Raw genomic sequence first — 57,671 nt, forward strand, 5'->3', positions numbered from 1 at the left:
TCCCTTGTGAAACGTTTTAGTGCGCCTCAGTATGGCGACGCCATTTACTCATGTCAACAGCCTGTTTCCAGCGAGTTTCCAGCCTTGGAACGTTCGACAACCCGACGGAGGCCAGTGACCGGCCGACGCGCCGTGCGCTCGGACTCACCCACCGAGGCGGTCATCGAGCATCCGGTCGATCTCGGCGGCGAGGACGGGACAACCCACACCCATCGCCTCCCGGCTGCGGCGGGCAGGCACGGATCGACCGGAGCATCCGGAGCGTCTTCGTCGTACCGAGACACCGCGGGCTCGGCATCGACGGAGCGCTCGTCCAGCGGTGTTCGCTCCGCGGCACCAGTAGCGACGCGATCAGGGGCGCCAGGCGCGCACACCGCACCGCTCGGCCCATTGGCCGTACCTGGCGGCCATGGCCTCGACCCGAGGTACGCATCGGCCGGACACGTCGTGGAGTTCGGTGCGGTCGTCGATCATGTCGTACAGCTCCCAGCCGCCGCCGAATTCGCTGACCAGTTTCCACGGCCCGATGCGGACGGCGCGGTTACCTTCGTGCTCGAAGAAGATCGGCTGCTGCCGGCTCCACTCGCCGCCGGCGAGGAGTGGCAGGAAGCTCTCGCCCTCCAGGGGCGTGACGGCGTGGCCGTCGTTCTCGGCCGGATAACGGGCTCCGGCCGCATCCAGACAAGTGGCGAAGACGTCGACGAAATGCGCCGGCTCATGCGTGATGGCGGGCACGTCGACGCGTCCTGGCCAGCTGGCGATGAACGGGGTGGAGATGCCGCCTTCATGGACCCAGCGCTTGAAGCTGCGGAACGGGCTGTTGCTGACGTTGGCCCACGACCGGCCGTAGCTCATGAACGTGTCGGCCGGTCCGGGACGCAGGCCCGCGATGTTGCCGACGCGCATACGGCGGCCGTCCAGCGGGTCGGTGTCGTAACGGAAGCGTTCGCCGGTGCCGGTGTCCTCGGCCAGGAACTCGGCGCAGCCGCCGTTGTCGGACGCGAACATCACCAGCGTGTTCTCCTCCACGCCCAGCCGACGCAGGCTGGTCAGGATGCGCCCGATGCCCCGGTCCATGCACTCGACCTGAGCGGCGTAGGTGGCCATGCGCAGGTCTTCCCAGTCCTGGTCCGGAGCGTCATCCCAAGGTGGAGAACTCGCGTCGCGCGGTGAGATGTCCCAGGCCGGGTCGATCAAGCCGAGGCCCTTCAGCTCCTCGTGCCGAGCGGCGCGGATGGCGTCCCAGCCCTTGCGGTAGGTGCCTTCGTACCCGGCGATGTCCTCGTCGGACGCGTGCAGCGGCCAGTGCGGCGCCGTGTAGGTGACGTGGAGGAAGAACGGCTTGTCGGACGCCGCCTCCTCGAGCATCTGCACGGCGTGGTCGCTGATGGCGTCCGTCAGATAGAAGTCGGAGTCCTCCAGCGGGACGAACTCGTCGTCCCGCATGAGCGTGCGCGGGTAGAAGTAACTGCCCGCTCCGGCGACGATGCCGTAGAAGCGGTCGAACCCGCGCTGCCTGGGCGTCGGATGGGTCGCATCCCCCGGCCGCCACCTGTCCGGGTTCAGGATGTCGTAGCCACCGCCGACGTGCCACTTGCCCGACATCAGCGTGGTGTAGCCGCGGGCGCGAAGCGCTTCGGCGATGGTGACACAGCTGCGGTTGAGGTAGCCCCGGTACGACGGGGCTCCCAGGTCGTCGGTCATGTGCCCGACTCCGGCCTGATGCGCGTAGAGACCCGTCAACAGCGAGGCACGAGACGGGCAGCATCGTGCGGCGTTGTACATCTGGGTGAAGCGGACGCCGGATCGGGCCAGCCGGTCCAGGTTCGGCGTCCGGATCTCCGAGCCGTAGCAGCCGAGGTCGGAGAAGCCCAGGTCGTCGGCGAGGATGAGGACGACGTTCGGTGGCCGCTCGACGGCGCCGGTCATCGCACCACGTCCAGCGGCAGGTGGCAGACGGCGCCGCCGGCCGGCATGGTGTTGGAGCGGGCCAGGTCGCGGATCTGCGTCGCCGACAATGCGCGGTCGAACAAGTACACCTCATCGACTGCGCCCACGAACGGATGGTTGATGCCGTCCATGCGCGCCCCGACCCGGATGCCGGCCAGGAAGTTCGCCGACACCGAACCCGCGTCCGCCTGCGCGCTCGCCACCGGCTCGCCGTCGAGGTACAGGGTCCACACGTGCTGATCGCCACGGCGCACCGCGACGTGGTGCCACGCCCCGTCGCCGACGTCGGCAGCGGTCTCGGCGGTGGTGTCGCCGGCGGCGGTGCGCATCCGCGCTCGTAGCACGCCGCTACTGGGCACGTACTCGATGAACCACTGTGGGAAGCCGCCGTTGTTGTACGCATGCATGATGCGTTGCTGGCGCGGCGCGCCGGTGCGGAACCACAGCGCGGCGGTGAACGGCAGGTCGGCGACGTCGATCGACGGGTCGTAGGGAAGCTCCACGTAGTCGCCGGCCAGTTCCAGGGCCCGGCCGAAGACCCCGCGGACCCGGCGCGGCGTGCCGCTGACGACCGCGTGGTTCCCGTCGCCGGACTCGTCGGGTGTGACGGCCGGCGCCGGTACGGGTCGATCGAGCGTGATGAGCGGGATTCTGGCGATACTGATGCACTGGTGGTACGTGAGCGGCGCCGCGTCGGACAGCCGCGGGCCGTTCTCGTACAGCACTCCCAGCGTGTCGTCGTCGACCGCGGCCAGGTCGGAGTAGCCCGCCGGTCCGTCGTAGACGACCTGGCTGAGCCCCCACGTGGCGCCGGCGTCGAGGCTCGACCACAGGGTCAGCCGTTCCCGCGACGACGGGTGCCAGGGCGCGGAGAAGATGATCCGCTCGCTCCGGTCGGTGCGCCGGCCCTGCTGGAACAGTGACGCCGAGACGATCGGGGTCTCCAGGTCCGGCACGATCTCGAACGGCCCGTCCAGCGTGCGCCCGCCGTCGCTGCTGGTGGCGGCGGCCCGGTTGCCGGGTGCGGTGCCCTGGTGGTCGCGGGTGTTGAAGTAGACGGTGCCGTCCTCGAGCTCCACCACCGCGGTCTCGTTGGGAACCACGATGCCGTCGCCGTAGGCGCCCAGCGCGCCGCCGAGCCGCCACGTCTCGCCGTGGTCGTCGCTGTAGATCGTGTGGATGCCCACGACCGCCGGCCGGTCCGCGGTGGCGGGCAGGACGTTGTGGTTGCCCGGCATGAGCAGGCGGCCGGCGTGCGGTCCGTGGGCCAACTGGATGCCGTGCGTCGGCCCGCCCACGTAGTGGCGCATCTGCGGCAGCTTCACGTCGTCGGTGATCTCCCGCCGCGGCGACCAGGTGACGCCGTGGTCGTCACTGTGGACGACGAACGGGCGCGGCGCGTCCTCGGGGCTGACGGTGCCGTCGACGATGTCCTGGTCGGTGACGTCGCCGCTCGTGCGGACGAAGAACAGGTGGATGCGTCCGGTCGTCCGGTCGACGACCACCGACTGGTTGGCGATGCGGTGCGGCGGGTCCGCGGCGACCACCTGCAACGGCCCCCAGGTCCGCCCGCCGTCGGCCGACCGCTTGAGGACGAGCTGGATGTGCCCGAAGTCCTCGGCGTTCTCGACCCGGCCCTGCGCGAACGCCAGCATCGTCCCGTCGGTGGCGCGCACCAGGACGGGGATCCGGAAGGTGTGGTAGGCGTCGGTCTCGCCCCGTTCGAACACGGTGATCTGCTCGACGTTTCCAGCCGCCGCGGCACCAGCCGTCCTCGGCAGACCGGCGAGGGCGAGGATCGAGGCGCCACCCACCACACCGGTCGCCTTCAGCAGATCACGTCGTCGTATCCCGTCCACGATGGTCTCCTCTCGCTGCCTAGACACCGAAGTCGTCGGGCCGGGCAAGCCCCTGTACGGCCACCCGTTCCTACTTCTCGCACCGACGATTTCGAGGAGGCCTCCGGCCCCCTCTCATCGCCGTTCTTGCCCGGCGTTCCTAGGGGGCCGAACCGCGCCGGACGAGCTCCCAGGGCTGCAGGCGCGTCCGGCCGGCGGCCGGTGCCTCGCCCGTCATCCGGGAGACGAGCAGCTCGGCGATCTCGGCCGCCCCGACGGTCGCCGGGCCGACGCTGGTCAGTGGTGGATTCATGACGAGGTCCTCGTCGATGTTGCCGACCCCGATGACGGCGACGTCGTCGGGCACCCGGAGCTCCAGGTCGCGGGCGGCCCAGATGGTGCTGACGGCAGCGATGTCAGAGGCCGCGAAGACCGCCGACGGGCGGTCGGGTGACTCGAGCACCCGCACGGCACTGCGGTAGGCCTCGGCGCGCGACGACGCACCGGACACCACGAGCCGTTCGTCCAGCTGCAGGCCGCTGGACCGCAGAGCCGCCAGGTAGCCGTCGTACCTGCTGTGCCGGTGCGCATGCGGCGGGAACTGGCCGATGAACGCGATGCGCCGATGCCCCTGCGACACGAGGTACTCGACCGCACCGCGGCAGGCGTCGGATGCGTTGCTGCTGACGACGTCGATGCCGTCCCTGGCCGGCTCGTCCGCCACGAGCACCACGGCGATGCCGAGGCCGACGAGTCCGGTCAGCGCCTCGTTGGTGGCTCGGGTACCGGGCACGATGACCACGCCGTCGGCCAGCCGTCGGCGCAGCTGCTGCACGACGGCCGACCGCTCGTCCACGACGTCGCTCACGGTGATGACCAGCGCGTAACCGTGCGCCGCCATGGCGTCCTGCAGCTCCGTGGCCAGCTCGTCGAAGTACGGGACGCCGAGCCGTGGCAGCACCAGGCAGACTCGCTCGGTGCGCCGCCGGCGCAGCGCTCGTGCCGACTGGTCGGGCACGTAGTCGAGGGCGCGCACAGCCTCGAGGATCCGCTGCCTGGTCTCGTCACGGACCCGGCTGTCGCCGGACCTGCGGCCGCTGAGCACATACGACACGGTCGCCTTCGAGACGCCGGCCAGTCGGGCGACGTCCGCGGCAGTTGCCGCACGACGAGCCTCAGCCATAGCTGGTTACTCGGTTAACCATCAGCATGGCCATGAACCATAGATCCACACACGTCCATGGTCAAGAGCTGCGACATTTACTCGACAGACCCCCTTGACCGAAACGGGGTTCTGCGCTTAAACGTATAAGCATGCCGCGACGGAAGCAGCCGACGTCCCATGACGTCGCCGCACTCGCCGGTGTGTCGGTGGCCACCGTTTCCTACGTCATGAACGGCCGCACCGACCGCCGGATCCCGGTCGAGACGCGCGACAAGGTGCTCGACGCGGCCCGGCGGCTCTCGTACGCGCCGAACCGGTCGGCGCGCAGCTTGCGCCGCCGGCGCACCGAGCAGGTGTGCCTCGTCGTGGGGTCCATCGGCGTGCCGGCCTACGACCAGCTCGCCCGGGACATCCATGCCCGCGCCGACGAGGCGGGCTACGGCGTCGTCACGATCGTCGTCGACTCGCGAGCGCGCGCGGAGAAGGCGATCGACCTGTTGCAGCAGCGCATCGCCGACGGCGCCGTCATCGCGCCGGACGTCGGGTACCTGACCGAGTCCGACCTGACCGGGCTGGCACGCAGCGGCCTGCCGCTGGTCGTGATGAGCAACACCGCGACCCCGGACGGGTTCGACGTCGTGCGGGCGCCGGAGACCGCCGCCTGCGCGGCGGCCTTCGATCACCTCTTCGGCACCGGCCGGCGGCGGGTGGCGTTCCTCAGCCACCTGCACGAGTTCGAGGCCGCCGACACCCATCCCTCCGAGCGCCTGGCCGCGTACTTCGACGCACTGGAGCGGCACGGCGTCGTCAGGGACGACGGCATCATCGTCCCCGGTGCCAACGACCGTGTCACCGCGTACCAGCGAGTGGCCGAGCTGCTCGCCCGGCCGGACCGGCCGGACGCGATCTTCGCCGCGTCAGGCCGCGGTGCCATCAGCGCCATCTGGGCGGCGCGCGACGCCCAGCTCGCCGTTCCGGACGACGTCGCGGTCGTCGGTGCCGGCAACCTGCCGGAGAGCCTCATCACGCGCCCGACCCTCAGCACCGTCGGGCCGTCCGCCGCCGACGACTTCACCGAGGTCGCCCGCCTGCTGTTCGAGCGCATCTCTGCCGGGGTGCCGGCCGAGGGACGCGTGATCAGCGACCCGTGGTCCTTCCATCCCCGCGGTTCCACCTGAGTTCGACCAGGACCGCAGCCCGAGAGGAGCAACGTCAATGGCGACACCACACCCGACTCGACGTCAACTGCTGCGCTGGACCGGAGCCGGTGCGATGGCCGGCCTGGCCGCGCCGTGGCTCAGCAGCTGCGCCGGCGCGCCCGAGGACGACGCGTCGACCGGAGCGTCCGGAGGATCCGGTGGAGGGGGCGGCGGCGATCTCACCGTCTACTGGAACGCCGGTCACGCCTATGCGGCGTACGACAAGGTGATCGCCGAGTTCCAGGAGGAACACGGCGTCACCGTGAACATGCAGAAGTACCAGTGGGACGACCTGCGCACTAGGCTGCTGTCCGACCTGGCGTCCGGGAATCCGCCGGACCTCGTCGAGGAATCCGGCGGCTGGGTCCAGGAGTTCGCGACGACCGGCGACGCGCTGTCGCTGCAGGAGTACGTCGACGCCGACGGTGAGGAGATGGGCTTCCCCGAAGACTGGCAGCCGAAGACCATCTCGCGCAATTCCTACGAGGGTGAGGTCTACGGTATCCAGCTGCACCTGACCTGCACGATGCTGCTCTACAACCGGGCCATGCTCGACGCGGCCGGCGTCGAGGTCCCCACCACCTGGGACGACTTCCTCGACGCGGCAACCCGGCTGACCGGGGACGGCGTGTATGGCTTCGCGCTGAACCAGGACCGCAGCTACAGCTGGCCGTGGCTGCTGCAGAACGGCGTGCGGTACTACGACCCGGACGGCGGCGATCTGCTGGTACCGCGCGACAAGGCGATCGAGGCGCTGCAGTTCCAGGCCGACCTGGTCCACCGGCACCAGGTCGCGCCGGTGCCGACGCCCGGCACCGACTACTCCGGGCCGCAGAAGCTGCTGTCCGCCGGGCGGGCCGCGATGATCCTGACCGGGCCGTGGGACCTGGCGCCGATCCAGCAGACCAGCCCCGACTTGAACCTGGGCGTAGCGCCGGCGCTGGCGAACGACGTCCAGGCGACGGTGCAGGCCGGCACCAGCGTCTTCATCCCGAGGAAGGCCAAGAACCCGGACCTGGCGTGGGATTTCATCAAACGCATCACTGCGCTCGACGTCGAGAAGGCCGCCACCGAGGAGGCCGGGATGCTCATGCCGCGGCTGTCGTGGGCCGAGGATCCCGTGGTGCAGGAGAACGAGCGCTACGCGGCCTTCGCGGAGGGCTTCGCCTACGCGGTCGACTACACAGAGGACCTCCGGCTGACCGGCAAGAGCGGTGAGATCAACGAGCAGCTGTACAACACGCTCTACCAGGACGTCGTGATGAACAACACCCCGGCCGAGACGGCGGTCGACACGTTCGTCACCGAGGCCCGAAAGGTGCTGGACGCTTGATGAGCGCGGCGACGACGACGGCGCCGTCGCCGTCCGAAGCTCCGCCGCTGCGGCCACGCGGCCCGTTCCGGCGGTCGCTGAACCGGCGGTACGTGATCACGGCGTATCTGTTCCTGTTGCCGGCGTTCGCGTTCTTCGGGCTGATGTTCTATCTGCCGATCGGCAACGTCATCGCGAACTCGTTCAACACCGGGCCGCAGGCCGACGTCTACGCGGGACTGGAGAACTACCGCCGGGCCCTCGACGACAGTGCCGTGCACAACTCCTTCACCGTCACCGTGGTCTTCGGTGCCGCGACGACCATAGGCGCCATCGTGCTGGGTCTGGGACTGGCGATGGTGCTCAACCAACGCCTGCGCGGCCGAGTGGTGTTCCGGGCTATGCTGCTGGTGCCGTACCTGACCTCGGTGGCGATCATCGGCCTGCTGTGGCGCAACATCCTCGACCCGCAACTGGGCATCCTGAACCGGGTGCTCAGCGACCTCGGCCTGCCGACGCAGACCTGGCTGAACACCCACCCCTTGGCGACGATCATCGCCGTCACGTTGTGGATGAACGTCGGCTACACCATGGTGCTGTTCCTGGCGGGACTCCAGGGCATCCCGGAGGAGTTCTACGAGGCCGCGACGGTGGACGGCGCCGGGCCGTGGCAACGGTTCTGGCGGATCACGCTGCCGCTGCTGACGCCGACGACGCTGTTCGTGTCGGTCATGGCGGTGATCAGCGGGCTGCAGGCGTTCGGGCAGGCGTACATCATCACCGGCGGCGGCCCGGCGGACCGGACCGATCTGTACATCTTCCACGTCTTCAACGTCGCCTTCACCTCGCGTGACTTCGGCTACGCATCGGCGCTGTCGTTCCTGCTGTTCCTGGTCATCGTGCTCTTCACGGTGGTCCAGCTGCGCCTCGGACGCAGAGGCGAGGTGCAGTACTGATGCACATCCGACCTGTCTCGCCGGCCCGTGTGGCCGGCTACGCACTGCTGACCGTGGTGTGTGCCCTGACCGTGGTGCCACTGCTGTACATGGGCACGCTGTCGTTGCAGACGGAGGCGGAGACGCTGGCAGCCGACCCGGTGCTGTGGCCGGAGTCGCCGCAGTTCGGCAACTACGTCGAGCTCTTCGAACGCGCGCCGTTCGGCAACTTCATCGTCAACAGCCTGATCGTGGCCGGCGGCATCACCGTCGCACACCTGGTCTTCGATCCGCTGGTGGGCTACGTGTTCGCGAAGTTCCGGTTCCCGCTGCGCAACACGCTGTTCGTGGCCTTGCTGGCGACGTTGATGATCCCGCTGTTCGTCCGGATGATCCCGCTCTACGTGATGATGTCGAACCTGGGCTGGCTGAACAGCTACCAGGCACTGATCGTGCCGTTCCTCATGGACGCGTTCGGCATCTTCCTCATGCGTCAGTTCATCCAGCCGATTCCCGACGACCTCATCCAGGCCGCCCGCATCGACGGCGCCTCGGAGCTGCGCATCTATGCCCGGGTGATCCTCCCCCAGGTCAAGCCGGCGCTGGCGGTGCTGGGCCTGTTCACGTTCGTCTTCCAGTGGAACGAGTTCCTGTGGCCACTGGTGGCAACCACGACGGAGGAGATGCGCACCATCCCGGTCGGCCTCACCCTGTTCAATCAGGAGTACTTCACCTTGTGGCACCTCACAGCGGCCGGATCGGTCATCCTGTTCGTGCCCACGGTGCTGCTGTTCCTGTTCAGTCAGCGCTACTTCGTCCGCGGCATCACCCTCAGCGGCCTGAAGTGACCGTCGATCCCTCGAAGGGAGCACCAGATCGTATGGCGCAGGAACCTCCCGGGCATCCGAACGTCGTCGTCGTCTTCACGGACCAGCAGCGCTGGGATTCGACCGGCGTCCACGGCAACCCGCTGGACCTCACCCCGGTGTTCGACCGGATGGCCGCCCACGGGACCCATGTGGCGCAGGCGTTCGCCGCGAATCCGGTTTGTGCGCCGGCCCGGGCGGCCATCCAGACCGGCCGGTACGGCACGACCAACGGCGTGTTCCGCAACGCGATCCCGCTGCCCGGCGACGCCCGCACCCTGGCGCACCACTTCCGTGACGCCGGATATCGCACCGGCTACATCGGCAAGTGGCATCTGGCGGACACAGAGCCGGTGCCACCGGAGCAGCGTGGTGGCTACGAGCACTGGCTGGGCGCCAACCTGCTCGAGTTCACCTCCGACGCGTATCGCACCGTGGTGTTCGACGGCGATGGCGACCCGGTCCTGGTGCCGGGTTTCCGCTCCGACGCACTGTTCGACGCAGCCGTGCGGTTCGTCGGCGACTGCACGGGCGTGGGCGACCCGGCCGGGCAGCGGCAACCGTTCTTCCTGTTCCTCTCGCTCATCGAGCCGCATCACCAGAACGAGATCGACGCCTTTCCGGCCCCCGAGGGTTATGCCGAGCGCTACCAGGGCCGTTGGATGCCGCCGGACCTCGCGGCCCTGTCGGTGCCCGGCGGCACGGCGCACCAGCACATCGGCGGATACTGGGGACAGATTCGCCGGGTGGACGAGGGGCTCGGCCGGCTGCTGGACGCATTGCGCAGCCTCGACGTGTTCGACGACACCATCGTCGTGTTCACCTCCGATCACGGCTGTCACTTCAAGACGCGCAACACCGAGTACAAGCGGTCGTGCCATGACGCCTCGATCCGGGTACCACTGGCCCTGCGCGGCCCCGGCTTCGACGGCGGCGGAACGGTCACGCGACCGGTGAGCGGCGTCGACCTGGCACCGACGCTGCTGCACGCCGCCGGCCTGCCCGTGCCGGAGCAGATGCAGGGGCGGTCGTTCCTGCCGCTGCTCCGCGATCCCGGCACGGAGTGGCCCGACGACGTGTTCGTGCAGGTGAGCGAGTCGGAGGTCGGCCGGGTCCTGCGCACGTCGCGGTGGAAGTACTACGTCGCCGCACCGGGTGCCGACCCGTGGCGTGACGCGGCCGCCGACCGCTATGTCGAGTCCGCGCTCTACGATCTGACCCACGACCCGTACGAGCTGGTCAACCTGGCCGGCGTCGAGTCACATCGCGAAGTGGCCGACGAGCTTCGGCAACGCCTGGCCGACCGGATGGTGGAGGCCGGCGAGGGCAAGCCGCTCATCGAGCCGGCCCCGGTCGTCGCGACCACCGGGCAGCGGCGGGTCGACCCGGCCGTGCGGACGTCGTCGTTGCGGCCCACACGCCTGGGCCACCAGCCTCCGCAGTAGTCCGCCGCCGCCCGTAACGCGCGGCCTGGCTAATCGAGGTGACGACGAGCGGCGACGATCCAGGCGCGAGCATCGAGCAGCACGCCCTGCGGGGTCGCGTGCGCGGCGAGCCGCGCGCCCAGGCGCTCCCGGGCGCGCGGGCGCTCGGTCCCGGCCAGCCGCCCGAGAGCGTCCTGCGGTGCCTTCAACTGCAACACCGCCTCGAGCGCCGCGCCCACGTCTGCGCCGTACCAGACCGGCGCCCCGACGCCGGAGAACTCGACCTCGCCGAATCCCGCCGACTCGAGCAGCGAGCGCGTCGAGTCGCGATCGGCGAGAGAGAACGCGCTGTCGTCTCCGGGCACCGCATCCGCGCCGCCCAGGATGGCCTCGATCGGTGCGCCCGCCCACTCGTTGACGTTGCGCTCCCGCCAGACCATCATCACCAAGCGCCCGCCGGGTCTGGTCGCCCGGGCGAGATTGGTGAACGCCGCCATGGGATCGGCGAAGAACATCGTCCCGAATCGGCTCATCACCAGGTCGAATTCGTCATCGGGGAACGGATGCGCCTGCGCGTCGGCGACTTCGAACGCCACGTTGCGCAGCCTTTCCGCCTCGGCGATGTCGCGCGCTTCGTCGATCCGCGCCGGCGAGACATCGACCCCCAGCACGCGGCCCTCCGCCGCGATCCTGGCGGCGTCGCGCGTCGTACGACCGCTGCCACAACCGACGTCGAGCACCCGGTCCCCTCGCCCGATGCCGAGCGCCGCACGGAACGGCGGGTCGAGATGACGCAGTTCGGCATCGTAGTCGAAGGCCACGACGCCGACGCTAATGGGTGAGTGGTGCGTCGAGCCGCCAGGCCCGCAGATCAGCCGGGGCTTGCAGCGCGGCCGCCATCGCGCACAGGCACAGCCGGTCGGCGTCCATCCTTCTGGGCCGTACCGCCGATCTCGCCCGAAACGGCCCGTTTTCGCCGCGGGCAGGCCCGTCAGGCGTCACCACGCTCGTCGGCGAGGTGCTCGATCCAGAGCCGGAGCTGTCGAGCCTGATCCGTGACCACGGTGGGATCCTGAAGCGCGTTCGCGAGCAGCGCGGCGCCCTGATAGCCGGCCACCAATGTCATGGCGAGGCTCTGTGCATCTTCCCGACCGAGCAACCGGAACTGTTCGTACGCCCAGTCGATCTGCAAGGACATGAGCACCGACGCCGCCTTCTCCATACCGTCGCGGCGCTTGTCGAGCTGTGCGCACAGCCCGCCATGCGGGCACCCATGGCTGGCGACCATGTCAGCCTGCTGTGCGAACTGGTGAGTGAAGGCGACGAGCCGCTCCGGCGCCGTGGGGTGCTGATCGAGGGCACGAAGCCGCGTCCGGATCTCCTCGGCCTGCGCGTCGATCACGGCACGGATGATGTCGTCCTTGGCCTTGAAGTAGTAGTAGACGTTGCCGAGGGGAACCTCGGCGGCATGCGCGATATCGGCGAGGGTCGTCCGCTCCACGCCCTGATGGTGGAACAGCTCCCTGGCGCTGGCGACGAGTCGTTCGCGCTTGCCGGCACGAGCGATGACTGAGTTAGTCATCCCACTAGATTAGCTGACTCGCCTCGTGAGGACCGGCTCAGAATGATCGGCCGGCCGGCGGTGGCGGGTGCCGCCAGACAGCATCCGCCACCGCGACCATCAGTCGTCGGCCTGCTCGGCGACGGGCACGAGCGGCGGGTGATCGGGGCCGAGCGCAGGCGGTCGCCGGAGCAGGAGGAGCGCGGACACGACACCGACGCCGGCAAGGACCACGCAGGCCAGGAACCCGGCCTGATGGCCTTCGACGACCGCGCCGAGCGGATCGCCGCCGCCGGCGATCACGTCGTTGGTACGCGAGACCGCAACCGTCGACACGATGGCCGTCCCGACGGCCGCGCCGATCTGGAACGTGGTGTTGCTCAGCCCCGACGCCAGTCCCGCTTCGCGCTCGTCGACGCCGGCCAAGGCGGCGATCGAGCAGGTGACGAACGTCAGACCAACGCCGAGGCCGCAGATGAGCAGGCCGAGGAAGATGTCGCCGAAATAGCTGCCACCGGCCGACACCTGGGTGAGGTAGAGGCATCCGATACCCAGCAGGGCCAGGCCCGCGGTGGCGACGACCCGGAAACCGATCTTGAGCACCAGACCCTGGCCGGCGATGGCGGCGACCGTGACCGCAAGCGGGAACACGATCGAGGTGAGACCGAACTTGACGGCCGAGTAGCCGAGCACCTGCTGGGCATACAGGGTGAGGATGAACGGCATCCCGAAGCCGATGGTGGAGAACAGCAGCATCGTCACGTTCGCACCGACCAACGTCCACGACCGCAGAATCCGCAACGGGAGCAATGGCGCCGCCACCCGAGACTCGACCACCGCGAACAGGACGAACAACACCGCCGACCCGACCAGCAGGCCAACCGTCTGCGGGTCGCCCCATCCGGCCTCCGGCGCCTCCACGACGCCGTACACCAGCAGCACCAGCGCCGCCGTCGCCGCGAGGGCTCCCAGCGGGTCAAAGCCACGACGCTGTTCCACGGCGCGGCTCTCGCGCAGCAACCGCGGCGCCAGCGCCAGAGCCGTGGCCCCGATGGGAAGATTGATCAGGAAGATCCACTCCCAGCTGATGTCGGTGAGCGGGCCACCGATCAGCCAACCGGCCGTCCCGCCGACCCCGCCCAGCGCGCCCCAGATGCCCAGCGCCTTGTTCCGCTCCGGGCCCTCCGCGAACGTCGTCGTCACGATCGACAACGCCGTCGGCGTCAAGACCGCGGCACCCACCCCCTGGAACGCACGCGCGACGATCAGCGCCGCCGGCGACCACGCAAGGGCGCACAGCAACGACGCCACCGTGAACAACGCCAGTCCGATCATGAACATCCGGCGCCGTCCTACCAGGTCGGCCGATCGGCCACCGAGCAGCAGCAATCCGCCGAAGGTCAGCGCATATGCGCTCAGCACCCACTGCAGATCCCGTGGTGCGAAGCCGAGATCCGTCTCGATCGAGGGCAACGCGACGACCACGATCGCCGAATCCAGGATCACCATGAAGAACGCGCCGCACAGTAGCGCCAGTGCCTTCCAGCGGCGCGGATCGGGCACGACCTGGACCATGAGACACTCCGAAAGCTCGTAGTTAGTTGGACAACTAACTCACCATGGCATCGGAGCACCGCACAAGCTCTGTTCACCAGGAGCTGAAGGAGCCGGCAGCGTGCCAGCTGCCGCGCGGGCGGTCATGGGGATTCGCCCAGCGACGACCACGGCCGTCGATCACCGGCGCCTCATGACGGCGACCCGTGGCCCGCGCTCATGCGGGCGGCGGTGCGGTCGAATCACGCACCACGAGCTCGTGTCCGGCCACGCGTCGACGTGGTCGCGCAGCCGGTTCCTTCAACGCCAGCTCGAGTGCCAGAGCCCCCATCTCCGTCATCGGCAGCCGCACGGTGGTCAGCGACGGAGCCAGGTCCTGAGCCACCGCGACGTCGTCGAATCCGGCTACCGAGATCCGGCCCGGGACGGCGATCCCATGGGAGCGGAAGACCGACAGGATCCCGATCGCCATGTCGTCGTTGAGAGCGAGCACCGCGGTCACGCCCGGGTGCTCGGCGAGGATCGTCTCGGCGGCTTCCTTCCCGCCTGCGCGGGTGAACTCCGCCTCTACCTGCGGCACCGTCGTGAAGTCCAGGCCGGCTGCGCCGAACGCCTCGGCGACCCCGCTGATCCGGTCCGCGATCGTGGTCAGCGCCCGCGAGCCGGTGGCGATCGCCAGCCGCCGGTGCCCCAGGGCGAGGAGGTGCTCGGCGATCGCCCGGCCACCCGCGGCGTTCTCGGGCAGCACCGCGTCGACACCCAGATGATGCCGGCCGATCACGGCGACGCGGCCGCCCGCCGCACGGTAGGCCTGGAGCTCCGCCTTGGCGGCAGCTTCCAGCCGCGCGTCCAGGAATCCCGAGCCGGCGATGACGATCGCGCCCACGCGGCTCGCGACCAGGGTGCGGATCTGGTCGAGCTCGCGCCTCGGGTCGCGACCGGTGTGACAGATCTGGACCATGAGCCCTTCCCGGGCGCCGACCCGCAGCACACCACTGGCGATCTCGGTGAAGTACGGGTCACCGATCTCGCGCACGACCAGCCCCACCGACCGGGACGTGCCGGCCGCGAGACTGCGGGCGTGGAGGTTGGCGACGTACCCCATACGCTTGGCCACCTCGCGCACCCGCTCGGCCAGCGGCTCACTGACGCCGGACGCTCCGGACAAGCTCCGCGAGGCCGTCGCGATCGAGACGCCCGCGTGCTCGGCGACGTCCTGCAGGCGCAACGTCGTCCGCCGCTTGGCCACGCTCGCTCCTTCGCCTGTCGCCTGCGCCATCCAGGGGCATATGTGAGCCTTGCCACAATCGAATCTCCGCCCCTAGGCTAACGGAAAGCGCTTACGAAAGCGCTTACCAACCCGGGTACGACTTGTTCAGTTCAACGAGGAGCGACATGACCGTCCCCAACGGCCTTCGCATCACCGCTCTCGCCGCCGCCAGCTGCCTGGCGCTCACGGCTTGTATCAGCGGCGACGACCAGGGCACGGACGCCGAAGGCGGCGACGACACCATCAGGATCGGCATCTCTCTGCCGTTGACCGGCGACTTCGCGGAGCCGGGCAAGGGTGTGCAGCAGGGCTATGAGGCCTGGGCGGCGTACACGAACGAGAACGGCGGCCTGCTCGGCCGGGACGTCGAGCTGACGATCCTGGACGACCAGTCGAACGCGGACCGGGTCGCCGCAGACTACGAGAGGCTGATCAACGAGGACGGCGTCGACCTGGTCTTCGGGCCGTTCTCGACCCGCCTCGTGATCCCCGCCGCGCAGGTCGCGCAGGACTACGGCTTCCTGTTCGTCGAGCCCGCCGGCGCCGCGCCCGAGGTGTTCAGCCAGGGTTTCGACAACCTCTTCTACGCGGCTCCCGCCGTCGCCGACGACCACTACAACCACCTTGCCGACGCGATCGAGGCGATGCCCGCGGCCGAGCGACCCCAGACCGCCGCCTACGCGGCCATGGACGATCCGTTCGCGATGGGGACCGCCTACGGCCTCAAGGCGCGCCTGGAAGCGATGGGCGTCACGACCGTGGCCGACGAGGTCTATCCGCCGAACACCACCGACTTCAGCAGCATCGCGGCGACGATCGCCAGCAGCGACGCCGACATCATGGTCGGCGGGTCGCAGTACCAGGACGCGGTCAATCTGATCCTCGCGCTCCAGCAGCTGGACTACCAGCCACGGATGGCGGCGTTCTCGACCGCACCGACCAACCCGGAGTTCCCCGAGGCGATCGGCGAGAAGACCGAGGGCATCCTGTCCCCGACCGGCTACACCCCGGAGGCGGACTACCCCTCCAACCAGGAGTTCGTCGAGTTCTACACCGAGGAGTACGGCACCGCGCCGGGTGAGGATCAGGCCAACGCGTGGACGACCGGCCAGGTCGTCGCCGCCGCGGTCGAGGCCGTCGGGTGTGCCGACCCCGAGCCCGACTGCCAGCAGCAGCTCATCGACTGGCTGCACGAGAACGAGGTCGAGACCGTCGTCGGCCCGCTCAGCTGGGACGCCGACGGCCGCCCGGAGGGCGCCCACCTGATCCAGCAATACGTCGACGGCCAGATCCGGATCGTCCTCCCGGAGGATGCGGCCGAAGCCGAGTTGATCGTCGAGAAGCCGGCGTGGTGAACGCCACCGGCGGACACCACCAGCCCCGAAAGGTCTGACCGGCATGTCGTTGTTCGTGCAGAGCCTGGTGCTCGGCGTCCTGCTGGGAGGGCTCTACGCCCTCCTGGCGGCCGGCCTCACGCTCTACTTCGGCGTGATGCGCGTGGTGATGATCGCCCACTCGGCGTTCCTCATCCTGGCCGCCTACCTCGCCTGGGTGTTCACCCGGGAGACCGGCCTCGACCCCCTGCTGTCCATGGTCGGCACGGTGCCGCTCTTCTTCGTCGTCGGCGTCGCCATCCAGCGGTTGCTGATGGCCCGCCTCCGGCCGGCCACGCTGACGATGATGTCGGTGCTGCTGACGTTCTCGATCGCGCTGGTCATCGAGGGCATGCTCGGCTGGCTCTTCACCGGCACGCAGCGCCGGGTCCGGCTGCCCTACGGTGGCGCCGACTTCGAGGCGGCCGGCGCCAACGTGGCGGTGGTCAAGCTGATCGCGTTCGTGCTGGCCGCGCTGTCGCTGCTGGCGCTGTACCTGTTGCTGACGCGCACCCGCTTCGGTCAGGCGCTGCGGGCGACGATCCAGCACCCCGAGGCCGCCCGTCTGGTGGGGATTGACACCGATCGCACCGCCGGTTACGGCTTCGGCATCGGGCTGGCGACGGCGGCGATCGGCGGGACCGCGCTGGCGCTGGACTCCACGATCTACCCGTCGCTGCACTGGCACTGGATCGGGCCCCTGATGGCGATCATCGTGGTGGGTGGCCTGGGCAGCATCCCGGGCGCCGCGATCGCCGCGATGATCCTCGGCATAGGGCAGGCCCTGCTCCAGATCCCGCTCAATACCACGTGGGCGCAGACGATCTTCTACGTGGCGCTCTTCGTCACCCTCATGGTCCGCCCGCAGGGATTCTTCGGAGGTCGTCTTGCCCAGCGCTTCTGACCGGACCCGCGGGTCGGGCCTGACCACCGCACTCAAGATCGTCGGGATCCTCGCCCTCGCCGCCGCGGTGCTGTCGTTCCCCTCCTTCGCCGCCAACCCCTTCATCCTGTCGGTGGGCGTCGTGATCATGAGCTACGCCGTCCTCGCGACCGGGTGGAACTTCGTCGGCGGGTTCACCGGCTACATGTCGCTCGGCCACGCGGCCTACTCCGGCCTCGGGGGCTACGCCACCGCGCTACTGATCATCGAGTCCGGGATCAACCCCTGGCTGGCGCTGGTCCTCGGCGCACTGCTCACCGCGGTGATCGCCGTGCCGGTGGGCATCGCCAGCCTGCGCGTGCGCGGAGCGTCGTTCGTCATCGTCTCGATCGCCTTCGTGCTGATCCTGCAGCTGGTCTTCCAGTCGTGGGGCGAGTTCACCGGCGGGTCGAACGGACTGAGGGTGCCGCGGCCGTTCGGTCCCGACGTGCTCCGTCCCGAACAGCACGAGCGCTTCTTCTACCTCCACGCCGCGGTGCTGGCGATCGCCCTCCTCACCTGGTGGCTGATCGACCGGTCGCGGTTCGGCATCGGGCTCAAGGCGATCCGCGAGGACGAGGACAAGGCGCAGGCGCTCGGCATCCCGACGTTCAACTACAAGCTCGTGGCGTTCGTCGTCTCCGCGTTCTTCACCGCGGTCGGCGGCGGGCTCTACGCGCTGTGGTTCGGCTTCCTCGACCCGATCTTCCAGTTCTCCATCCTCATCGGCTCGTACATGGTGCTGATGAGTCTGCTGGGCGGCATCCGCAGCCTGTTCGGGCCGATGCTCGGAGCCCTGGTCGTCGGCTACTCCGTCGAGTTCTTCAAGAACGAGTACGGCGACACCCAGTTCCACCTCGTCGCCACCGGGCTCCTGCTCGGACTGGTCGTGCTGTTCATGCCCGACGGCGTCCTCCCGGCCCTCGCGGCGCTGCTGCGGCGGTTCCGCCCGCAGGAGTCGTCCATCCGCGAGGTCACCCAGGCCGAGCTCGCCGAGCAGCGGAACTCCGACCCGATCACGCAGGGGGCGAAGCGATGACCGCGCTCCACGAGCAAGGCGCCGGCCAGCAGGAATCGGTACGGATCGGCCTCGCCGCCACGGGCTTGTCGAAGGCGTTCGGCGGTGTCCGGGCCGTCCACGACGCCACCGTGGCGTTCCACCACGGCAAGATCAACGCCCTGATCGGCCCCAACGGCTCGGGGAAGACGACGTTCTTCAACTGCGTGACTGGAATGATCAAGCCCGACAGCGGGACCGTGACCTACTACGGCGCCGACATCACCGGGAAGGCACCGCACCGGATCGCCCGCGCCGGCGTCGGACGCAGCTTCCAGCTGTGCCGGATCTTCCCCCGGATGACCGCACTGGAGAACGTGCTGGCGGCCGTCCGTCCGCCGAGCAAGACCCGCCTGCTCGCCTCCGCCCACCACCACGGCGATGTCGCGCGGGCCCGGGAGCTGCTCTCCCGCGTCGGCATCGAACACCTCGAGGGCGCCGAGGCGCGCGCCCTGTCCTACGGGCAGCAGAAGCTGCTCGAGCTCGCGGGCGTGCTGATGGCCGACCCGGACACGATCATGCTCGACGAGCCGGCCGGCGGCGTGAACCCGGCCCTCATCGAGCGGATCGCCGGGCTGGTCCGCTCGCTCAACGCCGAGGGCAAGACGTTCATCGTGGTCGAGCACAACATGGAGCTGGTCATGAGTCTCTCCGACCACGTGGTCGTCTTCGACCGCGGCAGCCAGATCAGCGAAGGCCCGCCTTCAGTGGTCCAGAACGACCCCCGAGTCCTGGAGGCCTACCTTGGCGTCTGACTACCTGCTCGAGCTCGACGACATCGAGGCGGGCTACGGGCGCGCCGCCCTGGTGCTGCGCGGCCTGACCGTGAAGGTCCCCGCGGGGTCGGTCGTGTGCCTGGTCGGACCCAACGGCGCCGGCAAGTCCACCGTCCTCAAGGTCGCCAGCGGCATGCTCGCGCCTCGCTCCGGCACGATCCGCGTCTGCGGCGACGACGTGACCGGCTTCGGACCGCAACAGATGCTGACCGCTGGTCTCTCCCACGTGCTCCAAGGACACAGCGTGTTCCGGGAGATGACCGTCGAGGAGAACGTCCTGCTGGGCGCCTACACGATCCGCGACCGCGCCGCGATCGCCGAGCGGGTCGGCTTCGTCAAGGAGCTGTTCCCCGTCGTCGGCGACCGGTGGAAGGCGCTGGCCGGAGCGCTGTCCGGCGGCGAGCAGAAGCAGGTCGAGTTCGCCCGCTCGCTGATGGTCAGCCCGCGGGTGGTGCTGCTCGACGAACCGTCGATGGGCCTCGACCCCAGGGCGACGGCGTCCGTCTTCGAGCAGGTGATCCGGATGCGTGACGCGGGCACCGCCGTCCTGCTCGTCGAGCAGAACGCGCGCCGCGCGCTCGAGACCGCCGACCTCGGCTGCGTGCTGGACCTCGGCCGGGTCCACATCGACGGTCCCGCCTCCGAGCTGCTCAAGGACCCCCAGCTCGCCGAGCTGTACCTCGGCGGCCGGCCCGCCGCGGCACCACCCGCATCGTGACGCACGGAGGCCGGACGCCGACCGCGAAGGTCCCAGGCGGCGGCGAGTCCCACAACGGAAAGGAAACCAGCCCGGATCGGCTCGGCCGCACCCGCAAGTAGATCGCAGCAGTTGTTCCCATCCGCATCCGACAGTGAGGGACGAGGACCCATGCGCAAATCACGTCGACGGCTCGCGGCTGTCACGGCCTTCGTGCTCGCAGCGGCGCTCACCCCGCTCTACCCGCCGGCCACGGCGGACACCCCCGACCCCGACGCCCCCATCACCGACCCGATCCCGCAGGCGGTCAAGCCGTCCACTCGCGGCCTGATCCTGGAGGAGTACGCCCAGCTCCCCGCGTCCACGCCCAACGGGCCGGTCACGGACGTCCGGATCGGCTCGAGGCACAACCGGATCAACTACCTCGGCGAAGTGCCGGACGGCTCCGGCCGGATGTACGTGCCCGACCTCAACGGCCCGCTGTACCTCCTGCACGACGGCGAGCCCCAGCTCTACCTCGACATCGCGGCGCGCTATCCGCACTTCCTGTCCTGGCGCGGTCTCGGATCCGGGTTCGGGTTCGTGGCGTTCCATCCGGAGTTCGAGGACAACGGCACGTTCTACACCGTCCACTCCGAGACCCCCGACGCCCCTGGCGAGCTCACGTACCCGTCCCAGCCGCTGACCTCCTCCTCGGTGACGAGCGTGGTCACCGAGTGGATCGCCACCGACCCCGCGGCCGACACGTTCAGCGGCACCAGCCGGGAGATCTTCCGGTTCCGCTTCGGGGGTCAGATCCACGCGATCCAGCAGATCGACTTCAACCCCCACGCCCGGCCCGGCGACGAGGACTACGGGCTGCTCTACCTCGCCGTCGGCGACGGCGGCATCGGGGTGAACAGCGACGTGCCCCAGGACCTCACCACGCCGTCGGGCAAGATCCTCCGGATCGACCCGGCCGGGGCGAACGGCCCGAACGGCCAGTACGGCATCCCCTCGTCGAACCCGTTCGTCGGCGAGCCGGGCGCCATCGGCGAGATCTACGCCGTCGGCATGCGCGACCCGCACCGGTTCAGCTGGGACAGCCGCAACCCCGACGACATGTACCTCGGGCACATCGGCCAGCGTGCCGTCGAGGCGGTCTACGCCGTCGACGCCGGGGACAACTTCGGGTGGCCGGTGATCGAGGGCCGCTACGCCTACCGCAACCAGACCCAGTGCTGGCTCTACCCGATGACGGAGGAGATGAAGTCCGCCGGCTACGAGTACCCGGCGGCCTCCTACGATCACGAGAAGCCCGCCAACTGGCCGTGCAACTCCGACTCCGGACACGCGATCTCCGGCGGGTTCGTGCATCGCGGCGACCTTCGCGGCCTGTACGGCACCTACGTCTTCGGCGACCTGGTCGAGGGCCGCGTGTACTACAGCCAGATCACCGGACGTGCCGACGACACGGGCCACGACAACGACGTCTCGCGCGAGGCGCAGATCTACGAGCTCTCGCTCTACGACACCGACGGCACCCGGATGCGGATGACCGACTTCGTCGGCGACGGACGCGTCGACCTGCGCTTCGGCACGGACTCCGACCAGAACCTCTACCTGCTGGCGAAGGCCAACGGGATGATCTGGCGGGTCGTGGGCATGAAGTACGAGTCGATCCGTTCGGAGGTCGCCCCGTCGATCGCGGAGGACCTCGTCGCGTCGTACGACTTCGAGCACCCGTTCGCGGCCGACGACTCCTGGGAGGAGGATCAGGGATGGTCGCGCACGCTGATCAGGCTGGTCAACGGCGGTGAGGACATGCGGGTCGACGACGGCGCCTACCCGGGCAGCCACAACGCCCTGCAGCTGCACAGCGCCGCCGGGTCGCCGACCGGCCGGCCGTGGAAGGCGGGCGTGTACTCCGCGGACGCCGACGGAGTGGAGTCGCTGAGCCGCTTCAACGGCGCGGAGGGCATCACGGTGATGGGCTGGTTCAAGATGACCGGCCCGAACCCGACCCCCGGCTACAACGCGATCGGCCTCGCCGGCGTCCTGAGCGGCAACTCCGACGGCCACGGAGTCCGTGCCCTGCTGGAGCTGATCCAGGTCAACGGTGACCTGCGGCTCGTCGCCCTCGGCCGGCGGATCGACACCGGCGCCTCGCAGACGTTCGCCGCGGAACAGGACTGGCGAGAACTGCTCCCCGAGGGCGAGTGGGTCCATCTGGCCGCGACGTTCGACTACACGACCGGAGAGATGGCGCTCTACCGCAACGGGCAGCCGATCGAGGGCTTCTACACCAACGCCGGCGACCCGTGGCAGGTCGACGGGACGGGTACGTCGCCCACCAACCCCCGCGGCATCAAGATCGGCGGCTCCTATCCGCAGGACGGCACCGAGCGCAACCCCTGCAACTGCCGGATGGATGCCCTGATGTTCTTCGACGACGACCTGGAGGCTGACGAGATCCTGACGCAGTACCGCCGGTTCCGCGGCAACTGACCGCCCGGACCACTGACACGGCCCCGCCAGGACGGCGGGGCCGTGTCGCGTTCTGCTGTCATCGACCGCTGCACGTGTCGGGGCCCGGCGCGTGGTGCGCCGGGCCCCGACCCTTGCTGACCGCGGCGGGGAGGAGAGTGCCCGCCGCGGCCATGTCCCCGTCAGCCGAGGGCGAAGGAGCCGCCGGACCTCCCGACGTCGCTCCGGGCGGCGGCCCGCTGGATGCTGCTCGCCTCGCGCCCGGTGATGACGCCGTCGGCCTGCAGCTGCTGGGTGACCTCGGTGACGTGCCGGAGGAACGCCCCTCGGCTGCTCCACGGCTGCTCGTCGAGGATGAGGTCGTTGATCGTCGTGCCGCTCGACACCGTCCGGTTCGCCACACCGCTGTCGATGCCCCCGACGATCACCATCGTGTCGGCGACGACGACGGTCGACTGCTGCCAGTCACCGACGTTGCCCGCCGCGTCGACGGACCGGTACTCGACCTCGTACACGGCTGCCGGATCGAGCGTGACCGGCCCCGAGTACACCGTGTGGTCGGCGTCGCCGGCCAGGCGGTAGTGCGTCTCGACGGCACCCGACGCCGCATCCGTGGCGGCGAGCGTCAGCGTCGCCGGCCCCAGGTAGACGTCGCCGTCGAGATCGCCCTCGACCGTCGCAGTGGTCTCCGGCGCGGTCACGTCGACCGCGACCTCGACCGTGCCGGCCTCCGACGTTCCCGCGGCGTTGGTCGCGCGGTACGCGACCGTGTGCGTGCCGTCCTCGTCGAGCGTGACCGGCCCGGTGTAGGCCGTCCACTCCCCCTCGCCGACGCGGTACTCGATGTCGGCATCGGGATCGTCCGCGGACAGCGTCACCGTCACCGGCGTGACGTACCAGCCGTCCTGTCCGTCCGGCTCGGCCGGAGCCACGGTGGCCGACACGGTCGGCACCTGGACGCCCGGTCCGGCGTTGAGGTGCAGCCAGTTGACGTTCGCCTCGGCACCCGGGAACACCAGGTACAGCTGGGTGCTGCCCTCGGTCGGGGCGAGGTCGACGGTGACGTCGGTCCAGTTGGCCACGGCAGGGTTGAGGACGATGGAGCCGTCGTTGCCCCGACCGGACGAGTCGGCGAGCGTGGGGCCGCCGGTTTCGTCGACGTCGTAGGCGACGACGTTGCCGCCTGCCTCGCCGGCCGGTCCGGCCATGAGCGCCTGGAGCTGTGCCTGAGTGAGAGCGCTGTCGAAGATGTGGAACTCGTCGAGCGTCGCGTTCAGGTACGGGTCCGCGGCGTACTGCGACCGGATCAGCCAGTTCTGGGTCGTCTCGCCGAGCTCGGCCGGGTTGAACGTCATGTTCGCGTTCGTCGCGACCGGAGCGCCGTCGAGCCACAGTGTTCCGGTGGTCCCGGACAGCGTCACCGCCACGTGGTGCCAGCCGGCGGGCAGCTCCTGGTTGTAAGTGATCTGCTGCTCGGACGCACCCTGCGGCTTGATGGCGTAACGGAGCCCGGGAGCGCCGCCCGCGTTGGGCGTCAGGAACATGTTGACGCCCGTGCCCGACCCGAAGTCGAAGATCCGGGACCAGTCCTGGCCGGTGGCGGCGCGGTTGATCCAGGTGGCGATGGTGAAGTCGCCGGTCAGGTCGCTCACCACACCGACCGGAAGCTCCGCATACCGGTTCGCGCCACCGGAGTTGAACTGGACGGCGTTGCCGAACCCGTCCTTGCCCGGCACCCGGCCTATCTCCGTCGTGGCGGGCACCTCCGCCGTACCCAGCAGCGGACCGTCCGGTGCGTCGCGCCGCACCTCGACCGTCGTGTCGGCCAGCGCCGACACCCGCAGGTCCAGCGACTCGACACCGCCCAGGCTCACCGGGTCGTACGAGGCCCAGTCGCCGTCCGCGCCGCGCATCGTCTCGCCGCCGCCGAGCGGGTCGCTCCCCGGACCGGTGACGACGCCCGTGGACTCACTGAAGTGCTCGGCCTCCGTCCGGGCCGGCCGCAGCAGGTGACTGTTGCCGCCGGTGAGCGGCTGTGCGTCCGGGTGGTCGCCCTCGTCGGTGTAACTGGCGGTGACGATCACGGTGACGTTCTGGCCTTCGTGGCCGCTCTCGGGGTCGGTGAGGATCGTGCCCTCGCACCCGTTCTGCGACGCTCCCTGGTGCACGTGTACCGCGCCGCCGGTGTCGTGGTACACACCCTGCTGCACGGTCACGTCCGCGCAGTCGATGGTGCCATCGGCGGTGGAGCCGTCCTCGGCGTCCGTGACGGACACCCGGAACGGCACCTCGTCGCCCCACTCGAACACCTGACCGTGCGCAGGCAACTCGATGCTGACCTCCGGCTCGGTGTTGCCGACGGTGATCGTCAGATTCGAGCTCGCGGAACGACCTGTGGTGTCGGTGACCACGAGTTGAGCGGTGTAGACCCCCGCCTCGGTGTAGGTGTGCGTCGGATTCGGCTCGGTGCTGGTGGCGCCGTCGCCGAACGACCACTCGAACGTGATCTCGTCGCCGTCGGCGTCGAACGTGCCCTCGGACGAGAACGTCACCTCGACCGGCGGCTGGCCGTTGTCCGGCGTGGCCGACGAATGAACGGTCGGGGTCCGGCCGTCCTTGACATAGCTGATCCGGTACAGGCCGGAGTCGGGGTTGACCCCACCGCCGCCGAAGTTGAACTCGTCTCCCCACTCGATCAGGTACAGATTGCCGTCGGGGCCGAACTCCATGTCGTGCGGCTTGCGCAGGCGCTGGCTGTCCTCGAACCGGAAGCCGTAGAACTGCTCCCGGAGCGAGCCGTTGACGTAGTTGCCGTTGGCGTCGAGGTCCATCGTGGCGATGAAGTCGCGCTCCCACTCCATGACGAACGGCTTGCCGTCGAAGAACGCGGGGAACCTGCCGTCCGCCGTCACGGCCGGGTCGAAGTGGTACGTGTCGCCGGCGTAGGCGGCGCGCCCGGTGCCGTAGGCCGAGCCGCCGGCGACCGGACCGCACGGAACCTCCGGGTACGGCGGCGGGGCCGTGTAGCCGCCCTGGCTGTTGCAGTACGGGTAGTAGACCGTCGGCAGTTGCTCGACGGGCGGCAGCCGGTCGATGCCGGTGTTGTTCGGCGAGTCGTTCACCGGCCCGCCGACGCAGTCGTACGGCTCACCGACCACGTTCGTGGCGAAGTCGAAGTGGCGGTAGGGCTGGCTGTTGACGATGCAGAACGGCCATCCGTAGTTGCTGGCCTCGTGCACCTGGGCCCAGTAGTCGTAGCCACGCGGGCCGCGGTTCGGGTCGACACCGCCGGCCGGGTTGGCGTCGGGGCCCACCAGACCGAAGGTGAGCACGCCGGTCTCCTGGTCGATGTCCAGGGTGAACGGGTTGCGCAGACCCATGACGTAGATCTCCGGCCGCCCCAGTGCGGGGTCGTAGACACCGCCGGGGAAGAGGTCGTCGTGCTCGCCGCTGGTGAAGAGGTTGTCGTCGGGCACGTCGAAGGTACTGCCCACACCCGGGGCGTCGTCGCTGGTGGCGTCCTCGATCGGGTTGATCCGCAGGATCTTGCCCCGCAGGTCGGCGGCGTTGCCGGACGACCGCGCCGCGTCCCACGGCTGGCGACCCGGCCGGTAGTCGAACGGGCCGAAGCCGCCCGACGCGAACGGGTTGGTGTCGTCGCCGGTGGAGATGTAGAGGTTGCCCTCGGCATCGAAGTCGAGGTGACCGCCGGTGTGGCAGCATTCGACCCGCTGGTGCGGGATCTCGAGCAGGACGACCTCGGAGTCCAGGTCGATCTGCTCGCTCAACGGGTCCAGGGTGAACCGCGAGACGTGCTGGACGCCGCCGGCGATCCCGTCGACGGTGCGCGACGCCGGGTCACTGTAGAACAGATAGAGGAAGTTGTTCTCCTCGAACGCCGGGTCCAGCGCGATGCCGATCAGGCCGTTCTCCTGGCCGCGGTAGACCGGGATCTGACCCGCCGTGGAGATCTGCTGGGTGTCCGGGTGGTAGACCTTCACCGCGCCGGCCAGCTCCGTGTAGAAGATGCGACCGTCTGACGCGATGTCGAGCTTCATCGGGTTCGCGGTGTTGTCATCCAGCGCGACCTTCTCGAAGGCGGCGGCGGTGGGAATGCCCTCGCGCGGCTCACCGCAGTCGCCCTCGGCAGTACCGGCCGCCCATTCGATGGCCCAGCCGATGTGCTGCCGGAAGCCCGGGTCGGCGTAGTGGCTGGCCGAGTGCCCGAGGGCGGTGTAGAACGACCGGCCGCCGTCGTACACCGAGCACCAGGAGACCGGGTGGTCCGCGCCCATCTGGCCGCCGTTGTAGGTGGACTCGTCGACCGTCAGCAGGACCTTGACGCCTGCGGCACGAGGGTTCGCGGAGAAGTTGTAGAACTCGTCGCTCGGCCACTGGAACGAGCTTCCGAACTGCGCGGTGGCCGGATGGCCGGGATCCTCGACCTTCACCGTGGCTGACTGGATGGGCGGGTGGTTGACGAAGAACGCACCACCGAACATGTCCTTCCACCACGGCCAGTTCGACTTGTCCGTGTTGGACGTGGAGTGCAGGCCGACGAAGCCGCCGCCGCGCTGGATGTAGCGCTCGAACGCGGTTCGCTGCGGCGTGGTCAAGGTGTTCTCGCCGTCGGTGTAGAACACCACCGCCTCGAACTCGCTCAGGCTCTCGTCGGTGAAGACCGACGCGTCCTGCGTCTCCGTCACCGTGAATCCGTGGTCCGCGCCCAGCGCCTGGACAGCGGCAAGCGCGGCCGGGATCGAGTCGTGCCGGAACCCGGTCGTCTTGTGGAAGAACAGGACCTCGTACCCGGCCTCGGGGGTGTGTGCGGAACTGGTGGCGATGCCGGGGAACAGCGCGGCCAGGAAGGCCGCCACCACCGTGAATGTGAGGTAACGATAAAGTCGTCGCATTGACCTCTCACCGTCGCTTCGTTGCGGATGGGGACGGAAGGTCCGTCCGAGGTGAACAGCCCGACGTGCACGGATCGGTTAGGACACACCCCCTCCCCGCACGACCCCGGTGAGGAAGGCGAGCCCGTCGACGGCGATGGCATCCTGCGTCTTCGCCAACGGCCGCCAGATCGACGCCGCCGTCGCGATCGTCGCGTTGTCGCCGGTGAACGACTCGATCACGAGCGGTCCCCGGTAGCCGGCCGCGTCCAGGGCGGCGACGATGCCGGGCCAGTTCAGGTGATCCGCACCCGGCGCGCCACGGTCGTTCGCGCAGACCTGCACGTGCGCGATCCGGCCGGCGGCTCTCCGGATGGCCTCGGTGATGCTGCGTTCCTCGATGTTCATGTGGTAGACGTCCAGGCCCAGGCCACAGCCCGCGGCCGGGAGGCCGTCGAGCGCCTCCAGTGCCTGGTCGACTGTGTTGATCAGGCTGGTCTCGTAGCGGTTGAGGGGTTCGACGGCCAGGCTGACGCCGGCGTCCATCGCGTGCCGGACCACGGGCTCGAGGCTGTCGCGCAGCTGCTCGTAACAGCCACGTCGCTCCGCCTCGCCGATCCGCCACGTCCTTCCGACCGACGTGTAGATCGGCCCGGCGATCACCGGCGACGAGACCGCCGCCGCGAGGTCGACGACCCGGCGAAGGTAGTCGCGCGTCGACGCGATCGTCTCCCGGTCCGTGCTCACCAGCTCGCGACCCGGCCCCATGGCGACGACGATGGTGGCCGACAGGCCGAGCGAGTCGAGCAGCGTCGCCGCTCGGCCCGGATCCCAGTCGCCCACGTTCTCGACCGGGAGCTCGATCACGTCGAAGCCCCACTCGCGGATCCGCGGCGCCAGCTCGGCCAGCCGCTGGTCGGTCAGCGGCGAGGTCCAGATCCAGGTGTTGGCCCCCAGCGCCCTCCTCGACGTCATGCGCGTTCTCCTTCCGTGTGCTGGTTTCCGGTGGCGATGCCGGCCGGTGCCGTAGAACCGACGCCGAGATAGCGGCGCTGGAGTTCGGGCCGATTCAGCAGCTCGTCGCCGGTGAACTCCGCCTCGATGCGACCGGAGACCATGACGAGCTGGCGGTCGGCCAGCCGCACCGCCGCCCTCAGGTTCTGCTCGACCACGAGCACCGCCACACCCTCGGCCACCAGGTGATGGACGGCGTCGACGAGCACGTCGACGATCGTGGGAGCCAGCCCTTCGGAGGGTTCGTCCATCACGATCAGCGGTGCGTTCAGCAGGAGTGCCCTGCCGACGGCGAGCATCTGCTGCTCGCCGCCGGACAGATCGGCTCCGCCGTGTCGCCGGCGCTGCGCGAGCCGCGGGAACAGCTCGTAGACCGCGTCGGGTGTCCATCGTCTGCCCCGAGCGCGCCGGGCCAGCATGGAGAGGTGCTCGTCGACGGTGAGCGAGGGAAAGAGCCGTCGGCCCTGGGGGACGTAGGCGATGCCGGCGATGGCGATCGTCTCAGGAGCGAGCCCGTCGAGCCTCCGGCCGGCCAGCCGGACTTCGCCGCCCGACGGCCGCACGAATCCGACCAGCGCGTCGCAGAGCGTGGTCTTGCCCATGCCGTTGCGCCCCACGACGGCGACCGACTCGGCCCCCATGCTGAAGCTCAGACCGTCGAGAACCCGGGACGCTCCGTAGCCGGCGCGCAGATCGCGGACCTCGAGCAGTGCATCGTCCGGTGTCATGCAGCCGCCTCCGTGCCGAGATAGATCCGGTGGACGTGCGGATCCGCACGAACCTGCTCGGGTGTTCCGGCCATGACCTGCTCGCCGTCCGCCATCACGACCACCCGCTGCGCGATCCGGAACGCGACGTCCATGTCGTGCTCGATCAACAGCAGGGTCAGCTGGTCGTCGAACGATTCGAGCAGTTCGATCAGCCGCTCCCGCTCCCCGCGGGAGAGGCCGGACGCCGGTTCGTCGAGCAGCATCACGTCCGGCCGCGTGGCGATCGCCATCGCCAGTTCGAGCTGCCGCCGCTGTCCGTGGGCGAGCTCACCCGCCACCACGTCGATCTGCCCGGACAGCCAGGTCCGGGCAGCGACCTCGGCGGCTTCGGCCCGCATCCCGCGATCGGCCCTGGACTGCCAGAGCGCCCGGTGCCGGCCGCTGTGACCCGCGAGCGCGAGATAGATGTTCTCTCGCACCGTGAGGCCGGCGAACGCGCGTGCCTTCTGGTAGGTCCGCGCCAAACCAAGGCGTGGGCGCTGACGAGACGGGCGGTAGGTGCAGTCCTGCCCTTTGATGACCACCGCACCGGTGGTCGGTGTGATGTCGCCGGCGATGACGTTGAACAGCGTGGTCTTGCCGGCTCCGTTCGGTCCGATGACGGCCACTCGCTCGCCCTGGGCGATGTCGAGATCGATACCGCGAAGGGCGCGCAGGCCTCCGAACGCCACCGTGACCGCGCTGACCTGGACGACGGGCGCCATGGCGATCCTCCTCCTTTCCATTCCCTTGCGGGACTCGCCGCCGCCTGGGACCTCGCGGTCGGCTTGGGGACTAGCTCTGCGGGACGCCGTCGACGACGGGGATGGCGTTGCCCTCCCACGGCAGGTCACGCTCCTCGCACGCCGGGAAGTCCCGGCCCGGCGAGGGCGTGTCGGGGCTGAACGTGCCGCCGAATGTCTGGTCGACGCCGGGCACGATGGCCACGGTCTCCTGGACGACTTCCCCGGACTCGTCGAGCACCAGGCGCGACAGGCCGACGTCGACGACGCCGCTGCGGTTCTCGTCCAGGCTGATGTCGCCGTAGGGAAGGTCGAGGGTGAGTCCGGAGATCGCCTCGTGGAAGGCGTCGAGGTCGGACATGTCGCCGCCCACCGCATCCAGCGCCTCGACCAGCGCCACGCCGGCCGTGTAGTAGCCGTAGAAGAACCCGAACGCGGCAGCCACGGACGGCGGAGCGGGCTCGTTGCCGCTCAGCGCCCCGGGGATGGTCTCCCAGGTCTCGTCCGCGGCGGCCAGGTAATTTTCGATCTCCGGAGTCTGGACATCGCCGGGCAGGGTGGCGAAACCACCGACGTAAGCACCGGCGATGTCGGGCCCGAGCGCTTGGGCGAGGCCGGGGTTGAAGAACAGGTTGCCCGCGTGCTGGTCGCCGGTGAGGTCGCCCTTGGCATTGACGAACGCCTCAAGTGACGCCTGGGTCCCGGTGCCGCCGACCGCCCAGAAGTACCCGTCGACCTCGTCCGGGTTCGGCAGTTGGGCGATGTAGGACGAGTAGTCCGTCGTGCCCAGCGGCGGGAAGACCCGGCTGGTGACCTCACCGCCGACGGCACAGAAGTCTGCGATGAAACCGGCCGCCGAGGTGTGGCCGAAGCTGTAGTCGTCGGCGATGACGGCGACGGTGTCCCAGCCCTCCTGGTTGTGCAGCAGGTCGCCGAGACCCGCGTTCCAGATCGCCCCGTCGCCGTAGAAGCGGAAGTAGTTCGGCGCCTGGACCTGCAGCGTCTGCTCCTGCGACCCGGAGATGCCGGCGAGGACGGTGAGCTCGGGGTTCGCCTTGGCGTACTCGGCGATCGCGATGCCCTCGTCACCGGAGAGCGGGCCGATGATCACATTGGCGCCGAGCTGCTCGACCAGGCGGCGCACCTCCTGCAGGATGCGGTCGGCGGTGTCGTCGCCACACCCGATGCCGACGAGCTCGATCGGGGTTCCGGCGACTTCTGCGCCGGTGAAGCCGTCGAGCGCGGTGGTCGACGAGCCCGGGGTCGCGCCGGCGAACTGGGTCATGGCCAGCGTCGCACCGCCGACGACATCCTCGTGGAAGCCGCCGAACGGGCCCTCGCACTGGCCCAGGATCCCCAGCCGGACCCCGTCGCCGCCGGCGGGCGGCGAGCCGGTCCCGTCGCCGGCGACCGTCTCCTGGTCGGCGGGCAGGCCGGCCGATTCGTCGTCGCCGCCGCCGCAGCCCGCGGCCACCAGCGCCAGACCCGCCGTCATGGAGAGCGCCAGCGCCGTTCGTCGCTTCAGTCTGCTCATGATCGTGTTCCTCCGAGTTCCTTCTGAGTAGTCGTGTGCACAGGAAGCGATCCGCCGGTCGACGCAGTGGGCTCGGTCGCGGCGCGGCGCCGCAAGCGGCCGCGCAACCGCTGGACGATCCCCGTCAGGCCCTCCGGTGAGAGGACCATGATCGCCAGCACGATGACGCCGATGACGGTGTTGAACCGGGCCTCGGTGATGCCGATGCGGTCGACGAACGGCAGGTCGCGCAGGTAGGTGAAGACCAGGACGTAGACGAACGCCCCGAGCCAGGCGCCTTCCAGCGACGAGATGCCGCCGATGACGGCGATGATCAGCAGGATCAGCGTCGGCCCGATGGAGATCGACGCCGGGTCGATCTGGCCGTTCCACCACACGTTCAGCAGCCCTGCCAGCCCGGCAACGAACCCGGCCAGGGTGAACGCCAGCGTCCGGTGCAGGGGCACGTTGAACCCCAGTGACGCCATCCGGATCGGGTCGTCGCGGACGCCCTGGAGCGCCAGTCCGAAGGCTGTTCGCCGGATCGTCCGGAAGCCGGCATAGACCACCACGGAGAGCAGTAGTCCTGCGTAGTACAACCGGACCGGCGGTCCCAAGAGGTCCGGCCGCTGGATGCTCGTGATGCCGCCGGGTCCGGAGATCTCGACGATCTGGGCGAACACGAAGTAGCCGATGACCCCGTAGACCAGGGTGAGCATGAGGAAGTAGATGCCCGTGGTCCGGCTCGCGATCGCGCCGAGCAGGAACGCGGCCAGCGTCGTGACCAGGATCGCGAACCCGACGGCGGCCCACGGGTGCCAGCCGAGGTTCAGGCCGCGGGCGCCGCCGTCGAGGGCGGCGTTGCCGAACATGAACCCGGCGATCCCGAACATGAGGAGTTGCGCGAGCGAGGTCATGCCGCCGTACTTGGCCAGGAACACGATGGTCGCCGCGGCCAGGCCCAGGATCAGCGTCTGGGTCATGACGAAGTTGACGAAGAACGCCGTGGCCAGGCTGGGCAGCAGGACCAGGATGAGGACCAGGCCGGCAAGGGCGAGTGTCTCGCCGGTCAGGCGTTCACGCAGGTTCATGCCGGCCTCCCGAACAGTCCGTAGGGACGGATGGCCAGCACGAGCGCCAGGAGACCGAACGTCATGATGATCGCGTAGTAGGAGTACTGGCTGGGCAGATAGGCGGGCGAGAAGGCGACCACCGTGCCGTACAACAGCGAGCCGGCGGCGGCGCCCTTGAGAGAGCCGAGACCGCCGATGATCACGACCACGAGCGCGTTCAGCAGCCAGCTGCCGTCCGTTCCGGGGGCCGCGCCGGCGAACGACGCGCCGAGCACTCCGCCCACGCCGGCCAGGAACGACCCGACGAGGAAGGTGAGCGCGAACACCCGGCGGATGTTGATGCCCAGCCCGCGCACCATCTGCCGGTCGTCCACGCCGGCCCGGATGACGATGCCCACGCTGGTCCGGGTCAGCCACAGCCACAGCAGTACGCCGACCAGCACGGCGATGCCGAGCATGACGAGCCTGGTGACGGCGTAGCGCTCCCCCATGACCGAGAAGAAGTGCGTCACCGCACCCGGCCAGACCATCCGCTGTGCCAGCCCGCCGAACTCACGAAGCATCTGGTCGGCCAGCACGACAGTGATGGCGAGCGTCAGCAGCGTCTGGCGCATCTCCTGACCCTCGTTCCACTGCAGGAACACCTGCTGGATCAGCAGACCGAGCACGGCCGCGACACCGGCGCCGGCCAGCAGAGGGACCAGCCAGTCGAGCAGACCCACGTCAGCCGGGTCGATGTTGCGGGACCGGCCCACCATGGCCTCCTGCACCCGGATGGCGACGTAGGCGGCCAGCAGGAACAGCGACCCGTGCGCCATGTTCACCGTGCGCATCAGTCCGAAGATCAGCGTGAACCCGGACGCCGCGACGAACAGCAGGCCGGCGAAGGTCACACCGTCGAGGACCGTGACCAGGAACTTGCCGGGGTCGTCGACCGCAGCTCCGGCCGGCGTGCCGTCCGCGAGGAACAGCACCCACGCGGCGACGGCCACGGCGATGACGGCGGCGACCCAGACAGGGGGCCGGCGCAACTCCGTCAACCGGCGCCTCGAGGAACTCCGGTCCGCATCGATCAGGGCAGGCGTCATCGGTACCTCCCACTGTTGAGCGCCGATCGGCGCGTGGTGTCGGACGACCTGGTGCGTGACGGCAGACGTCAGCTCGTGTAGTCCGGGATCGCCACCCGAGTGCCGCCGTTCATGGCCGACTCGTGGGCGCAGATCCCGACAGAGGTCCAGTTCGCGGCCGTGACTTCGTCGACGGCGGGCGCCCGGTCCTCGATGATGCTGCGGACGAACTCGTGGGCCATGTGGGGGTGGGATCCGCCGTGACCGCTGCCCTGGGTGAACGAGAGGTGCTCGTTCTCGTCGTCATAGACGCCGCGGGTGGTGAACGGCGCGATCTCCGGAGGCAACCGGTGCGCAAAGTCCGGGATCTCGACGGACTTGGGAATCTCGCCGACGTGCAGGACGTGGCCCAAACCCTGCGTCTGTTCCCATTCGAAACTCGCCAGCTCGCCGAAGACGGTGAAGCTCTCGACGTATTCGCGCGCCGTCTCGAACAGCGAGCGCGCGATCTCCGCACCGATGGGCGAGTCACGCAACGTGATGAGGGCGCTCTCCACCGCGAACGGCGACCCGTACTTCGCCGTGAGTTCGGGAGAGATGCGTCCTGAACCGAGACACACGACGCTCTCGGCCAGCGCGCCGGCCAATGACAGAACCGGGCTCACGGCATGGGTGGCGTAGTGCATGGGAGGGAGGCCCTCCCAGTACCCGGGCCAGCCGGCCATCTCCTGGTGATGTGCTCCGCGCAGGAACTGGATGCGACCCAGCGTCCCGTTCTCGACGAGGTCCTTGACGTGCAGGAACTCGCGGGAGTACACGACGGTCTCCATCATCATGTACTTCCTGCCGGACTCCCGGACTGCTGAGACGATCGACCGGCACTCCTCGAGAGTCGTGGCCATCGGCACGGTACAGGCGACGTGCTTGCCCGCTCGAAGCGCGGCGATGGTGTGGCCGGCGTGGTCCGGGATCGGGGTGTTGATGTGCACCGCGTCGATGTCCGGATCCTCGAGCATCGCGGCGTAGTCCGTATATCGGCCCGGGACACCGAAACGGTCGGCCGTCTCGTTGAGCGCGGTCTCGGTCCGTTGGCACACGGCCACGAGTTCAGCGTCCGGATGGGCTTGGTAGATCGGCACGAACTCCGAGCCGAAACCCAATCCGGCGATGGCCATACGTACTCTCTGCGTCATCGTTGACCTCCTGTGTCGTGAAGGCTACGGAGGACACAACAGGGCAAACCATGCGCAATCCAGCATCAGACCTTAGATTTTTTACATGGTTGTCATGGGCACGCGGCACGTCGCACTGTTGGTCGAAACCTCGAACGCCTATGCCCGTGGGCTGCTCGTCGGGGTGAAGAAGTACGTCGGCGAGCACCCGCACTGGTCGCTCTACCTCGCCGAGCACAGCCGGCACGACACCGACTTCTCTTGGCTCGAAGGCTGGCACGGCGACGGCGTGCTGGCCCGCATCGAGAACGAGGGAACCGCCCGTTTCATCCGGCGGCTCGGCCTGCCGACGGTCGACCTCAGCGCTGCCCGGCTGGTCCCGGATCTCCCTGGCGTCGAGACCGACGACGGCACGATCGCCCGCTGGGCCGTCGGGCACTTCGCCGAGCGTGGCCTGCGGAACTTCGCCTTCTGCGGCGACGAGCGGTTCGCCTGGTCGGTGAAACGCAGCGAGTGGTTCGCCGGCCACGTCCGTCAACGCGGCGCGACGCCGCACGAGTTCCGGATGAAGCCGTCCGGCATGCTCGCCGCCGACCGTGAACGCCTCGCGGCCTGGCTGGGCGACCTGCCGAAGCCGGTCGGCGTCCTCGCCTGCTACGACATCGCCGGCCAGGAGGTCCTGGAGGCCTGCAAGATCGCCGGCCTCGCGGTGCCCGACGCCGTCGCGGTGATCGGGGTCGACAACGACGAGCTGATCGGCAACCTCACGACACCCCCGCTGTCGAGCATCGAACCCAACACGACCGCGACCGGCTACCTGGCAGCCCATCTGCTCGATCTGATGATGCAAGGGCACTCCCTCGAACCAGGCCTCAGGCTCATCGAGCCCACCCGCATCGTCGCCCGCCAGTCGTCCGACATCCTGGCCGTCGACGATCCGCTCGTCTCCGAGGCATTGCGGTTCATCCGCGCCCGGTCCGACCAGAACCTCGCCGTGAGCGCCGTGCTCCGGCACGTCGGGCTCTCACGGCGCGCACTGGACCATCGGTTCGCCGCGACCCTGGGCCGGACAGTCCACGGCGAGATCATCAGGGTCCGCATGGGACACGTCGCCGAGTTGCTCTCCTCGACGGACTGGACGCTGCAGCAGATCGCGGAACGGCTGAACTTCAGCCACTCGGAGTACATGAGCGTCGTCTTCAAGAAGCACACGGGCCAGTCGCCGGGCCAGTACCGCAGGACGGTGAACGGGTCGGTCGCGCGTCAGGCGTTCTGGCAGGCCTGACCGCGGTTGTCGATGGACGGAAGGAGGTCGGCGTGGTCGCTTCGCTCGGCTGCGGCGCCGGCCTTCTGTGCGTGGTGCAGATCGATCTGGTGCCCGATGACGAACCCACCGTGCGCCAGCTCGATGACGCCGTTGCCGGGGTCCTGGGCGAGGCGACGGAGGCCGGGGCGCTGGACGAACCGCGGGCGTGCGCGTTCGTCCGGTGGACCATCGGGCTGAACGATGACCAGGCCGCGCAAGTGAGGCTCTCCTGCTGCTTCCGTGGGTCGACGCGTCAGGTTCGCCGGGTGAACGTGCGTCGGGGTCGTGGCGTTCGCCGTCCCCCTGCTGCCCCATTCTCTTGCCGCGACCGCGCGCCAAGACCGGGCAGCTATCAGGGGGACGGGGCGAGTCTGGGCACACCTCAAGGTGTACTGGCGTGATCCGGGTTCCACGGGGTTGGCCGTTCCAGCGTCCCGGGAACCCGCACTTCTCCGTGATCATCAACCTTCTGTACTGCTCCGACGACACAAAGGTTGATGATCACCGGCGCCGGCAGGGATGCGAGCCGCCCCGGCGGGCAGCGCCTGGAATGACCTGCCCCCCATGGCCGGCTCACACCCCCCTCACCGAGTTGATCATGGAGAAGGTCGGGTTTCCCGCGACTCCAAAGGCGACCTTCTCCATGATCAAGCGTGCCGGTCGTCGTCGTCAACGTCAACGACGACCCATCGTCATCGACAACGGCGGCCAAGACAATCGGGCAGCAGGGGGACGACCAACGCCACACCCCCGGCCAGCGTGTCACGCGCTCGGCAGAACGCCGACCACCGGCAACGCGGCGCCACGGACGACACCGAACCACCCACCCGGGACGCCCTGGTCGTCGTCCACGCGGCGAGCGACAGCTGAGAAGGGCCCGCGGAAGCCTTGACCGGACGCGTGTGAGCGCTCACAATGGGTCGCCGTAGCCCGGCATTCCGGCCAACTCCGCACATCACAGAGGTCAGCCATTCCGGCCCAGTATTGTCGAACCGGTTCGACGATCGGCCGGCCGGGGTGGCGGCGAGGAGGACACCGCAGCAACACCGCAGGACCCATCGGCATCACCAACGCACGCGACGAATCAGGAGCAGCAACGATGGTGCTTTCGAGAGCAACACGAGTGCGCGCCGCCGCGGCATCGGCCGCGCTCGCCACACTCGGCGCCGGTCTCACCGCCGGCGGCTTCGCAGCGCCGGCGGCAGCAGCCGATCTCCCGGCGCCCCTGGTCCGCTACGAGTTCGACCCCGACGACCTGACCACCGGGGTCGTCACCGATTCCTCGGGCAACGGCCTGAACGCCACGCTCGTCAACGGCGCCAGCGCCACCCTGGTCGAGGGAGCCGACGGCGGCTCCGCCGTCGATCTTCCCGGCGGTGCGCCGACCTCCACCGGCGCCTACATCCAGCTCCCCCGGCAGATCCTCGCCGGCGCCACCGACCTCACCGTCTCGACCCGCATCCGCTGGGACGGCACGCCCGCGTCGTGGCAGTGGATCTACGCACTCGGCACGAACACCACCCGGTACCTGTTCAGCACGCCCTACAACGGCGACGGCCGGCTGCGTACCGCTGTCACGACTGGTGGTGGCGGCGCGGAGGCGCAGGTCACGGGCACGGCAGCGCTGCCGGCCAACACCTGGAAGACGCTCACGGTCACCCTCGACACCGCGGCGGACCGGATCACCACGTACCTCGACGGCGTCGCCGTCGGCTCGGCACCCACTACCATCGGCGCCGGCGACCTGCTGACCGCGAGCGCTACCTCAGCGGGGTTCATCGGCCGGTCGTTCTACCAGGACCCGCTGTTCGCCGGTGCGGTCGACGACTTCCGCGTCTACCGGGCCGCCCTGACCCCCGAGCAGGTGGCCGAGGACTTCGGCGGCACCCTGCCCACGCCTACCGGCATCGCGCAGACCTCGTTCGACGTGCGCACGTCGATCGGCACGGCGCCGAGCCTCCCGGCGACCGTCCCGGCGACGTTCAGCGACGGCTACGCCCGCGCCCTCCCGGTGACCTGGGACGCCGTCGACCCCGAGGACTACGCCCAGCGAGGCTCCTTCACCGTCGGCGGCATCGCCGGCGGGTGGGCGGTGACCGCGACCGTCACCGTCGTCCGTGAAGGCGAACTGGTCATCGACCTCGCCGAGGACACCGGCCCGTTCCACGGCGGCGCCTCCGGCACGCTCTACGGGCTGTACGGCCAGGACGTGCCGACCAACAACCTGATCGAGGGCATGAAGCTGCGCACCGTCTCCACCAAGGCACAGGACGGCCCCCAGCACCCCGGAGCGGACGCCCTCGAAGTGGTGAAACCGCTGGCCGACAGCACCGACGGCGACGTGTACATCTACATGACCGACATCCACCGGGGCTTCCCCTACGAGTGGCCCGGCGCCACCCCCGAGCAGAAGCTCGACCTGTACATCGAAAAGATCGAGAAGCAGGTCGACCAGGTGCTCCAGCTGCCGGAGGCGTACCAGGACAACATCGTGTTCGTGCCGTTCAACGAGCCCGAGGGCAACATGTTCGGCACCGGCCAGTGGAGCTACAACCGGGTCAGCTGGCGCACCGACCCGACGCACTACTTCGCCGCCTGGGACGAGATCTACCGGCTGATCAAGGGCAGGATGCCGGACGCGCGCATCGCCGGGCCCAACACCAGCGTGCTGTACAACGAGGTCATCGGCTTCATGGAGCACACCATCGAAGCCGGCACCGTCCCCGACGTCGTGACCTGGCACGAGCTCAGCCACCCGGAACAGGTGCGGACCAGCGTCGCCCGCTACCGCCAGTGGGAGCGGGAGTTCTTCGCCGGCACGCCCTACGAGGGCACTGAGCTGCCGATCAACGTCAACGAGTACGCGTTCAACTACCACACGTCGGTGCCGGGCCAGATGATCCAGTGGATCTCGGCCATCGAGGAGTCCAAGGTGGACGCCGACATCGCCTACTGGAACATCGACGGCAACCTGTCCGACTCCGCCGTCCAGGCCAACCGCGGCAACGGCCAGTGGTGGCTGTTCAACGCCTACGCGTCCATGACCGGCCACACCGTCGAGGTCCGGCCGCCGTTCCCGGGCCGGAACTACACCCTGCAGGGCGTGGCCACGCTGGACGAGGAGAAGTCGCAGGCCAGGGCGCTGTTCGGCGGCGCCGCCGGCAATGGGTTCATCGAGTTCCAGAACGTTCCCGACGATCTCGGCGACGCGGTGCACGCGTGGATACGCGAGATCCCGTGGACCGGACAGATCGGCGACTCGGCCCAGCCGAAGATCGTCGACGAGCGGGTCGTCGAGGTGACCGACGACGGTACGGTCGCATTCGACTTCGGCGGCGACCTGCCGAAGCTCAGGGAGTCCTCGGCCTACGAGATCGTCCTCGCCCCCGCCGGCGACGGCGAGCCGACCGCCGTCCCGCCGACCGTGTGGGAGCAGACCTACGAGGCCGAGGACGCCGCACACACCGGCTCCGGCTACAGCCGCAACGGCCCCGAAGGATCGCCGTCCGACGTGTCGAAGTTCTACACCTCGGGCGGGTACAACGTCGGCGGCCTGCGGACCGGTTCGAACGTGACGCTGGACTTCACCGTCGACGTGCCGCAGGACGGCGTCTACGACCTCAGCGTCTTCGCCAACTCCCTCAACACCTACGGCCTGGTCCAGGAGCAGGGCCCGACGAACGTGTTCCTGCGCGTCGACGGCGCCGCCGAACAGGAGCTCTTCCTTCCGCTGGGCTACAAGTGGGTGGTCTGGGACCACACCGACACCACGGTGGAGCTGACGGCCGGCACGCACACCATCACGCTGGCCGCGCGGAGCATCGACGGCACCGGGGCGACGGAGGGCGACGCGATCGTCGACCGGATCCATCTCTCGCTCGCCAACCCGGAGGCGACCAGCGACACCTACGAGGCGGAGCTGGCCGAGCTGGATGGTGCCCGAACCGTCTACGACGACCCGCGTCTGGAGCGGCGCGGCGCGTCCGGCTCCGGCGCGGCCGAGGTCCGGCCCGGCGACACCGCGACGTTCTGGGTGTATTCGGCCGATGACGCCGAGGCCACCTTGCGGCTGCGCGCGCTGGGCGGCGGGGTCGCCGATCTGGCGGTCAACGGCCGCGACGTGCTGCGCGTGGGGCCGACGACGTCCGCCGTGGCCGCCTCCCTGTCCGGCGGGATCAACAAGATCACCGTCACCGGCATCACGGGCGCCGCACTCGTCGACCGGCTCGAGGTCGTGCAAGCGACCGGCATGCTCGCCGAGCAGGTCTACGAGGCCGAGGACGCCACCACGGCCGGCACCGCCGCTGCGGCGGACTTCTCGCTGGCCAGCGGCGGCGCCGCCGTCACGGGCATCGGCGGCGAGCCGGGCAACGGCAACACCCTGACGTTCGAGGTGACCGCCCCCGCGGCCGGCACGTACGCCATGCGGGTGCGCTACTCCAACCCGGAGCAGTCGGTGGCCTCGCACTACAACCCCGACCCGCTCGCCCGTCGCGCCGACCTCACCGTCAACGGGTCGGACGCGGGCAGTGTGTCGTTCCCGCACTCGTTCCACCAGAACAACTTCTGGGAGCTCACCATCCCGGTGGAGCTGCGGAAGGGACAGAACACGGTCACGTTCGCGTCGGAGGAGATGCCGAACTTCGACGGCGTGACCTATGCGTCGGACACGTGGCCGGGGATCCTGCTGCGCTCGCAGTACGCCCCCGTGATCGACAAGATCACCGTCGCACCGTTCAGCGGGCCGAGGCTGCGATGACAGCGGCGAACTGACCGGGCTCCGGCGGCGCGCCGGCACATCCAGCGCGCCGCCGGGGACCGACAATCGTCGAACCGGTTCGCAGATCTGAGGAGGAACAGTGGTCACGATCGGTGACGTCGCACGGGCGGCCGGGGTCTCCCGCAGCACGGCCTCGTACGCCCTGTCGGGCAAGCGGGCGATCTCCGCCGAGGTCCGGCAACGGGTGAACGACGCCGTTCTACGGCTCGGCTACACCCCGAACGCCGGCGCCCGCGCGCTGGCGACGTCGCAGACCATGGTGATCGGGTTGCTGGCCCAGTTCCTCGAGGACGAGTTCGCCCCGGCGATGTTGGAGTACATGCTCGGCGTCTCCGACACCGCCCGCGAGCTCGGCTACGACACCCTGCTGGTCACCGACTCAGACGGGGCGAAGGCGCTGCGCCGCATCACCGACTCGCGCATGGTCGACGGCCTCGTGCTGCTCAACGTCGCCCAGGACGACGTCCGCCTCCCGGTGCTGCGCGCCGCACCACAGCCCGGTGCGCTGGTCGGGCTGCCCGGCGACTGCTCCGGCCTGGACGTCTTCGACCTCGACTTCGAAGAAGCCGGCCGGATGATGGTCGACCACATGCACCGGCTGGGCCACCGCGAGCTGATCCTCGTGTCCCAGCCGGAGCACGTGGTCCAGCGCGGCGGCGCCTATGTCTGGCGGCTGCAGGACGCCGCGCTCCAGCAGGCCCGCCTGCGCGGCGTCACCCTGCACGCGGTGTACGGCGAATCGCGCCAGCCCGCGGTCGGCCGCTCCATGAACGCCCTGCTGGACGCCTATCCGTCCGCCACTGGGCTGCTGCTCAACAACGAGGCCGCCGCGGCGGCGCTCCCCACCGTCCTGCATGACCGCGGGCTCACCGTGCCGCACGACCTGTCGGTCATCGGCCGGTACTCCGACGAGTTCGCCCGCGTCTTCTCCCTGCCGTACTCGTCCATCGAGAGCGCGCCTGACCGGCTCGGGCGGATGGCCGTCCGCCAGCTGGTCCGCCGCATCGAGTCCGAGGCCGGCAGAGCCGAGCCCTACGTCGTCCGGTTCGTCGCCCCGGAGTTGGTGGACCGGCAGAGCACGGCCGCCCCCCGAACCTGATCCACCCATACAAGGAGGAACGCAGTGAAGCGTCTGACCAAGCCGGCGCGCGCCCAATTCATGAGGTTGGGCGCGGCCGGATCCGCAATGCTCTTCGTCACCGCCATGGCGGCCTGCTCGTCGTCCGACGACGACGGAGGCAGCACCGAGGCCTCGAACGACACCTACACCTGGTGGGACCCGTATCCGCAGCACGACGAGGGCTCGGACTGGGCGCAGCGGGTCGCGGCCTGCGGCGACGAGGCCGGCGTCACCATCGAGCGCACCGCCTACGACACCACGGCCCTGACGAACCAGGCGCTGCTGTCTGCCCAGGAGGGCACCGCGCCCGACATCATCCTGCTCGACAACCCTGCCGTCTCCACGCTGGCGGACACCGGCATGCTCACCACGATGGAGGAGTTCGGCTTCGACACCTCCGAGTTCGACGAGAACCTGCTGGCCGCCGGCGTCGTCGACGGTGACGCGTATGGCATCCCCATCGGCGCGAACACGCTGGCCATCTACTACAACCAGCAGATCCTCGACGCCGCCGGCGTGGACCCCGCGTCGATCAGCGACTGGGCCTCGCTCACCACGGCGCTGCAGCAGGTGACGGCGGCCGGGCACAAGGGCATCACGTTCGCCGGCATCGGCACGGAGGAAGGCTCGTTCCAGTTCCTGCCGTGGTTCTGGGGTGCCGGCGCGGACCTGCGCGATCTCGAGTCCGCCGAGGCGGCCGAGGCGCTGGCGTTGTGGACCGGCTGGCTGGAGGCGGGCTACGCACCCAACTCCGTCATCACGAACTCGCAGAACACCACCTGGGAGGAGTTCCTCACCGGCACCTTCGGGTTCGCGGTGAACGGCACCTGGCAGGTCAACAGCGCCGCCGAGGCCGGCTTCCCGACCGGGGTCATCTCCGTCCCGGGCGTCGACGGCGGCACGGCACCCACCCCGACCGGCGGTGAGTTCATCACCGCGCCGGTCCAGGACGACGAGTCCCGCTACGACGTGACGACGCAGATCGTCGAGTGCATGACGACGCCCGAGGGTCTGGTCGAGACGGCGAACACGTTCGCGTACTACATTCCGCCGACCCAGGCCGGCCAGGAGGCGCTGCTGTCAGAGGATCCGAGCCTGCAGCCGTGGGTCGACGCCGTCCGTACCGCGAAGGGGCGGACCAGCGACGACCTGGGCACCGACTACCCGCTGATCTCCGAGGCGCTCTGGACGGCGGTCCAGAACGCGCTGAGCGGCTCGATGAGCCCTGAGGAAGCGCTCGCCGAGGCACAGGCGAACGCGGAGTCTGCGACCGAGTGACGTCATGCGCTCGACCATGAACAGCATCACGGCCGCGGAGGTGGCGGGGGCCGCAGCGCCCGCCACCACCGCGGGTGTTCCCCCGCCGCGACGCCGGATGTCCTCCACACGATGGGCGGCGCTGGCGTTCCTCGCGCCCCTGGCGGCGTACCTGGCGATCTTCTACGCCTATCCGCTCTACCGGAACGTCGAGCTCAGCCTGCACGACTACACGCCGCGGGCGTTCGTCCAGGGCAACGCCGAGTTCCTCGGCCTGGACAACTATGCGGACGTGGTCTCCTCCAGCATGTTCGGCCTCGCACTGCGCAACACCGCCCTGTTCGTGCTGATCTCCATCGTCGCGCAGTACGCCGTCGGCCTGGCGCTCGCGGTGTTCTTCCACCGCCGGTTCCGGCTGTCGGCGGTCCTCCGGGCGATGTTCCTGGTGCCCTGGCTGCTGCCGCTGATCGTGTCGGCATCCACCTGGTCATGGATGCTCAACAGCGAGAACGGCATCGTCAACTCGGTGCTGGGAGCGTTCGGCATCGGCCAGATCAACTGGCTGACGTCTCCGGACTGGGCGCTGTGGTCGGTGATCATCGCCAACATCTGGCTGGGCATCCCGTTCAACCTGGTGATCCTCTACGCCGGCCTGCAGAACATCTCCGGCGACCTCTACGAAGCCGCGGCGCTGGACGGAGCGAACGCCTGGCAGCGGTTCTGGCGGGTGACCTTCCCGTTGCTCCGCCCGGTGTCGGCGATCACCCTGCTGCTCGGCCTCATCTACACGCTCAAGGTGGTCGACGTCATCTGGATCATGACGACCGGCGGGCCGGGCAACGCCTCCCTCACACTGGCGGTCTGGTCGTACCGCGAGGCGTTCGGCACCGGGCAGCCCGACTTCTCCCCCGCGGCGGCAGTGGGCAACATGCTCATCGTCATCGCCCTGGCCGCCGGCTTCGTCTACCTGTACCTCCAGCGTCGTCAGGAGCGGACATGAGCAGCCCCCGCCGCACCTGGTGGACGACTGCGATCGGCGTCGTCCTGACAGCGATCATGCTCTTCCCGGTCTACTGGATGATCAACGTGTCGCTGACGAAGACGAGCGACATGCGGGCCGACCCACCCCACTGGTTCCCGTGGAACCCGACGTTCGAGGGCTACTCGGACGTCTTCAGCGACCAGCTGCCGGCACTGACCACGAGCATCCTCGTCGGTCTCGGCTGCGTCGCGCTCACGTTGACGATCTCCGCGCCCGCGGGCTTCGCTCTGGCACAGCTCCGCCCGCGCGGATCGGGTGCGCTGAGCTTCCTGCTGCTGGTGGCGCAGATGATCCCGAGTGTCGTCATGGCGATGGGGTTCTACGCCATCTACGTGCGGCTGGGCTGGCTGAACACGATCGGGGGCCTGATCATCGCCGACACCACCATCGCGGTGCCGTTCGGCGTGCTGCTGTTCACGGCGTTCATGTCCGGGATTCCTCGCGAGCTGATCCAGGCGGCCAAGGTCGACGGGGCCGGGCACTGGCGGACGTTCCGGTCCGTCGTGCTGCCGGTGAGCCGCAACTCCGTGCTGACGGTCTCGCTGTTCGCGTTCCTGTGGGCGTGGTCGGACTTCATCTTCGCCTCCACGCTGAACCGCAACGGCGACCAGATCCCGATCACCCTGGGCATCTACGCCTACATCGGCAACAACACCACCCAGTGGAACTCCATCATGGCGACCGCCGTGGTCGCGTCCATCCCGGCCGCGGTGCTGCTCGTCGTCGCGCAGCGCTACGTGGCCGGTGGCGTGACGGCCGGCGCCGTCAAGGACTGAACTCGAGGACACACACATCCATGGTGACCTTCCACCCTTCCCCCACCACGCTGGAGATCCGGCACCGCCACGAGGTCCTGACCATCGAGGCGTGGGGCACCGACAGCGTGCGGGTGCGCGCGGCGCAGTATCGGATCCCATCGGAGAGCCACGGCGCGCTCGACGAGCCGCCCAAGGCGGACCCCCCGATGATCACGGTCGACGACGACAGCGCCCGGCTGGTGCACGGCGAGCTCACCGTCGACGTCCGGTTCGACCGGACCGCCCCGTACCCGGATCCGCTGCTGACGTTCACCCGGACCAGCACCGGCGCGGAATTGCTCACCGAGAGCCGTGAGCACTTCTGGATGCCGGGCGCCCGGTACTTCCAAGGCAACCGCTCCGGCGCCTACGAGATCCACCAGCAGTTCGCCGCCTACCCGGGCGAGAAGCTGTTCGGCCTGGGCCAGCGCACGCACGGCCGGCTCGACCTCAAGGGCCTGGCGCTGGACCTGGCACAGCGCAACGGCGAGGTGTCGATCCCGTTCGTCCTGTCCGACCGGGGCTACGGCCTGCTGTGGAACGTCCCCGCCGTGGGCCGGGTGGAGTTCGCCGACTCGGGCACTCGCTGGGTCGCCGGCCAGGCTCGCGAGATCGACTACTGGTTCACCGCGGCGCCCACGCCCGCCGAGATCATGGCCCGGTACGCCGACGCCACCGGCCACGTGCCCGAGCTGCCGGACTGGGCCAGCGGCTTCTGGCAGTCCAAGCTGCGCTACCGCACCCAGGACGAACTGCTCGCCGTCGCCCGCGAACACCGGCGCCGCGGACTGCCGCTGTCGGTGATCGTCGCCGATTACTTCCACTGGTCGGCCATGGGCGACTATCGGTTCGACCCGGCGGAGTGGCCGGACCCGGCGGCGATGGTCGCGGAGCTGCGCGAGCTCGGCGTCGAGCTCATGGTGTCCATCTGGCCGACGGTGTCGCCGTTGTCGGAGAACTTCGCCGACTTCCGCGACCGCGGCCTCCTCGTGGGTGCCGACCAGGGCGTCGAGGCGCACCAGACGATCCAGGACAAGGGCATGACGACACCGATGCCGGTGGCGTTCTACGACTCCACCAACCCGGAGACCCGCGACTACGTCTGGGAACTGGTGCGGCGCAACTACCTCGACCTGGGCATCCGGGTGTTCTGGCTGGACGCGTGCGAGCCTGAGCTCAATCCCGCGCACCCCGGCAACCTCGCCTTCTGGGCCGGACCGGGGGCCGAGGTCGCCGGTGTCTATCCCCGGGACAACGCCAGGATGTTCGCCGAGGGCATGGCCGCCGCCGGCCAGGAGCCGACGGTGCTGCTGTGCCGGTCGGCGTGGGCCGGCGCGCAGAAGTACGGAGCGGCGGTGTGGTCCGGTGACATCCCGGCGACCTGGGAGTCGCTCCGGACGCAGGTCCGGGCCGGGCTCAACATCGCGGTCGCCGGCATCCCGTGGTGGACCACCGACATCGGAGGATTCCACGGCGGCGACGCCCGCGACCCCGGCTATCGCGAACTGATGATCCGCTGGTTCCAGTACGGGGTGTTCTGCCCGCTGTTCCGTCTGCACGGCGACCGCGAACCGCGCACCCCGACCTCGTACGCACAGACCGGCGGCCCGAACGAGGTGTGGTCCTACGGCGACGAGGCGTACGAGATCATCGCGGACCTGCTGCACTTGCGCGAACGGCTGCGCCCGTACATCCACGAGCAGATGCGCCTGGCCGCCGAGACCGGGCTGCCACCGATGCGGCCGTTGTTCATCGACTTCCCCGGCGACCGGCGCGCGTGGGAGGTGGCCGACCAGTTCCTGTTCGGGCCGGACATCCTCGTCGCGCCGGTCACGGCGCCGGGACAGCGCTCCCGCGACGTGTACCTGCCGGCCGGCGTGCGCTGGGTCGAGGTCAGCACCGGCGCCGTCCTCGAGGGTGGATCGACCGTCTCGGCCGACGCGCCGCTGGACCGCATCCCCGTTTACACCAGAGAGGGCGCGGAGCTGCCGCTGCACATCGGAGCGGCCGCATGACCGCCGCGCCGGTGACCAGCGACGATACGGCCGGCGGCACACCGGTCCTGCCCGCGCGCGGCGCGCAGCGGCCGCTCGGCCTGCGCGAGGTCGAGGTGACCGGCGGGTTCTGGGAGGGGCTGCAGACCGTCAACGCGACCGCGACGCTGGAGCACTGCGAGCGATGGATGGAGCGGCTGGGCTGGCTGGCCAACTTCGACCGGGTCGCCGACGGCACCACCGGACCGGACCGGCCGGGCTGGTCGTTCTCAGACTCGGAGGTCTACAAGCTGATCGAGGCGGCCGCGTGGGAGTACGGGCGCACCGGTGACCCGGCGGCCGACGCCCTCGTCCGCCGGCTGACCGCCCGGATCGCCCGCGCCCAGGATGCCGACGGCTACCTCAACACCTGCTATGGGCACGGCGGTCAGCAACCGCGGTACAGCGACCTGGAGAGCGGCCACGAGCTCTACAACACGGGCCACCTCCTGCAGGCGGCGGTCGCACGGCTGCGCACCACGGGCCCGGACGAGCTGGTCGACATCGCCCGGCGGGCCGCCGACCACGTCTGCGCGACGTTCGACGACTCCGGGTTGTGCGGGCATCCGGAGATCGAGGTCGGGCTGGCCGAGCTCGGTCGCGCGCTCGGTGACCTGCGGTTCGTCGAGCAGGCCCGACGGTTCCTCGACCGGCGCGGCCACGGCAGCCTGCGCGAGATCCCGCTCGGGCGCGCCTACTTCCAGGACGACCAGCCGATCCGCGAGGCGACGGCGTTCCGCGGGCACGCCGTCCGCGCCCTGTATCTGGCCGCCGCCGCGGTGGACGTCGCCGTCGACCTCGGCGACGACGAGCTGCTCGGCGCGATCGTCCGGCAGTGGGACCGAACGGTGGAACGGCGTACGTACATCACCGGCGGGATGGGCTCCCGGCACCAGGACGAGGGCTTCGGCGAGGACTGGGAGCTGCCGGCCGACCGCGCCTACTGCGAGACCTGCGCCGGCGTCGCGTCCGTGATGGTCGCCTGGCGCCTGTACCTCGCCACGGGCCACGTGAAGTACGCCGACCTCATCGAGCGGACCTTCTACAACGTCGTCGCGACCTCGCCGCGGTCGGACGGCCGGGCGTTCTTCTACGCCAACCCGCTGCACCAGCGCACCGCCGGTGGAGTCAGCGACGACGACGCCGTCAGCCCGCGGGCCGAGGGCGGCTCCAGGGCCGCATGGTTCGACGTGTCCTGCTGCCCGACCAACCTGGCCCGGACGCTGGCCTCATGGCAGGCCTACGCCGCTTCGGCCGCCGAGCGGGAGCTGACCCTGTTGCAGTACGCGCCCACCCGGATCCGGACCGTCCTGGGCGACGGCAGTGCAATAGCGATCGACGTCACGACGGCGTACCCCGCGGACGGCGCGGTCACGCTCCGGGTGACCGATGCTCCGGCGGGCGCGGTCGCGCTGCGGCTGCGGATCCCGTCGTGGGCGGCCGGCGCCGTCCTCGTGGAGGGCGGCCGCACCCGGGTCGTCGCGGCCGGGTTCGCGGTGGTCGACCGGTCGCTCGTCCCCGGTGAGGAGATCCAGCTGCTGCTGCCGACGACACCGCGCTTCACCTGGCCGGACCGCCGGATCGACGCTGTCCGCGCCTGTGTCGCCGTCGAGCGCGGCCCGCTCGTGCTGTGCGCGGAGTCGGTGGACCTGCCGCCGGGAGCGGTTCTCGACGACCTGCTCGTCGACCCGTCCGTCCCCCCGGTGGCGCGGTCCGACGCTGCCATGGTCCGTACGGTCGGCGGTGACGAGATCGAGCTCGTCCCCTATCATCGCTGGGCCGAGCGCGGAGCGTCCACCATGCGAGTGTGGCTGCCGGTGCACTGACCCAGGCGCATCGAAGGCCACCACCGGCCAGCACGGATGTCAGTCGGTTGCGTACTGCGGGCGCCCGCCCGGCCGGTAGACCTGGAGCGTGATGCCCTTCGGGAAGGCTCGCGACTCGACCAGGTCGAGCGCCATGTCCGGGCCGGCGTCGGGGAACAGCCGCGTGCCCTGGCCGACGACCACCGGAGGTCGATGCCGAGACCAATCGTCACGAACTCGTCGACGGAGTCCACCGGGAGCCGGTAGGCACGGCGAGGCTCGCCCAGATGCCGCGTGCGACGACGATCGTTGAGTGGCCCGCCTGGGCCGATGGGTGTCGCCAGTCAGCGGAGGCTGTGGCGTGCCGGTGATCATGAGCCGATCCGCGCGGACACCCATGCGTCGACCCGCGCGTGATCCCAGGCGCCGTCGGCGACGGCCACCTGGTACGCCCGGCGCGTGGTGGCGCCGGGCGCGAGCGCGAACGTCTCGTGGAAGGCCCATGACGGGTTGACGGCGGCGAACTCCGTGGCACGGACGAACCAAGTGCCCGGTACGTCCCGGTCGTCGACGAAAACCAGCGTCGAACTGCGGTCGACCTCGTCGTGGTGCCCGACGAACGCCAGCCAGGGCGCCTCCGTCGCGGCGGTGCCGCGGAACTCGTCGGCGTCGGCCTCACCTCGCGGACCGAGCACCTGGCCGCCGGTGAACGACCTCGGGCCCCGCCAGAACAGCCCGGCGTACCCGGCGTTCGGCCGGCCGTGGGTGGTGGGGCTGCCGAACACGAGCGGCTCGGCGGTCGCGTTCGTGATCTCCGACGTCCATGCCAGGGTCCAGCTGCCCGCTGCCTCGTCGACGTCGCCGAACACCAGCGCCCGGCGTTCCGTGCACAGCCGGTCGCCGGCCGCGGTGGTCCAGGTCAGGTCCTGCCGCACCCGTACCCGCGTGTCCTCGGCGGCGACGGCAACGTCGCCGTCCGGCCGCATCGCGCCGACGTTGTCCAGCCGCACGTAGCCACGGTCCGGGACGTACGTGTTGCCGCCCCACAGGTTGTGGCCGGAGACGTCGGTGGCGGTCAGCTGCAGGCCCTTGTGCCAGCGGTGGTCATGCGGGCGGTACCCGGTCACGACGTCGCCGGCGATCGTCCGCAGCGGATGCAGGTACGGCTTCGGTGCCTCGAAGGTGTCCGGGTCCGGCGCGTAGACGTACCGCGCGATCGGCACGTCGGCGAACGAAACGGTGACGTCGGCACCGTGCGCGTGGGTGACCTGAAGTCGTCGGTCGCTCATCGAGCGCCTCCCGGCCGGCCGTCGAGCCGGTGGTAGAAGGGGTCGTCGGGCGTGATCTGCCCGCGTTTGGTGACCTCACCGGTGATCGCGGACCGGTAGACGGCGGTGACCAGTTCCAGGGCGCCGCGTCCCCCGTCGCCGCTGGTCTCCGGGCGGCGGCCGGCCCGGAGATCGGCGAGGACGGCGCGCAGCTGCGCCAGGTGGCCGCTGCGGGTGTCCGGCAACGAGTTCGCCCACGTCGCGGCCGTTGCGTCGTCGACGCCGGGTGCGGGCGTCAGCGACCAGTCCGTGTTGCCGTGGTCGTAGAGGAAGTGCACCTCGATGGTCGCCCGCTCGGCGTCCACCCGGATGTGGCTGCGCTGGCGGGGCGACACGGCACTGGTGGTGACGGAGGCCAGGGCGCCGTTCTCGAACCGGACAGCGGCCGCGCTCACGTCGCCGGTCTCGACGTCCCGGCCGGTCGACGCGGTCAACGCGGCCACCTCCTGCCAGGGACCGAGGAGCATCAGCAGCAGGTCGATCTGGTGGATGCCCAGCGCCATCAGCGGGCCGCCGTCGCCGGTGAACGATCCGCGCCACGACTCGGAGAAGTAGGCGTCGTCGCGAAACCACGACGTGTCGCAGTGGGCGAACAGCGGCCGCCCCACCGCCCCCGACGACAGCAGCTCCCGCGCGTGCCGGGCGCCGGAGCCGAACCGCTGCTGGAACACGATCGGAGCGTAGGGGCCGCCGTCCCGCTCGCCCGCCACCATGGCGTCGAACTGCGCCAGCGACAGCGTCGGCGGCTTCTCGCACCAGGCCCAGGCGCCGGACTCCAGGACGGCGGCGACCTGGTCCCTGTGCAGGTGGGGTGGCGTGCACAGGACGACAAGTTCCGGATCCTCGTCGACGAGCATCCGGTCCAGGGCGGTATAGCGCCCCGGGATGTCCCACGCGGAGGCGACCTGACCCAGGCGCTCCGGATCGACGTCGACCAGCGCGACGACCTCGGCGGCAGGCCCGACGTCGCGGAACGCCGGGAGGTGCCGGAGGTCCGCGATGAGCCCGGCGCCGACGAGCGCGACCCGGATCGAATCCCCTGGTGTCGTCTCAGCCACGTGCTTCCGCCCTTTCTCGAGTGATCGGTACGCCGTCGACGAGCCCCTGGTACGTGGCGGCGTGGTCCTGGGTCGTGCCGACCGCGGTCCGGGCGCGCAGGTCCAGTCGTCGTCCCGGCGTCCACGTCAGCCGCACACAGTCGTCGGTCAGTCGTTCGAGCCGGGCTCGTGGTGTGGGCGCGTTCGTGGCAGCGTCGTCGACGTGCTCGACCACCGTGACCGTGCCGGCCGCCCACACCGCACCGGCGCGAGAGAGATCGACGTCCACCGGTTCCGGCGCGTCGAGGAGGTCGAGGTCGACGAGCAGCCGGCCGGCGTCGTCCACCCGGATCCGGCCCCGTGGCGGCTCGCTGCCGGCTGGCCGGCCGCCGAACTCCGCGCCCGAGAACCGCAGCACGACGGTCACGTCGCCACTGCGGACGGCCACCTCGTCGTCGAGCGTGAACCCCTCGCTGGGCCCGGCCACCCGGCCGCCGACGGTGACCACCGGATCGGCGAGGCGGCCGAACTCGATCGAGACCCGCAGCGACCGGAGGCGCGTGGGACCGGTGATCTCGTCCCGGACCACGTGGCGGTCGCCGCCTGGGCTGGCCAGGCCCACGTGCCAGAGGGCGTGCGGGCCGGACTGGACCGACGAGAACACACCGGAGACGAAGTCGTGGTCGTCCTTCGTCACCCGCAGCCGGGCGTACGACACGGGGTTCTGCCACAACGGGCCGTCGTCGCTCCGCCAGAAGCACAGGAGGTTGCGCCGCTGGAACCAGCTGTCGGCGTGGCTGACCGAGCCGAGCGTGGCCGCCGGGCCGAGCCAGGTGGTCCCGACGACATCCGGCGCGCCGGTCTCGAACAGCTCTCGGCGTTCGTCGATCACGCCCGGCCCGATGAGGGCCGCGACGACGGCCGGCGGCGGCTCCGGGCGGAGCACGACGGCGGAAGCGAGCCCGATCGCGTGGTAGGGCTGCCGGCTCCCGATGTCAGGGAGGGCGTCGAACGGCGCCCTGTAGCCGGTGGCCTGAGCGACGTACGCGTGGAGCGGCAGGTTGTCGGCCAGGTCGCTGGCATAGGCGCGCGACATCGGCCCGCCGAACTGGCCCGTAGCGGCGTGCCACCGGCTGACCAGGTGGGTCCACAGCCGGTCATGGAGGATGCACGCCAGCTCCCGAGATCGGGCATCCGCGACGTACCGCAGGATCGCCGTCATCGCAGCGCACGTGACCAGCCAGTACGTCGGGCTGTTGTACTCATGGATGCCGCGATGGTCGATCTCGGCAAAGAACCGCTCCATCCGGTCGCGTCCGTATGCCAGGAGCTCGTCGTCGGCGAGCAGCTCTCCCGCCGCGAGCGTCACGAACGTGCCCTTCGCCGCGATGTTGGTGTACGCCACGTGGACGTCGCGACGCCGGATCGCCGTGGCCGCGCGGTGTATCGCGCCGTGCACCTCGTCGAGCACGTCGGCCGGCAGTGCATCGCGATGCCGGACCGCCACATGCAGGAGCTCGTGCCCGATGAAGTCGGCCCAGTTGAGGTCCGGACGGCGCATCTGCGCCAGAGGCTCCTCGGCCACATAGCTCCAGACGCCGTAGGTCGGGGAAGTGGGATCGGCGTCTTGTGCACGGGCGACCCGCCGCAGGACTTCGGCCGCCGGGCCGCCCGTGCGGGACTCCAGGACCGCAAGGGCGTAGGCGGCGCTCTGCCGGAAGGGATGGACCCACATGTCGTCGAGCGCCGTATGAACGGAGTTGCCGTTCGGCGGAAGGCGCAGCAGCCGCTCGCCGGGGTCGTAATAGCGGTCGCCGGTCTGGCGGGCGTGAGTGATCAGCCAGCTGTCGTCCACAACTCTCCCGAGGATGTGAGGAGAACGGTCGCGGCTCCTGATGCCGCGACGTCGGCCACCTGCGCGGCGTCGAAGCCGGCGATGGGGTTCCAGGTCCTGCCGCTGTCGGCCGACTCGGCCAGCACCGTTTCAGTGAGGGCGAACAGCCGGCCGCCGGCGCCGATGAGTCTGCGCAGCCGGCCCGCCGGTCCGTCGCCGGGGCGCCACCCGCGCTCACTGCCGTACACCCATCGGCCGTCGAACGCGGCGGCCGGCGGGTCGAGGGACAGCTGCACCGACGGACGCGGCGTAGGCACGCGTCCCGAATGCGACCATGGACCGTCGACGCGGCCGCGCCACAGGTCCACGGCAGCACCGGGGGCGTCGTACGTGGCGGCCAGGACGGTATCGGCCCGGGCGGCGAGCGCGAGCACCGTCGCCGTTCCCCATGGCGACGATAGGTTCACCCAGGTGCGGCCACCGTCGGCGGAGCGGAGCAGCCGCGCACCGTCGGCGCTGGCCGCCCACCAGGATCCGTCCTCTGCCGGTGCGAGGACGTGGACGAAGCCGGCATCACCAGGTAGCACGTTCACCCATGAGCGTCCCGCGTCGGTCGACCGCGCGAGGCCCCCGGGACCCGCCGCGAGCACGACGCCGTGCGGCCCGGCGGTGACGACGGACACCGGCCGAGGCGCCGCGACCATCGGCACGCCCGCGACACACCGCACGACTCCGGCCATCGGCCCGTAGGCGAGTACCTCTGCACCGGTCACGACCAGCCTGGACACGTCGTGGACCGGAGGCGCACCGCCGCGGGGCGACCACGTCCGCCCGTCGTCACCGCTCGACACGAGACCCGAGCCTGTCCCGGCGATCAGCTCTCCCCCGGCAGCGATGGCGAGCGTGAACACCGGCTCCCGGTGCGCGCTGTCCCAGGTCTCCCCGCCGTCGGCCGAGCGCAGGATGCCGGCGTCCGTCGCGACCACCACGACATCGCCGTTCGTCTCCAGCGCCGACGGCACGGCACGAGCCGGGAGCGGGCCGCGCCGGGTCCAGGCCCGCCCGCCGTCGGAGGACACCAGTACCTCCCCGGTCTCGGCGGCGGCCCAGGCGACGTCGCCGTGCACGGCGAGCGCTGTCACGCCCAGACCGCTGGTACCGGCCACCTGCCGCCAGGCTCGGCCGGCGTTGGGTGAGGCGTGGATGCCGTCGTCGGTGCCGGCGAGCACCATGTGGTCGTCGACGAACGCCAAGGCCGACACGTCGTGGCTGGCCAGGCCGAAGCCGGCCGGCGCCCAGGTCCGGCCGTCGTCGGCGCTGCGCAGCACTCCGCTGCCCAGCGTGCCGGCGAGCGTGTTCCCGCCTGCGGCCACCAGCGACGTGACCGGTGCCGCGACGCCGTGCACGACCGCCCGCCGCCAGGTCCGGCCCCCGTCGCTCGATCGGGCGATGCCGCTGGCACCACCGGCGAGCAACACGCTACCGGCCCGGACGACGCCGGCGACCGCGCCGATCCCCGGGTCGGCAGCCGTCCACGATCCGTCTGGCGCTCCGATCGCGACCCCGCCGGCGCCGCCCACGATCACGTCACCGCTCGCGTTCGCACTCGTGGCCGGCTCGGAGAGGACGGCGAGGACGGCCGCCGGCACGTGGGCATCGGCGAGCCGTCGCCAGGCGTTCGTCATGACGCCGCCCGTCTCCGCGCAGTGACCACGGCGGCGCTGCTCACGAGCGTCGCCGTGAGACTGCCGGCGGCCTCGACCGCCCCCGTCAGAACCCCGGCCGCGTCCAGGACGCCCGCCTTGGCCATCGGCGCGAACTCGCCCTGCTGGGCGTCGAATCCCCATCCCTGGCCGAGATCGGCGATTCGCGCCAGCGCCAGGTCTGGATGCGGTGCCTCGTGCCGGCTCCGGTAGTTGTCGACCAGCTGGCGCAGCGGCGCGCTCAGGGCCGTGGCCACGAGGTCGACGCCCCATGCCTCGTCGATGCCGGCACAGCCGGAACGGGCGGCGCGGACGGCCTCGGCGCACTCGAGGAGGGCCACGCCGCCGCCCGGCACCGCCCCACCGCGCGCCGCCAGTTCGAGCACCCGCTGCGCCTTCGCGACGCGGTCCGCGCGCAACTGCCGTTCGCCCGCCGTGTATCCGCCGACGACGATCACCCCTTGGGCACCCGACAGGCGGGCGATCCGCATCCGGGCCGCCCGCCATTCGTCGGAGCCGCGTTCGATCGCCGCCGCCCGTCCGAGCAGCTGGCCGGCTCGCGCTTCGGCGCCGGCCGGCGTGCCCGCACCTCCGCTGACGGTCACGTGCCGCCGGGTGAGAACGACGAGCCGGGCCCGCCCGCAGTCAGCCGGGCGGAGCGTTCGAGGCGGTCGCCCCAGGACGTCGCCGAGCACCGTAGCGCCGGTCAAGAGTGCGAGGTCGGCGATGTCATCTGGAACCTGCCGCTCGACCGAGGCCAGCCGCATCGGGATGATCGTCGATCGCGCCCTGTTGCCGAGCACGGCGGCCTTCGCCGCGCTCTCGATCCCGCGCACGACCAGCAGCAGCGGCCGCCGCGACGCCAGCGCGTGTTCCAGCGCCGGTACGACGTCCTCGACCGCCGTGAGCGTTGCGTCCGCGACCACGATCTCCGGGTCCCGGAGCGCCACGTCTGTCGATCCGTCCGGCACCACCTCGCGGAACGCCGGCTTGGCGCGCCACCTCGCGCCGTCGACGTACCCGCGCTCGACACCGGGTGTGGAGCGTTCCTCGACGATCAAACCGGCCCGCTCGCCGAGCAGACCGAACAGCTCGGCGAGCACCTCGCTCACCTCGCTGTCGTGACACGCTCCGGCCGCGAGCCGGCGCAGGTCGTCGTCACTGCTGACGGCCGTGGCCGTGGCGGTGAGCGCCGCACTTGCCGCCGTCACGCCGCGTTCGATGCCACGACGCAGCGACACCGGATGTGCGCCGGCCACGACCAGCCGGCTCGCCTGGGCCACCATCGAGCGGGCCAGCACCGCCACGGTCGCCGCGCCGTCGCCGTACCGTCGGCGGGTGGCCAGGCACGTGTCACGCAGGGCCATCACCCCGGCGTGCCCGCGCCGGTCGGGCAGGCCGGTGATCCGGCGGGCCAGCAGTCCGCCGTCCTCGACGACCTCCGGCAGCGCCCGGCCGCTGTCGAGGAGCACCGTGCCGGCGACCGGGCCGTAGGTGCGGGCCAGCACCGCACCCAGCGTCTCGACTCCGGCCGCGAGTGACGCGACGGCGGCCGCCCCGCCGTCCCGGAGCTCACGCACGCGGGATCGCCTGCTCGGTGACCGGGTCGAAGAGATGAACGTGACCGTCGACGTCGAACGCCACCGGATCACCGGGTCCGATCGGCAGGTCGTCCTCGAGCACCGCCGTCACCTCGGTCCCGTCACCCGTGGTGAACCGGACGATCTGCTCGACGAAGCCCTCCTCGACGTCGACCACGGTTCCGGACAACGCCGCGGACGCGGTGTGTGCCGGCCGCATCGACTCGGGCCGGAACCCGACGATGACCCGGCCGGATCCGGAGCGGGCGACCCGCTCGATCGGCACCTCGACGCCGGAGGCGCGGGCCACGCCGCCATCGAGCGCCGCCGGAACCAGGTTCATCGGCGGGCTGCCCACGAAACGCGCCACGAAGGTGTTCGCCGGCGCCGACAGCAGCTCGTCGGGCGTGCTGACCTGCTGCACCCGCCCATGCGACATCACCGCTACCAGGTCGGCCATGGCAAAGGCCTCGCTCTGGTCGTGGGTGACGTAGACACTGGGCCGCTTCTTCTCGCGGTGCACCGCGACGATGTCGCGCCGGGCGTGATGGCGCAGCTTCGGGTCGAGGTTGGACAGCGGTTCGTCGAACAGGTAGGCGTCGGCGTCCTTGACCATGGCCCTGGCCAGAGCCACTCGCTGCTGCTCGCCGCCGGACAGGTCCTGGGTCGACCGGCCCAGCATCTCGCCGAGGCCGAGCTTGCCGGCCGCCTCCACCACGCGCCGCTGGATCTCGTCCTTCGGCAGGCCGCCGCGAGACTCCAGGCCGTAGGCGATGTTGCCGCGGACGTCCATGGCCGGATACAGGCCGTAGTCCTGGAAGACCATGCCGAGGTTGCGCTGGCGCGGCGGCAGTGTATGGATCTCCCGTCCGTCGAGCAGGATCTGGCCGGCGTCCGGCCGCTCCAGCCCGCAGATCAGGCGCAGGAGGGTCGACTTCCCGCTGCCGGACGTGCCGAGGATGACGAAGAGCTCACCCGTGGCGACGGTGAAGCTGACGTCGTCGACCGCCTGATGACCGCCGAGCCGCTTCGAAACGCCCCGGACCTCGAGCTCACCCATCCATGCCTCCCGCGTGATCGACCAGGTTCGTGTGGAGCAACCCCAGCACCGCCGGCACCGCCAGAGCCATGCCCGCGATCGTCAGCACACCGATGGCGACGAACACCAGCGTGACGAGGCCGACCCCCGCCGCCAGAGCCGGGGAGCGCCAGGCCAGCAGCAGCGATCCCCGCAGCACACCGACGGTGCTCGCGTCGGGCACCCGGGCCAGCAACGGACCCCAGAACATCGACGCCGTGAGCGCCAGCAGCGTCGCGACCTGCGCCACCACCGCGGCGACGGGGTGCAGACCGGTCGCGAAGATCGCGGTCAGCACCAGCGCGGTGACGGCCCCGTACAGCGGGCCCAGGACGCGCAGGCTCGTCAGCCAGCTCGATCGCACCGCGTCGATCGCCGCGCGT

At 70.1% G+C, this 57,671-nt stretch carries 42 protein-coding genes and 1 pseudogene (1 of these 43 only partly in view); 19 read left to right on the forward strand and 24 right to left on the reverse strand.

The genetic code is table 11. The features are described from left to right. Positions 1-351 precede the first annotated feature (351 nt). The 3 genes from E1262_RS01660 to E1262_RS01670 all read right to left on the reverse strand — a co-directional run bounded on the left by E1262_RS01660 (position 352) and on the right by E1262_RS01670 (position 4,971). Positions 352-1,929: an arylsulfatase gene (locus E1262_RS01660; RefSeq protein WP_132101310.1), complete on the reverse strand. Its 1,578-nt coding sequence runs from the start codon at positions 1,927-1,929 to the stop codon at positions 352-354. Then, the gene (locus E1262_RS01665; RefSeq protein ID WP_132101311.1) at positions 1,926-3,809 is read right to left on the reverse strand and encodes a sialidase family protein; all 1,884 of its coding nucleotides are present in this window, start codon (positions 3,807-3,809) and stop codon (positions 1,926-1,928) included. Before E1262_RS01665 ends, E1262_RS01660 begins: the two co-directional genes overlap by 4 nt. A 139-nt stretch (positions 3,810-3,948) precedes the next feature. Further along, entirely contained in the window at positions 3,949-4,971 is a 1,023-nt protein-coding gene (locus tag E1262_RS01670) for a LacI family DNA-binding transcriptional regulator (protein WP_132101312.1), read from the reverse strand. A gap of 131 nt (positions 4,972-5,102) precedes the next feature. Between E1262_RS01670 and E1262_RS01675 the strand changes: the two genes are divergently transcribed. The 5 genes from E1262_RS01675 to E1262_RS01695 are packed head-to-tail and all read left to right on the forward strand — an operon-like array spanning position 5,103 to position 10,710. Continuing rightward, a complete protein-coding gene (locus tag E1262_RS01675; protein WP_132101313.1) occupies positions 5,103-6,131 on the forward strand; it encodes a LacI family DNA-binding transcriptional regulator in 1,029 nt (342 codons plus the stop codon). 37 nt (positions 6,132-6,168) lie between these two features. Further along, complete coding sequence (locus E1262_RS01680) at positions 6,169-7,485, forward strand: sugar ABC transporter substrate-binding protein (RefSeq protein ID WP_132101314.1); 1,317 nt, start codon at positions 6,169-6,171, stop codon at positions 7,483-7,485. Beyond that, a complete protein-coding gene (locus E1262_RS01685) occupies positions 7,485-8,420 on the forward strand; it encodes a carbohydrate ABC transporter permease (protein WP_132101315.1) in 936 nt (311 codons plus the stop codon). The genes E1262_RS01680 and E1262_RS01685 overlap by 1 nt, the downstream gene beginning before the upstream one ends. Next, entirely contained in the window at positions 8,420-9,247 is an 828-nt protein-coding gene (locus E1262_RS01690; protein WP_132101316.1) for a carbohydrate ABC transporter permease, read from the forward strand. Before E1262_RS01685 ends, E1262_RS01690 begins: the two co-directional genes overlap by 1 nt. Positions 9,248-9,279: 32 nt before the next feature. Then, the gene (locus E1262_RS01695) at positions 9,280-10,710 is read left to right on the forward strand and encodes a sulfatase family protein (RefSeq protein WP_132101317.1); all 1,431 of its coding nucleotides are present in this window, start codon (positions 9,280-9,282) and stop codon (positions 10,708-10,710) included. Positions 10,711-10,739: 29 nt separating this feature from the next. Here E1262_RS01695 and E1262_RS01700 read toward each other — a convergent pair whose 3' ends face one another. The 4 genes from E1262_RS01700 to E1262_RS01715 all read right to left on the reverse strand — a co-directional run bounded on the left by E1262_RS01700 (position 10,740) and on the right by E1262_RS01715 (position 15,053). After that, a complete protein-coding gene (locus E1262_RS01700; RefSeq protein WP_132101318.1) occupies positions 10,740-11,510 on the reverse strand; it encodes a class I SAM-dependent methyltransferase in 771 nt (256 codons plus the stop codon). 170 nt (positions 11,511-11,680) lie between these two features. Continuing rightward, the gene (locus tag E1262_RS01705; RefSeq protein WP_132101319.1) at positions 11,681-12,271 is read right to left on the reverse strand and encodes a TetR/AcrR family transcriptional regulator; all 591 of its coding nucleotides are present in this window, start codon (positions 12,269-12,271) and stop codon (positions 11,681-11,683) included. Positions 12,272-12,370: 99 nt separating this feature from the next. Continuing rightward, a complete protein-coding gene (locus E1262_RS01710; protein WP_132101320.1) occupies positions 12,371-13,825 on the reverse strand; it encodes an MFS transporter in 1,455 nt (484 codons plus the stop codon). Between the two features lie 196 nt (positions 13,826-14,021). Next, positions 14,022-15,053 (reverse strand): LacI family DNA-binding transcriptional regulator, encoded by a 1,032-nt coding sequence (locus E1262_RS01715; protein WP_132101321.1) that lies wholly within the window; start codon positions 15,051-15,053, stop codon positions 14,022-14,024. A gap of 146 nt (positions 15,054-15,199) precedes the next feature. Here E1262_RS01715 and E1262_RS01720 point away from each other — a divergent pair, with 146 nt between their 5' ends. The 6 genes from E1262_RS01720 to E1262_RS01745 all read left to right on the forward strand — a co-directional run bounded on the left by E1262_RS01720 (position 15,200) and on the right by E1262_RS01745 (position 22,386). Beyond that, the gene (locus tag E1262_RS01720; RefSeq protein ID WP_132101322.1) at positions 15,200-16,429 is read left to right on the forward strand and encodes an amino acid ABC transporter substrate-binding protein; all 1,230 of its coding nucleotides are present in this window, start codon (positions 15,200-15,202) and stop codon (positions 16,427-16,429) included. Positions 16,430-16,472: 43 nt separating this feature from the next. Next, positions 16,473-17,351 carry a branched-chain amino acid ABC transporter permease gene (locus E1262_RS01725; RefSeq protein WP_203453442.1) on the forward strand — a complete coding sequence of 293 codons (879 nt, stop codon included), beginning with the start codon at positions 16,473-16,475 and terminating at the stop codon, positions 17,349-17,351. Further along, the gene (locus E1262_RS01730) at positions 17,335-18,408 is read left to right on the forward strand and encodes a branched-chain amino acid ABC transporter permease (RefSeq protein ID WP_203453443.1); all 1,074 of its coding nucleotides are present in this window, start codon (positions 17,335-17,337) and stop codon (positions 18,406-18,408) included. The genes E1262_RS01725 and E1262_RS01730 overlap by 17 nt, the downstream gene beginning before the upstream one ends. After that, positions 18,405-19,181, forward strand: a complete 777-nt coding sequence (locus E1262_RS01735; protein WP_132101324.1) for an ABC transporter ATP-binding protein — start codon at positions 18,405-18,407, stop codon at positions 19,179-19,181. Before E1262_RS01730 ends, E1262_RS01735 begins: the two co-directional genes overlap by 4 nt. Further along, positions 19,171-19,920 (forward strand): ABC transporter ATP-binding protein, encoded by a 750-nt coding sequence (locus E1262_RS01740; protein ID WP_132101325.1) that lies wholly within the window; start codon positions 19,171-19,173, stop codon positions 19,918-19,920. The genes E1262_RS01735 and E1262_RS01740 overlap by 11 nt, the downstream gene beginning before the upstream one ends. A gap of 150 nt (positions 19,921-20,070) precedes the next feature. Continuing rightward, positions 20,071-22,386 (forward strand): PQQ-dependent sugar dehydrogenase, encoded by a 2,316-nt coding sequence (locus E1262_RS01745; RefSeq protein WP_132101326.1) that lies wholly within the window; start codon positions 20,071-20,073, stop codon positions 22,384-22,386. A gap of 161 nt (positions 22,387-22,547) precedes the next feature. Here the strand turns inward: E1262_RS01745 and E1262_RS01750 are convergent, their stop codons facing one another. From E1262_RS01750 to E1262_RS01785, 8 genes are all read right to left on the reverse strand, one after another. After that, on the reverse strand, positions 22,548-27,242 hold the full coding sequence (locus tag E1262_RS01750; RefSeq protein WP_162605721.1) for a ThuA domain-containing protein: 4,695 nt from the start codon (positions 27,240-27,242) through the stop codon (positions 22,548-22,550). Between the two features lie 114 nt (positions 27,243-27,356). After that, positions 27,357-28,232, reverse strand: a complete 876-nt coding sequence (locus tag E1262_RS01755; RefSeq protein WP_132101328.1) for a sugar phosphate isomerase/epimerase family protein — start codon at positions 28,230-28,232, stop codon at positions 27,357-27,359. Further along, complete coding sequence (locus E1262_RS01760; protein WP_132101329.1) at positions 28,229-28,999, reverse strand: ABC transporter ATP-binding protein; 771 nt, start codon at positions 28,997-28,999, stop codon at positions 28,229-28,231. The genes E1262_RS01755 and E1262_RS01760 overlap by 4 nt, the downstream gene beginning before the upstream one ends. After that, entirely contained in the window at positions 28,996-29,745 is a 750-nt protein-coding gene (locus tag E1262_RS01765) for an ABC transporter ATP-binding protein (protein ID WP_203453444.1), read from the reverse strand. Before E1262_RS01765 ends, E1262_RS01760 begins: the two co-directional genes overlap by 4 nt. A 70-nt stretch (positions 29,746-29,815) precedes the next feature. Beyond that, on the reverse strand, positions 29,816-31,297 hold the full coding sequence (locus tag E1262_RS01770) for an ABC transporter substrate-binding protein (protein ID WP_132101331.1): 1,482 nt from the start codon (positions 31,295-31,297) through the stop codon (positions 29,816-29,818). After that, positions 31,294-32,367 (reverse strand): branched-chain amino acid ABC transporter permease, encoded by a 1,074-nt coding sequence (locus E1262_RS01775; RefSeq protein WP_132101332.1) that lies wholly within the window; start codon positions 32,365-32,367, stop codon positions 31,294-31,296. The genes E1262_RS01770 and E1262_RS01775 overlap by 4 nt, the downstream gene beginning before the upstream one ends. After that, a complete protein-coding gene (locus tag E1262_RS01780; protein WP_132101333.1) occupies positions 32,364-33,437 on the reverse strand; it encodes a branched-chain amino acid ABC transporter permease in 1,074 nt (357 codons plus the stop codon). Before E1262_RS01780 ends, E1262_RS01775 begins: the two co-directional genes overlap by 4 nt. Positions 33,438-33,505: 68 nt before the next feature. Then, positions 33,506-34,609 carry a Gfo/Idh/MocA family protein gene (locus E1262_RS01785; RefSeq protein WP_132101334.1) on the reverse strand — a complete coding sequence of 368 codons (1,104 nt, stop codon included), beginning with the start codon at positions 34,607-34,609 and terminating at the stop codon, positions 33,506-33,508. Between the two features lie 85 nt (positions 34,610-34,694). Here E1262_RS01785 and E1262_RS01790 point away from each other — a divergent pair, with 85 nt between their 5' ends. Next, positions 34,695-35,873 (forward strand): XylR family transcriptional regulator, encoded by a 1,179-nt coding sequence (locus E1262_RS01790; protein WP_203453445.1) that lies wholly within the window; start codon positions 34,695-34,697, stop codon positions 35,871-35,873. Here E1262_RS01790 and E1262_RS01795 read toward each other — a convergent pair. After that, positions 35,852-36,112, reverse strand: a complete 261-nt coding sequence (locus E1262_RS01795; protein ID WP_132101335.1) for a hypothetical protein — start codon at positions 36,110-36,112, stop codon at positions 35,852-35,854. The two genes, E1262_RS01790 and E1262_RS01795, sit on opposite strands and share 22 nt — an antisense overlap. Before the next feature lie 881 nt (positions 36,113-36,993). On the opposite strand from E1262_RS01795, the gene E1262_RS01800 reads away from it, so the two are divergent. From E1262_RS01800 to E1262_RS01830, 7 genes are all read left to right on the forward strand, one after another. After that, positions 36,994-40,653, forward strand: a complete 3,660-nt coding sequence (locus E1262_RS01800; protein WP_132101336.1) for a LamG-like jellyroll fold domain-containing protein — start codon at positions 36,994-36,996, stop codon at positions 40,651-40,653. A gap of 100 nt (positions 40,654-40,753) precedes the next feature. Further along, the gene (locus E1262_RS01805; RefSeq protein WP_132101337.1) at positions 40,754-41,773 is read left to right on the forward strand and encodes a LacI family DNA-binding transcriptional regulator; all 1,020 of its coding nucleotides are present in this window, start codon (positions 40,754-40,756) and stop codon (positions 41,771-41,773) included. Between the two features lie 60 nt (positions 41,774-41,833). Further along, positions 41,834-43,072 carry a sugar ABC transporter substrate-binding protein gene (locus tag E1262_RS01810; RefSeq protein WP_132101467.1) on the forward strand — a complete coding sequence of 413 codons (1,239 nt, stop codon included), beginning with the start codon at positions 41,834-41,836 and terminating at the stop codon, positions 43,070-43,072. Positions 43,073-43,088: 16 nt separating this feature from the next. Beyond that, positions 43,089-44,051 (forward strand): carbohydrate ABC transporter permease, encoded by a 963-nt coding sequence (locus E1262_RS01815; RefSeq protein ID WP_132101338.1) that lies wholly within the window; start codon positions 43,089-43,091, stop codon positions 44,049-44,051. Next, positions 44,048-44,869, forward strand: coding sequence for a carbohydrate ABC transporter permease (locus tag E1262_RS01820; RefSeq protein WP_132101339.1), 822 nt, complete (start codon positions 44,048-44,050; stop codon positions 44,867-44,869). Before E1262_RS01815 ends, E1262_RS01820 begins: the two co-directional genes overlap by 4 nt. Positions 44,870-44,889: 20 nt before the next feature. Continuing rightward, positions 44,890-46,905 (forward strand): glycoside hydrolase family 31 protein, encoded by a 2,016-nt coding sequence (locus tag E1262_RS01825; RefSeq protein WP_132101340.1) that lies wholly within the window; start codon positions 44,890-44,892, stop codon positions 46,903-46,905. After that, the gene (locus E1262_RS01830) at positions 46,902-48,749 is read left to right on the forward strand and encodes a glycoside hydrolase family 127 protein (protein WP_132101341.1); all 1,848 of its coding nucleotides are present in this window, start codon (positions 46,902-46,904) and stop codon (positions 48,747-48,749) included. Before E1262_RS01825 ends, E1262_RS01830 begins: the two co-directional genes overlap by 4 nt. A 39-nt stretch (positions 48,750-48,788) precedes the next feature. On the opposite strand, the pseudogene E1262_RS01835 reads toward E1262_RS01830, so the two are convergent. The 8 genes and pseudogenes from E1262_RS01835 to E1262_RS01870 all read right to left on the reverse strand — a co-directional run. Then, positions 48,789-48,935: pseudogene (locus tag E1262_RS01835) on the reverse strand (dihydrofolate reductase family protein); the annotation flags it as partial. Between the two features lie 164 nt (positions 48,936-49,099). Next, a complete protein-coding gene (locus E1262_RS01840; protein WP_132101342.1) occupies positions 49,100-50,017 on the reverse strand; it encodes a DUF6807 domain-containing protein in 918 nt (305 codons plus the stop codon). Beyond that, on the reverse strand, positions 50,014-51,114 hold the full coding sequence (locus E1262_RS01845) for a Gfo/Idh/MocA family protein (RefSeq protein ID WP_203453449.1): 1,101 nt from the start codon (positions 51,112-51,114) through the stop codon (positions 50,014-50,016). Before E1262_RS01845 ends, E1262_RS01840 begins: the two co-directional genes overlap by 4 nt. Next, on the reverse strand, positions 51,107-52,948 hold the full coding sequence (locus E1262_RS01850) for a hypothetical protein (protein WP_132101343.1): 1,842 nt from the start codon (positions 52,946-52,948) through the stop codon (positions 51,107-51,109). Before E1262_RS01850 ends, E1262_RS01845 begins: the two co-directional genes overlap by 8 nt. Continuing rightward, the gene (locus E1262_RS01855) at positions 52,930-54,612 is read right to left on the reverse strand and encodes a WD40/YVTN/BNR-like repeat-containing protein (RefSeq protein WP_132101344.1); all 1,683 of its coding nucleotides are present in this window, start codon (positions 54,610-54,612) and stop codon (positions 52,930-52,932) included. The genes E1262_RS01850 and E1262_RS01855 overlap by 19 nt, the downstream gene beginning before the upstream one ends. Next, entirely contained in the window at positions 54,609-56,210 is a 1,602-nt protein-coding gene (locus E1262_RS01860; RefSeq protein WP_162605722.1) for a TCP-1/cpn60 chaperonin family protein, read from the reverse strand. Before E1262_RS01860 ends, E1262_RS01855 begins: the two co-directional genes overlap by 4 nt. Then, the gene (locus tag E1262_RS01865) at positions 56,203-57,270 is read right to left on the reverse strand and encodes an ABC transporter ATP-binding protein (protein ID WP_132101346.1); all 1,068 of its coding nucleotides are present in this window, start codon (positions 57,268-57,270) and stop codon (positions 56,203-56,205) included. The genes E1262_RS01860 and E1262_RS01865 overlap by 8 nt, the downstream gene beginning before the upstream one ends. Then, a protein-coding gene (locus E1262_RS01870) for a hypothetical protein (protein ID WP_132101347.1) crosses the window boundary here: on the reverse strand, positions 57,263-57,671 show its 3' portion. The gene runs 278 nt beyond the window's last position; 409 of the gene's 687 nt are visible here — the last part of the coding sequence; the start codon falls outside the window, past its right edge — the gene reads right to left on this strand; the stop codon is at positions 57,263-57,265. The genes E1262_RS01865 and E1262_RS01870 overlap by 8 nt, the downstream gene beginning before the upstream one ends.

Source organism: Jiangella aurantiaca (genome assembly GCF_004349105.1).
Classification (GTDB): Bacteria; Actinomycetota; Actinomycetes; order Jiangellales; family Jiangellaceae; genus Jiangella; species Jiangella aurantiaca.

What these genes read in the sequence shown, in the direction of transcription:
- E1262_RS01660 (WP_132101310.1), bottom strand. Translation starts at nt 1,929, where the DNA reads ATGACCGGCGCCGTCGAGCGGCCACCGAACGTCGTCCTCATCCTCGCC.
- E1262_RS01670 (WP_132101312.1), bottom strand. Translation starts at nt 4,971, where the DNA reads ATGGCTGAGGCTCGTCGTGCGGCAACTGCCGCGGACGTCGCCCGACTG.
- E1262_RS01675 (WP_132101313.1), top strand. Translation starts at nt 5,103, where the DNA reads ATGCCGCGACGGAAGCAGCCGACGTCCCATGACGTCGCCGCACTCGCC.
- E1262_RS01680 (WP_132101314.1), top strand. Translation starts at nt 6,169, where the DNA reads ATGGCGACACCACACCCGACTCGACGTCAACTGCTGCGCTGGACCGGA.
- E1262_RS01685 (WP_132101315.1), top strand. Translation starts at nt 7,485, where the DNA reads ATGAGCGCGGCGACGACGACGGCGCCGTCGCCGTCCGAAGCTCCGCCG.
- E1262_RS01690 (WP_132101316.1), top strand. Translation starts at nt 8,420, where the DNA reads ATGCACATCCGACCTGTCTCGCCGGCCCGTGTGGCCGGCTACGCACTG.
- E1262_RS01695 (WP_132101317.1), top strand. Translation starts at nt 9,280, where the DNA reads ATGGCGCAGGAACCTCCCGGGCATCCGAACGTCGTCGTCGTCTTCACG.
- E1262_RS01705 (WP_132101319.1), bottom strand. Translation starts at nt 12,271, where the DNA reads ATGACTAACTCAGTCATCGCTCGTGCCGGCAAGCGCGAACGACTCGTC.
- E1262_RS01710 (WP_132101320.1), bottom strand. Translation starts at nt 13,825, where the DNA reads ATGGTCCAGGTCGTGCCCGATCCGCGCCGCTGGAAGGCACTGGCGCTA.
- E1262_RS01720 (WP_132101322.1), top strand. Translation starts at nt 15,200, where the DNA reads ATGACCGTCCCCAACGGCCTTCGCATCACCGCTCTCGCCGCCGCCAGC.
- E1262_RS01725 (WP_203453442.1), top strand. Translation starts at nt 16,473, where the DNA reads ATGTCGTTGTTCGTGCAGAGCCTGGTGCTCGGCGTCCTGCTGGGAGGG.
- E1262_RS01735 (WP_132101324.1), top strand. Translation starts at nt 18,405, where the DNA reads ATGACCGCGCTCCACGAGCAAGGCGCCGGCCAGCAGGAATCGGTACGG.
- E1262_RS01745 (WP_132101326.1), top strand. Translation starts at nt 20,071, where the DNA reads ATGCGCAAATCACGTCGACGGCTCGCGGCTGTCACGGCCTTCGTGCTC.
- E1262_RS01755 (WP_132101328.1), bottom strand. Translation starts at nt 28,232, where the DNA reads ATGACGTCGAGGAGGGCGCTGGGGGCCAACACCTGGATCTGGACCTCG.
- E1262_RS01760 (WP_132101329.1), bottom strand. Translation starts at nt 28,999, where the DNA reads ATGACACCGGACGATGCACTGCTCGAGGTCCGCGATCTGCGCGCCGGC.
- E1262_RS01765 (WP_203453444.1), bottom strand. Translation starts at nt 29,745, where the DNA reads ATGGCGCCCGTCGTCCAGGTCAGCGCGGTCACGGTGGCGTTCGGAGGC.
- E1262_RS01770 (WP_132101331.1), bottom strand. Translation starts at nt 31,297, where the DNA reads ATGAGCAGACTGAAGCGACGAACGGCGCTGGCGCTCTCCATGACGGCG.
- E1262_RS01775 (WP_132101332.1), bottom strand. Translation starts at nt 32,367, where the DNA reads ATGAACCTGCGTGAACGCCTGACCGGCGAGACACTCGCCCTTGCCGGC.
- E1262_RS01780 (WP_132101333.1), bottom strand. Translation starts at nt 33,437, where the DNA reads ATGACGCCTGCCCTGATCGATGCGGACCGGAGTTCCTCGAGGCGCCGG.
- E1262_RS01785 (WP_132101334.1), bottom strand. Translation starts at nt 34,609, where the DNA reads ATGACGCAGAGAGTACGTATGGCCATCGCCGGATTGGGTTTCGGCTCG.
- E1262_RS01790 (WP_203453445.1), top strand. Translation starts at nt 34,695, where the DNA reads ATGGTTGTCATGGGCACGCGGCACGTCGCACTGTTGGTCGAAACCTCG.
- E1262_RS01800 (WP_132101336.1), top strand. Translation starts at nt 36,994, where the DNA reads ATGGTGCTTTCGAGAGCAACACGAGTGCGCGCCGCCGCGGCATCGGCC.
- E1262_RS01810 (WP_132101467.1), top strand. Translation starts at nt 41,834, where the DNA reads ATGAGGTTGGGCGCGGCCGGATCCGCAATGCTCTTCGTCACCGCCATG.
- E1262_RS01815 (WP_132101338.1), top strand. Translation starts at nt 43,089, where the DNA reads ATGAACAGCATCACGGCCGCGGAGGTGGCGGGGGCCGCAGCGCCCGCC.
- E1262_RS01820 (WP_132101339.1), top strand. Translation starts at nt 44,048, where the DNA reads ATGAGCAGCCCCCGCCGCACCTGGTGGACGACTGCGATCGGCGTCGTC.
- E1262_RS01825 (WP_132101340.1), top strand. Translation starts at nt 44,890, where the DNA reads ATGGTGACCTTCCACCCTTCCCCCACCACGCTGGAGATCCGGCACCGC.
- E1262_RS01830 (WP_132101341.1), top strand. Translation starts at nt 46,902, where the DNA reads ATGACCGCCGCGCCGGTGACCAGCGACGATACGGCCGGCGGCACACCG.
- E1262_RS01840 (WP_132101342.1), bottom strand. Translation starts at nt 50,017, where the DNA reads ATGAGCGACCGACGACTTCAGGTCACCCACGCGCACGGTGCCGACGTC.
- E1262_RS01855 (WP_132101344.1), bottom strand. Translation starts at nt 54,612, where the DNA reads ATGACGAACGCCTGGCGACGGCTCGCCGATGCCCACGTGCCGGCGGCC.
- E1262_RS01865 (WP_132101346.1), bottom strand. Translation starts at nt 57,270, where the DNA reads ATGGGTGAGCTCGAGGTCCGGGGCGTTTCGAAGCGGCTCGGCGGTCAT.